This window comes from Caldicellulosiruptor sp. DIB 104C (assembly GCF_028198085.1).
GTDB classification, from domain to species: Bacteria; Bacillota; Thermoanaerobacteria; order Caldicellulosiruptorales; family Caldicellulosiruptoraceae; genus Caldicellulosiruptor; species Caldicellulosiruptor saccharolyticus.
In genome coordinates this window covers 2,280,303-2,335,141 of the sequence record NZ_CP116337.1, presented here as the reverse complement: position 1 = coordinate 2,335,141, position 54,839 = coordinate 2,280,303, and the positions used below count along the sequence as shown (strand labels likewise).

The window sequence follows — 54,839 nt, the reverse complement described above, 5'->3', positions numbered from 1 at the left end:
TCCAGAAGAGAGAAAGATATTTAGTATTGTTCATGAGTATGCTCACATTTTATTTGACAGAAACCAATACAGACAAGTTATTCTACAGTCTACTCGCAGGAATATTTACGAAAAAATTGCTGACAAATTTGCAGGATATTTTTTGATTCCGCGGAAAAGTCTTGCTAAGTATTCTGTCTTACTCAAAAGTCAGTTATCATGGAATGATCTCATATACATCAAAAAAGATTTGCGAGTAAGTTTAAAAGCCCTTTTGCATGTTTTAAACGACTATGAATATATCAGTGATAAAGAATATCAAAAATGGCTGAAATACTTGAACATGAAAGGTTACTCTAAAAAAGAACCTGATCCAATGCCTTACTTCAAAAAAAATACTGCACATGAGAAGATAGTAAGAATGCTTTTTATGAAGGAACAAATAGGAATTAACAAGGTGGCAGAACTTCTTGGGATTAGTGTTGAAGAAGCAAGAGAGAACGCAAAGAAGTGGATGATGGATGAGAGAGAAGATTAAGAAACTCATAGATAAAGTAGCAATACTTGATACAAATGTGATAATAGATTTTCAAAGGCTAAGCTATCTTGAAATTCCTCTTCAGGTTTTTTCAAAAGTCTTTGTCTCCGGTTTCGTTGTATCAAAAGAGCTACCAGCTGAGGTTGTTAAAAAACTCAAGGATTTAGGATATGATATTGCAAATCTTGAAACAGAAGAGGGATATAGTTTTTTTCAGGAGCTAAAAAAGTTCAAAGCTCTTTCAGTTTATGATAGACTTGTAATTTCAATAGCACTCCAAGAAAAAATTATTTGTGTTTCAAATGATAAACCAGTACGAAAAATCTGTAAAAAGTATGGAATAAACTCGACTGGCACGTTGGGCATTTTATGTGCTGCTTTTGAGAAGGGAATAATTAGCAAAAAAGAATTAAAAGAGCTAATAGATGGATATCAAAGCAATAGCGGTGCATATATAAACAAAGACATAATAAATGAAATAATAAGAATATATCACCTATAACGAAATAATCATTCTCAGTACTAAAAATACTTTGACGTATGATAAAAAAAAAATCGAATTAAGTTTGTAAAAAAGAAAATAAAACAATATTTTAAAGTGGAGCTAATTTGCGACCTTATTCACCTGTCACCTGAGATTGTTAAACTTACATACAAACTAAAAGGTGCAGAGAACATTATACTAATCAGTGATTCTATTGCTGCCACAGACCTTTGTGATGGTGAATACAGTTTAGGAAGCCTAAGAGTAAAAGTTGAAAATGGAATTTGTAGATTAACTGATGGCACCATTGCTGGCAGCACATTGACAATTGATAAGGCAATAAAGAACTTGGTAAAAATCGGAATTAAATTAGAAGATGCTCTCATGGCAGCAACTTACAATCCATCAAAACTTTTTTCACTTAAGTGCGGTGCGATAAAAGAAGGATTTTCGGCAGATTTTATATTGATGGATGAGAATTTAAATGTAAAAGAGGTATATGCTAAGGGAGAGCTTGTGTATAAGGCATGATAAATTTCAAAGCAGGCTCTCCCTGAACTGACTTGGTGTAAGTCCGGTATACTTTTTGAAAACTTGAGAAAAATACTTCTCATCAGAAAAGCCAACCATATTTGCAACCTGATATGTCTTTAAATTTTGATTTTTCAAAAGTTCCTGGGCTTTTTGAATTCTGATTTTATGCAAGTAATCAACAAAATTAATTTTCAGTTCTCTTTTAAATAGAATGCTCAAATACGCAGGTGTTACATATACCTCTTTTGCAACACTTTCTAATGTAATGTTCTTGTTATAGTTTTTTTCAATAAAGCTAATAGCTGCTTTAACGATTAGATTTTTATTTTCGATCTGATCAATTTTGTCTACTGCTGCATTTAAAAAACTAAGGAGCGATGCTTTAAGCAGCTCTTTTTTCTCAGTTTTTAAAATGTTTTCAAAAATCTTGCTGCTTACTACATCATTTAAATCAATACATTTTTCATGGCAGATTTTGATGATGCTGCCCAGTAATGCCAAAACAGCCGACTTTATAAACCATTTGTTAAATGTGTTGGTAGAATACAATGAGTTTATAAAACTTTCGACTTTATCTTTAATAACATCTTTCTGGCACAGCAAGAGGCTATTTATTATTGATCTTTCTTCATCGATTGGGTAATAAGTAGTATTTTTGCTGAGGCAAATATCATCATAATGTAAAATATCAATATCATCAGCAAAGAATTTGAGCTCTAAAGCATTTAAAGCTTGGTCATATAAAGAGTTGATTTTTTCAATTTTATCTCCCCATCTGCTAACTCCAAAGTAAAGTTTCACTCCAAGCTTTTCGCTGGCATTTCTTTTGACTTTTGTAAGAATAGTATCTATCGTTTCTCTATCAAATTCAAAGTCTGAGCTAATTAATATAACTATCTCATTTCTACCTCTGAAAACTTCTGCTCTAAAGTCCTCTAATTCTTCCTGAATTAAATTAACACATGCAAGAGTGTACGCTTCTTGTTTTACAAAAGAAGTTGGGTAAGTATCGGATACATTTTCAATATCAAATTTGGCAAGAGCAATACAATATTTTCCAGATGAAAGTTTTATATTGTACCTTTCAAAAAGCTTTTCTATCTCTTCCTTGCTGCGGATGCCAAATATAACCTCATTTAGAATTCTCTCTTTTAAAATTGGCAAAGTTTCATTGTAATATTCTATGAACCTGTTTATCAGAGCCTCTTTTTCCCTTTCTTTTTCGAGGACATTTTTAGCCTTTAGTACTGCCTCTAAAACTTCTTTTGGTTTGCAAGGTTTAAGCAAATAATTTAAACTCCTTAGCTCAAGTGCTTTTTGGGCAAAGTAAAAGTCATCATACCCGCTTAAGATTATACTTTCAAATATATACCCTTCTTTTTTGGCATTTTCAATTACTTGCAGTCCATCTAACTTAGGCATTTTAATGTCTATCAAAACAATGTCAGGGCAAAGCATCCTAATTTTCTCAAGTGCCTCTTCACCGTTTGTTGCACATCCAACAATCTTAATTCCATTGCTTTCCCAATCAACAAGAGTTGAAATACCTTCAATTACCTCTGGCTCATCATCAGCAATAAGTAACTTTGTCATCCATTTCATCTCCTTTTTTACAAAGTATTCCTACAATCAACTTTCTACTGAGATATAATCTATAGGAAGTATCAATTTTACTTCTGTACCTTGTCCCGGCTGGCTTTGTATATTCAATTTGAAGTGTGTTTCATAGTAAAGTTTTAATCTTTCGTTGACATTTTTGATAGCATATCCAAAAGTAGCTTCCTTTCCTGATTCTAAAAGGTCTTTGATTCTATCAAGCTGCGTTTTCGACATTCCAATTCCGTTGTCTTTGATGGTAAAGCATAAGTTTTCACCTTCTTTTTTGCCTGTTATTTGGATAAAAGTTGGGGTTGTTGAATTTTCCATACCATGAACAATTGCATTTTCAACAAAAGGCTGCAAAATCAATTTAGGGATATAATAGTCTAATATTTCAGGCTCAATCTCAATTGAGTACTGAAGTCTATTTTTGTATCTTTTGCTCTGCAAGAAAAGATAATGTTCTATTAATTCTTTTTCACCTTTTACCTGAATGAACTCACTTCCTCTGTTTAAGGTAAGTCTAAAAAGTCTTGAAAGAGAATAAATCATCTCGCTTATTTCACTATCATGAGATTTTTCGGCTTTCCAAAATATAGTATCCAAAGTATTGTAAAGAAAATGAGGATTTATCTGAGCCTCAAGTGCTTTTAGTTCTGCTTCTTTTTTGTGAATTTCCAACTTTAATACCTTGTTTATCAATTCATTTATTTTTTCAACCATATTATTGTATTCAGAAACAACTATTGCAATTTCATCACTTGCATGCGGGTCAATATTTACTTGTTCTCGAAAGTTACCCTGCCGCACTTTTTTCATAGAACTTACAAGTTTCTGGAGGGGAGCTGTGAGCATAGAAGAGAAATACATGGATATTACAAAAGCAAAAATAAGACAGAGTATAAGTACCCTAATATATAAGAGGACAAACGAATTTCTAATAGCATTTATGGCATTTTCTAACGAAACGACGCTCACAAGCCGCCAGTTGGAAGTTGGAATATAACTTGAAGTAATTAAAAGTTTTGACGAATTGGCAGTGATTATTTCATTTTCTCTACTTAGGATGTTTTTATTCAAAAGCTTCTGAGCGAATGTAGCTGTAAACTGTGGTGTTGTGCTCTCAAAGGAGATAATTCTGTTGCTACTGTCAGCTATAAAAAAACATGCTTCTTTTTCCTTTAAATCTTCCATATAGATTTTTTCAATGGTTGGTATGTTTATACATATTATAAGCACTCCTGCAGGCTCGTAGGTATTGAAATCTAAAAGAAGCCTTGCCATGGCAATCTTAGGGTAATTGTTTTTTGCAATTAGGGTAAAAGGTAAGCTATTTAGACTTATCCACATAGGTGCACCTTTGTTTTTTACAACTTGTTTAAAAAAATCTGTAGATTTTAGTTCATAAAAATCAGCAACTCCAGTGCTATTGTCATTTGAAAAATAATATTTATCACCTTGAAAAGAATAAAGCATAATAAAGCTTATATAATCCTTGGAAGCAAGAAGGCCTGCCAGTGGCTCTAAAGAATATTTGGTAAAATCTGGACGTGGGTTTATAAAGTTTTGAATTCTTTGATCTAAGAACAAAAAGGATGAAAGCTCATTTACATCTTTTTGAAGGAAATCAATACTTGCAGCAATTCTTTTTGTATCTCTTAAAAGCAGATTTCCTACCTCTTCTTTAAGCTGGTTTGTTGAAATAGTATATGAGAATAAAGCCAACACCAAGGAGGTTATTACTATTATGCTATAAAAGAGAATGAGTATCTTGTACTTTATACTAAGCCTTAAAAAATAATTTTTGAGTTTTAAGAGCATTTCAGAAAAACACCCTCTTTTTAAATTCGCCTTTATTCTCCAAGTCAAAGTATATTATACAACTTCATATATAAGATTCACAAGATATTCTTTTTTAGAAATGCATCTTGCTATCAATCATCATAATTTTAATAGCAATTAATAACATATATACTTGAAATATCCATAAAAAATACAAACCAAATTTAAAGATTGTCACCTTAAAATTGTGAATGTATGCTGATATAATTTAACCAAGAAAAATTCATTTCCAACATTTAATTTTGGGGCGCCCCAGAGAGGTCTTTAAAAATTAAATAAGAAAAATGCAAAAAGGAGGAAAAGGTGATGTCAAAGAAGACCTTAAAAGTATTTGTTTCGGTTTTACTTATAACAGTAATTATTGTTAGCTTATTTGTAGGTATTCAAGGTACTTTTACAGCTTCTGCATCGACTAAAAAAACAGTAGAAATCAAATTCTTCTCCAACCTACCAGATAGGACGTCTAACCAAGGCAAACTTGAACAGATGCTGATTGACAGTTATATGAAAACAAATCCAAATGTCAAGATAAAGGTTGAAGCGCTTCAGGATGAGCCTTACAAGCAGAAATTCAAAGTTTATGTTGCAACAAATCAGATGCCAGACATCTTCATGGTATGGGGTCAGCCATCATTCTTCTTGCCAGTCATGAAAGCAGGTTATGCAGCAGAGATAAAGCTTGACCAAATAAAAGGTTATGGGTTTAAGACCTCTTCTTTGAAAGATTTCATGTATAATGGAAAGCTTTATGGTCTTCCAAGAAATACAGACTTCATGGTACTTTACTACAACAAGGGCTTGTTCAACAAGTACAAAGTAAAAGTTCCAACAACATTTAGTGAGCTTTTGAATGCAGCAAAAATATTCAGGAAAAATGGCATTGCTCCAATTGCAATAAACGGTAAAGATAAGTGGATACTGGCAATTCTGTATCAGGAGCTTGTTGTGAAAGAAGGCGGAGATCAGAAGCTCATCTATGATGCAATCTCCAAAAAATCAGTTGCTAAGAACCAGATTCTTTTGAAAGCAGCAAGAGATCTTGTAAATCTTGTAAATGTAGGTGGATTCCAAGACGCATTTGTTGCAGCAGACTATGGTGCAGCAAACAATCTGTTTGCTCAGGAAAAAGCAGCAATGTATTATATGGGTTCCTGGGAAGTAGGAATGGCTACAAATTCTAACTTCTCAGAATCATTCAAGAAGAACGTTGATGTGACATACTTCCCAACAATCACAGGTGGCAAGGGTAAAAAGACAGACATTTTAGCATGGCACGGCGGTGGCTATGCAGTTTCTGCGAGCTCAAAGGTTAAGAATGAGGCAATGAAACTTCTTCTTTACATGATGCATCCAACAAGATGGGCAAAGATTGGTTGGCAGCAGGGACTTGTTGTTCCAGGACAAGCATGGGATAAGTTCATGACAGGAAAAGAGACAGTTCTTCAGAAAAAGCTAACACAAATATTTAGCAGTGCAACATCTGTCAGCGGTACAGTATGGCAGGATGCATTTACTCCAAACTTCAAGACAGAGGCAGAAACACTTTGCCAGATGCTTGTTGCAAAATCAATTACACCCGAAAAGTTCTTAGCAAAGATTGAAGAGCTTGCAAAGTTAGAAGTTAAGTAGTTCTAAAAATTAAATCACCTGCTCCCAAGATGTTAAAGAGAATGTCTTGGGAGCAGGAATTTTATTCACAAGAGGTGACAGTATGCACAGAGTTTTGTCAGACAAAAGAACCATTTTGTTGCTGGTTTTGCCGGGACTGTTGATATACACGTTTGCAATCCTGTTTCCAATTATACTCAGTGTATATCTTGGAATGACAGACTGGTCGGGAATTGGTAGGCCAAATTTTATAGGTTTTGAAAACTTTAAAAAAGTAATCTTTACAGACACCACCTTTTGGAAATCTCTCAGAAATGCTATACTTCTTGCTCTGGCATATGTATTTGTTCAACACCCAATAGCTCTTACGTTTGCCATATTAATTGATAAAGTTGGCGGCAGAGCAGAAAAAATTTTCAGAACTATATTCTTTATACCCTGCGTAATACCAATTGTTGTAACATCGCGTATGTGGGTGAGTCTGTACGACCCTCAATATGGGCTTATAAACAAGATACTTGACTTTTTGCGCTTGGGATTTTTGAAACAGCAATGGCTGGGGGATACCAAAACAGCTTTAATATCAGTCATTATAATCTGTATGTGGCAGGGTTTTGGCTGGGCACTTTTGATTTACTACGCAGGCCTAAAGGGTATACCAGAAGAACTTTATGAGGCGGCAAGAATTGATGGTGCAACAGGTGTTAAGCTTTACACAAAGATTACTGTGCCCCTGCTGAAGCCAGTTATCAAGGTTAATTTTACAATAGCTATAATATATGCTTTAAAGCAGATGGAAACAGTTTATCTTACTACAAACGGTGGTCCCGGCGATGCGAGCCAGTTTTTAGCCAACTATCTTTACATTCGTGCATTTAATTCATATCAATATGGTTACGCAAATGCAATTTCAGTGCTATTTGTTATAGCATGTTTGGCTGTCAATATTCTTTTCCAGAAGATATTTAAACCAGAAAATTATGAGTTTTAACAAGACGTGGGAGGTTTTGACGTGGCACGGGAAAGTAGTTTCAACAAAAAAAGCAGGATTGTGCTTATTGTCGTGCTGGGACTATTTTCAATTGGACAGCTGTTTCCACTTGTTTGGCTGGTTGATTTTTCGCTTTGTAAAAGTGGAGATGTATATGGAGCAAATATTCTCAAAATTCCCAACCCGCCACAGTTTATAAATTATTATCTTGCATGGAGAGATGGAAAAATTCCACAATATTTTATCAATAGTATAATTGTAAATGTTGTATCAGTTTTGCTTGTTGTTCTGTTTTCTCTGATGATGGGATATGCATTTGTAAGGATGGAGTGGAAGTGGAGCAATAAAGTTTTAACATATGTTCTGCTGGGGCTCATGATACCAATTCATGCGACGCTTCTGCCCAACTTTGTTATTTTCAGACAACTTAATATGCTGGATTCATATTTTGCACTAATAATTCCATACGTTGCGTTTTCGCTGCCACAGGCAGTGTTCTTGATGACGGGGTTTATAGGAAGTATTCCACGAGCTTTAGAAGAGTCGGCAATCATAGATGGTTGCGGTATATTTAGGATACTGTTTCAGATTATTCTACCACTTTCAAAACCTGCACTGGTCACCGTAACCGTTACCACATTTTTAAATACATGGAACGAATTTATTATGGCGGCAACGTACTTGACATCCGACAAGTTCAGAACCCTACCATTTTCAGTCTACAACTTTGCAGGTCAATATGCATCTAACTATGCAGTCCAGTTTGCTGTAATGACAATAGTAGCTCTTCCATCATTGATTGTGTATATTGCCCTGAACGAACAGGTCACAAAAGGGGTTACCCTGGGTGCTGTGAAGGGGTAAAAATTTGAGCACTTGGGGGCTATTTTTTTTCAACAAAATCGAGACCTTTTCTAAAATTCAGTGTATTTACTCAAAAAAACTCTTGAAGTAGAATGAATATATATTCTAACTCGTTTAATTAGAAATCCAAAGGGAGGCAAATTAAAAATGTTTAAAAAAATTGCATGTTACATAACAGCAAAAGATCAGAGCATTCCAATGCAACAGGTAGAGAACATAAAAGAGTGTGAGAAAATAGAAAAGGAGTCCGTTATAATAACAATTGAGCCATCCACTACATTTCAAGAGGTAATAGGCTTTGGTGGAGCACTCACTGAAGCTGCCGCGGTAAATATAATATCACTTTTGCCACACCAGCAAGAGGAGATTTTAAGAGGGTACTTTGACCCTGAAAAGGGGCTTGGCTACAAACTCTGTAGAATCCACATGAACAGCTGTGATTTTTGTATAAGTACCTACAGCTGTGATGATGTTGAAGGCGATATAGAGCTAAAACACTTTAACATTGAACGAGACAAAAAGATGGTAATTCCTCTTTTAAAAAGGATAAAGGAATATTGTCCAGACCTCAAAATTCTCGTTTCACCATGGAGTCCGCCTGCGTGGATGAAAACAAACGGTGATATGTGCCATGGTGGAAAACTAAAAGATGAGTATAAAAAAACATGGGCAAGGTTTTTCTGTAAGTTTATAAAGGCTTATCAAGAGGAAGGGATTGATATATGGGCAGTGACAGTTCAAAATGAACCAATGGCAACTCAAGTGTGGGAGTCGTGCATATACACAGCTGAAGAGGAAAGAGATTTTGTGAAGGATTACTTAGGACCAACTCTTGAAGAAGAAGGGCTTTCCCATATAAAAATACTTATATGGGACCACAACAAAGACATCATATATGAGAGGGTAAAAACAATTTTGAGTGACAAAGAAGCTGCAAAATTTGTATGGGGAGTTGCATTCCACTGGTATGGAGGAGACCATTTTGACCAGCTCAAAAAAGTAAAAGAAGAGTTTCCTGATGTAAATTTGGTGTTTACCGAAGGTTGTCAGGAAGGTGGAGTAAAGCTTGGTTCTTGGGAGCTTGGAGAAAGGTATGCTCATGAGATAATTGGTGATTTTAACAGCTACACAATTGGATTTATGGATTGGAATATTGTTCTTGACACAGTTGGAGGTCCTAATCATGTTGGAAACTTTTGTGACGCACCGATAATTGTTGATAAAGACCAGAAAAAGATTTATTATCAAAATGCGTATTATTATATAGGGCATTTTTCTAAATTCATAAAACCGGGAGCTAAAGTAGTCAAAAGCAGCTGCAATAGTTCAAGACTTGAGGTTTTGGCAGCAAAGAATGGGGATGATACTTTGGCGGTGGTTGTGTTAAATAAAAACCCAGAGGAAATAGAGTTTAATATGGTCATTGAAGATAAAATATTCTGTGGAAACTCCCCAGCAAGGTCTATATCAACTATTGTTCTGGAAAAATAAATTTAAAGTGGGTGGGTGTTGAAAGCCCACCTTTAATTTTGGGAATCAAAGTATATTTGAGGTAAACTCCATCAAAGTCTTAGCATTCTTCACTGCACAGCCATTAACATCGTTGTTAAAATATACGTAAATCTCATTGCAAACTTTCGCATATTGCATTATTTCGTTTGCTAAGTCTTTTAGCTGCTGATCTGAATAGCTTGAACTGTAAAGACTCTGTGGGCCGTGCATTCTAATGTAACAAAAATCTGCTGTTACAACTTTTGCCTTGGGGTAGCGTGATGAGTCTGCTATTGTCCAAGCTGCATTCAAACTTTTCAAAATCTCATAAACTTCTTCATCGCACCAGCTTTTATGCCTGAATTCCAAAGCAAATCTGTACTTTTCTTTTCCTCTTAAAAAGTTTATTAATTTTTGCAAATTTTCTTCGTCTTTCTTAAAGCTTGGAGGAAATTGTAAAAGGATAGGCCCGAGTTTTTCTTTTAATAAATCTATTCTCTTTTTAAATTTTTCCCATTCTTCTTCTACATCATTGAGTCTTTTTATATGTGTTATAACTCGTGGAGCTTTGACCGAAAATACAAAGCCTTCTGGGGTGGAACTATACCATTTAATTATTGTTTTATCCTGTGGCAGGTGATAAAAAGAAGAATTTATTTCAGAAGTAGCAAAATGCTTTGCATAAAACTCCAGCCTTTTTTCATAAGGCAGAGTGGCGGGATAAAAAATCTCATTCCAATGAGAGTATGACCAACCAGATGTTCCTATGAAAAGTTTTTTATGCATTTGCTATCCCCTCGATATACGTTAATGCAAAAAGATTTTATTTAAATATTTCCTCATAACTATGATATTTATCTTTTACAATAGTTGCAATTATATTTTCTCGAGTAACTTCAATTGGCTTAATATAATAAGCAGGGACCATTTTATAGCCATTATTAAAATAGGTTTTAGTATAAGGTAAAGTACCGTTTTTGACCAGCTGCTCCACAATCTTTACGGTCAAATCAGCAAGCTTTTTGACAGGTTTGTAAACTGTCATGGACTGAAGACCGCTGACTACCCTTTTACAAGCAGGAAGTTCTGCATCCTGCCCAACAACTGGGACTTTACCAGCTAATTTTTTCTCAGCAAGTGCAGAGATAGCCCCCTCGGCAAGAGAATCATTTTCAGCTAAGATAGCATCAATTTTCTTACCAGCCTGAAGAAGCTTTGCAATGTACTCATAGGCGTATTCTTTTTTCCACTTATAGCAGTAATCCTCAAGAAGGATGTGGATTTTCCCTTTTTGGATGTAAGGGTCTAATACCTTTTTATACCCCTGCCGAATCAAAGCAGTGTTGTAGTCCTTAGGATTTCCCAAAATGAATACGTAATTTCCTTGAGGTACCTTTTTTAAAAGATGTTTTGCCATTATTCTACCTACCTCTATGTTGTCAAAGCTCACGTATGCGTCAATATCAGCATTCATAGCAATTCTGTCATAACAAATTACAAGAATGTTTTTTTGTTTTGCAAGCTCTATTGCTCTTTTTGCTCCATCAAAGCTGCTTGGTACAATTATAAGCACATCTATCCCTTTTGCGAGAAGGTATTTTACCTGCTGAAATTGAGTTGAATCATTTTCGTTTGCGTTTGTCCACTCAACTTCAAATCCCTTCTTCTTTGCAGCATCTATTAGATATTTTCTATCAAAAAACCATCTCTCTTCTTTTAGAGTACTCATAGCAAACCCAATTTTGATGGGCGGTCTTTGCTGCTTTTTAGATTTATAAGAATATACATGCCTTGCTAAAACCCAAATAACCCCGATTGATACTACAATCAGTAAAACTATTAATATGACAAAAATCAACCTTTTGTCTCTCGAAAGAATTTTCATTTTTCTTTTGCCTCACTTTTATTTATTTTTGGGAAGATCTCAAAGTTGCAGGAGTTGTGCCTGTGTACTTTTTAAATGCTTTTATAAAATAGTTTGGGTCATCAAATCCTACCTCATATGCTATCTCTTTTATTGGCATATTTGTCTCTTTAAGAAGCTTTTGAGCATGCTCAATTTTTAGCTTTATGAGATATTCTTTAAAGTTTATTCCCATCGACTTTTTAAATATCTTGCTAAAATAATATGGGCTCACATTTAAAAATTTGCTCATCTCCTCTAAGGAGATATTTTTGGTAAAATTCTTATTTATATACTCAACTGCCTGGGAGATTATGCTGTTAGAGCTAAGCGACCTTTTTTGCAAAGAAGTTTCACTTACAATTGCGGCAATGACATCAAGAGATTTTTGGACAATATCTTTTTGTGCATCTTGTGCGGTTATCTCTTTTATAAACCTCTCGACTGCTAACATGAGCTTTGGGTTTTCCTTGATATTGGCCTCAATCAAGAGCTGGATTACAAACAAAATGACTTTGTATTTTGCTTGATTTGAGCCATAAGCCTCAATATATTTTTTAATAAGCTCGGAAATCTGGTCTTGAACCTGAGAAAAACCTGAAGTTTTTAAAAGTACATTCAAGATTTTCTTTTCAAGAAGCTCTAAGTCTAAATAAAGGTCTGTTATCTCATTATCACTTTCGCTGATTAGATTGCTGTAGCTTTCATAAAATGCGTCTTCAAAGTCTTCATATAGGTTGGAAAGACTGCTAATTCCAACTTCTATATCGCTATCTACCTTAGCCTTAGCAATTTTGAGTATTCTGTCTTTTAGAGCATTTTTATAGTCTGGGTCTTCTGAGGTAAAAATGCATAGGAGAGAATTTGCAGATAAAAACGAGATAACGCATCTGTGTGAAAATGCTGATTTTAGTTCGTTTTTTACATCATTCAACAAATCAATACTGTTTATCGCATTCTGTTGGGATATTTTAACAATTGCAACAAATCCACTTTTAAGACTTTGAACATCGAGGATTTGTTCAAGCTGTTTTATACTGAAATCCGAAAAAAGCTTGCCATTGAGCAGCAAAAAAGCAAACCCGTTTTCAATTATGCTTTGCATAGCTTTTATCTTCTTTTTTCTCTCTATCTCTTCTAACTGCTTTGAAAGAATCTTGTCTATTTCATCAAATGCTTTTCTTGTCACATCCACAATATCAGCAATTGAATAAGGTTTTAGAATATAAGAATATGCTCCGAGTTCAACAGATTTTCTTGCATATTCAAATCTGTCATGTGCAGATATTATCACAAAAAGTGGCAAAAATTCTTTTTTTATCTTTCTATATTCCTCCATTACCTCAATGCCACTCATATCAGGCATTTGAATGTCTATAAAGACAAGGTGAAAGCTCTGAAGTATTAGCTTTTGCAAAGCTTCATCTCCACTTGATGCTGTCTCTATCTCAATGTTTGAAAAATTCTTTTGCAATATATATTTGATCGACTCAATTACAATTGCCTCATCATCACATATTAAGATCTTCATCATATCAAAATCATCGCCCTTTCATTTTAATTACTGTTAAGCTATTTTACATAAGGAATGAGAATTGTTACAGTAGTTCCAATATTTAGCTGAGAGTCAATACTTATGGGGTTTTTAATAGCAAAGAAAAATTCAAGCCTTTTTGTGATATTTTCAAGTCCAATTCCTGTCGAGGTCTTAGATACGTAAGACTTTTTGGTAAGCTCTTCTAAAACATATGGTTCAATCCCGCTTCCATTGTCTATTATGTGAATCTTTATATAGCTTTGATTTTCCTTCTTTGCAACAATCTTAATCAAACCTTCACTTTTTTTAGCAAACCCATGGACAATAGAATTTTCGACAATTGGCTGGAATATCATGCTTGGAATCTTTGCACTTTCCACATCTTTTTCAACATCCACTTCTAAGCTTATTTTGTTTCCAAATCTTATATTGTGAATAAAAAGATAGTTTTTTACATTTTCAATCTCATCACCAATTGTCACAAGCTTATTTATATTCTGTACACAATATCTTAGGTAGTTTGAAGTTTTAATTAGCATATCATATGTCTTTTGAGCGTTTTCAAACATGGCAATTTGAGTAATGGTATTTAATGTGTTGAACAAAAAATGAGGGTTTATCTGAGCCTGAAGAGTTTTTAATTCTGCTTCTTGCAGGGCTTGCTGGTATCTTACTGTTTCAATCTCTTTTTGTGCAAGCTCTTTTTCAAGCTCAGCCTTGTCTTCAAGCTTTTTTAGCATATCTTTTATATTTTCAAGCATGTCAGAAAATGAGTTGTTCAAGATTCCAAGCTCATCAGTTGGTTCAACCTTGGGTATGGTAAAGTTTAGCTCACCATTTGCAACCCTGTTTGAGAATTTGGCAAGCCTTGAGATTGGATCTGTCAGCTCTTTTGTGAACACAAGGCTTATAAAGATTGAGGATATAAACCACAAAATTATAACAATATAGTTTGTGTTTGTAATCTTTCTTATAGAGTCTTTTAGGCTATTGTAGTACTCAACACTGTAGTTTATCTTGCTTTGTGTGAGCTTTTGCAAAAAATAATTTGCGTACTCTAAGCTTTCAATAGTATCAGAGAGCTTTTGTGTATAGTCCTTTCCTTGCTTTTTAAAAAGTATTACCATGTCAATGTTGCTACTTATTGTTGTATAGATATTGGCAATACTTCTTTTGAATACAACCTCATCTTCGTTCTGGCATGTTATTTGGTTTAGTTCATGGGCGATTGAGTTTAGACTATCATATACATTTAATATTGAATCTGAATCACCAGAGATTACGTAGGTTTGTATGCTTTTGCTAATTGTATTGAAGTTGGTTGTAATTGTATTTATACTCTCAATGTTATGGTATGTTTTATCAAAGTAGTTATGAAGAAAATTTACGTTCAGCTGAATAAGAAGGTTTATAGCCACTGTTGTGAGGATAAACGTTACAATAAAAAACATTAGCTTTGCTCTATAAGTTTTAAATGGTGAAAAAAGCATAGTTTTACTCACCAGCCTATTTAACTATTATTGAAGTTGGTATAAACTGCTTTTTAAAATGAATCTTTTCGAAATCCTTTATTGTCAAAACAGACCTTATCGCAAGCTCATCATAGTTTGGCATGATAAGGCAATCTATAAGCCCTTCATCTCTGTATCTTAGAAGTCTTGAATCATCGCCTGTGCCAATAAAGAGAAAGCTTGTGTCTTTTGGGTTTTTAACAAGACTGTCTATAAAAGCAAAGGTTTCAAGTTCTTCTGTTGTGTAATAGCAGTTGTATTTGGGGTTTGTTATTATTCTGTGAAGAAGCTTTTCAGATTTTGCATTCCCGTATTCTATCACAAATGAATCTATTGAAAACTGGACTCCATATTGCTTTAGGTAACTTTTTATTCCTTCTGCTTCAAAATTGTCTGCAACTTTCTGGTTTATTGTGTTTGTTATAAGCGCAATTCTTACGTCATAAATTCCCTTTTGTTCAGCAAGCTTTTTTATATTCTGAGCAACAATCTTTCCTTTTTGAAGATAGTCAAATCCAATTGTAATGTCAAAATAATCTTTTAGATTTCTATTTAAAATAGAAATTATTTTTATCCCTTGATTTTGAAGATCATCTATAAGTCTCTTGATTTCAGGTGAGTTAAAAAGATCGCAAATGATTACAAAGTCAAACTTAGAAAAAAGAGCAAGCTTTAGTCCAAACGCTTCCTCAGATTCTGTTGCATAGAAGATGGTCTCTGTTAGCACCTTCTGTGATTGAGCGAATTGGTCAAATTCCTCTAAAAATTCTTTCCAATACATTTCATTTTTAGGCAGTATAACTGCACAACTTGTATAATTATTCTGTGAAAAATTATTTATATTGCTGATTCTCTTAAGAAGCAAAATATCACTTATAGAAAGCCACAACAAAATCAAAGCAAGCGCAGCTGCAGCTGTCAAAAGCAAGTATCTGAATATGGACTTTTTTGCAAAGGTCATTTTTTTACACTCTCCTTTACAAACTATTTTATCATCTATGTTTTAAGAATTAAACAACAATAAATAGTAAAAAATTGAGCACAAAAAATTGCAGTACAGCTTAGAAATTATTTGTACATATGAATAAAAAATGAACAAAAAAGCACAGTGAAATATTATAGATTTTAGTTTAAATTTATTGGTGAAATCAAAATCTCATAATCAAAATTAAATATTATAGGGAGGTTTTGGTAAATGTTTAACAAAAAGAAATTCTGGATAGCTGTAGTATCTTTGGTATTAGCAATTTCTCTTGTTTTAACTGGATGTGGGAAAAAGAGTAGCAGCAGCGGTGAAAGCTCATCTGGTACAACATCAGAAGAGAAAAAGCCCTATATTGGTGTTGCGATCTACAAGTTTGATGACACATTCATGACAGGTGTCAGAAATGCAATAGCAAAAGAGGGACAGGACAAAGCAAAGCTTGACTTTGTTGACAGCCAAAACTCTCAGTCAACTCAAAATGACAAGATTGACCTATTTATTACAAAAAAGGTTGATGCTTTAGCAATCAATCCTGTTGACAGAACAGCAGCAGGTGTTTTAATTGACAAGGCAAAGCAAGCAAATATCCCAGTTGTGTTCTTCAACAGAGAGCCGCTTCCAGAGGATATGAAAAAATGGGACAAAGTATATTACGTAGGTGCAAAGGCAGAACAGTCTGGTACACTTCAGGGTGAGATTATGGCGGAATATTGGAAGTCTCATCCAGAAGCTGACAAAAACCATAATGGCATTATGGAATATGTTATGATTACCGGTGAGCCTGGTCATCAGGATGCAATCTTGAGGACAGAGTATTCAATCAAGGCAGTTGAAGCAGCTGGAATCAAGGTAAAATGCCTCGCTCAAGACACAGCTATGTGGGACAGGGTAAAAGGCCAGGAAAAGATGCAGGCGTTTTTAGCATCATTTGGTGACAAGATTGAAGCAGTCTTCTGCAATAATGACGACATGGCACTTGGTGCAATTGAAGCTCTCAAAGCAGCAGGGTATTTCAAGAATGGAAAGTATATTCCTGTTGTTGGTGTTGACGCAACAACTCCAGGACTTCAGGCACTTAAAGAAGGTACACTCTTGGGTACAGTTTTGAATGACGCAAAGGCGCAAGGCAAAGCTACATTTAACTTGGCATATGTACTTGCAAAAGGTGAAAAACCAACAAAAGAAAATGTTGGGTTTGACATCACAGATGGAAAGTACATCTGGGTACCATATCAGAAGGTTACAAAAGATAACTTAGAAGAGATGAAAAAATACGTAAATGAACAGTAAAGCATAGAAACTAAAGCCGCCACCTTGTCAAAGAGCCTATTTAGAAGATGGCAAGGTGGCGGTAATTTTGAATTGCTTTTTTTGACGGAAAATTGTTTCAAGAGGTGTATTGCTATGGGAAGACCAGAGTATATTTTAGAGATGAATAACATTACAAAGGAATTTCCAGGTGTTAAAGCACTTGACAATGTTACAGTAAAGATAAAAAAAGGGACTGTTCATGCGCTTTTGGGCGAAAATGGTGCGGGGAAGTCCACATTGATGAAGTGCCTATTTGGAATTTACAAGCCTGACAGTGGTGAGATCATATTAGATGGTCAGCATGTTCACATTCAAAGTCCGATTGACGCTATAAAGCTTGGGATTTCAATGATCCACCAAGAACTTCAGCCAGTTCCTCAGCGAAATGTGATGGAGAACATCTGGCTTGGCAGATTTCCTCACATAAATGCGGGGCCTTTTAGGTTTGTTGACCACAAGAAGATGTACGAAGACACAAAAGCACTTTTGCAAAGACTTGAGATAGATGTTGACCCAAAGGCAATTGTGGGCCAGCTTTCTGTTTCTAAAATTCAGCTTATTGAGATTGCAAAGGCTGTATCTTACAACTCAAAAGTTATTGTCATGGATGAGCCAACATCTTCCTTGACAGAAAACGAGGTTGAGCATCTTTTTAGGATAATAAAAGACCTAAAATCAAAAGGTGTTTCAATCATATATATCTCTCACAAGCTTGAAGAGATATTTGAGATAGCAGATGAAGTGACAATCATGCGAGATGGTAAAGTGGTTGGTTCGTGGAATATATCAGAGCTCACACCTGATATGATGATTGCAAACATGGTTGGACGCCAGATGTCAGACAGGTTCCCACAAAAGACAAACAAGCCCTCAGAGGTTATTTTGAGGGTTGAAAATTTGACATCTGTTCATCCTAAATCATTTAAGAATGTTTCATTTGAACTGAGAAAAGGCGAAATTTTAGGGATTGGCGGACTTGTTGGGTCTCAGAGAACAGAGCTGATTGAAGCTATATTTGGGCTAAGAAGCATTAAAGAAGGGAAGATATACATAAAAGGAAAGGAAGTTGTTATAAAAAGCCCACAGGATGCAATCAAAAACAAGATTGCACTTTTAACAGAAGATAGAAAGCTCACAGGAATTGTTCCAGAACTTAACATCTTAGAAAATACAACATTGGCAAGTCTCAGGAAATATCTAAATGGTTTTAGACTTTTGAATGACAAGAGAAGAGTGATGGACACCGAAAACTTTATTAAGGTTTTGAAAATAAAAACACCTTCATATAAAACACAGATAAAGAATCTCTCTGGTGGAAACCAACAAAAAGTATTAATTGCACGCTGGCTTTTGACAGAACCAGAAATTCTTCTTTTAGATGAGCCAACAAGGGGAATTGACGTTGGTGCAAAGTATGAAATTTACAATCTCATAAATCAACTTGCAACAGAAGGAAAAAGCATTATCATGATTTCTTCTGAGATGCCAGAACTTTTAGGAATGTCTGACAGAATCCTTGTCATGTGTGAAGGTAGAGTTTCTGGTATCTTGGAGCGAAAAGATGCAACAGAAGAAGAAATCATGCGACTTGCAACAAGATTCTCAGCTTAAATTATTTTTGAGGAGGTCAACTTCAAAATGACATCGGCAAAGAGAATAAGACAAATAGTATCACAAAATGCAATCTACTTTATTCTACTTGCCCTCATAATTGTGATTGCCTTTATAAGCCCTGACTTTTTATCTTGGAGATGTTTTAGAGACATATTGCTTCAGTCATCAACAAGAGCAATAATTGCACTTGGTATGAGCTTAGTATTAATCACTGGCGGGGTTGATTTGTCAGCAGGAAGAGCCGTTGGTTTAGCTGCTGTTGTGTCTGCGTCAATGCTTCAAACTGCTGACTATGCAAGAAGGTTCTTTCCCGACCTTCCACAGCTACCACTGATAGTTCCTATACTAATTGCAATTGTAATTACTTTATTGTTTGGGCTTTTAAATGGTATAGTAATTTCGCGTTTGAGCTTACCACCGTTTATTGCGACTTTGGGTTCAATGGTAATCATCTATGGCGCAAACTCACTGTATTTTAACCTTCCGCCAAACAACTCACAGCCAATCGGTGGTTTAAGGTCTGACTTTACAAACTTAGGTACAGGTTATATTGGAATTTCAGGTGAGTATTCAATACCATATATTTTGATAATAGCTTTGGTTGTTGCAATAGTTGTATGGGTGATACTTAACAAGACAAGCATAGGAAAGAGTATCTATGCAGTCGGTGGTAATGTCAATGCTGCAAGGGTTTCTGGTATAAATGTTGCAAAGGTATTGATATTTGTCTATGCATTTGCAGGACTTTTATATGGCTTAGCAGGTGTTTTAGAGGCTGCAAGAACTGGCGGTGCAACAAACAACTATGGTAACATGTACGAGCTTGACGCTATTGCAGCCTGCGTTGTTGGTGGCGTTTCAACAACAGGTGGAATTGGAACAGTGCCTGGTGTTTTAGCAGGTGTTTTGATATTTGGTGTTATAAACTATGGTCTTACATTTATTGGTGTTGATCCTTACTGGCAGCTGATTATAAAAGGTCTTATAATAGTTGTTGCAGTTGCACTTGATATAAGAAAGTATTTAGCAAAGAGATAAAAATGTAAAAAAGAAAAATGGGCTTGTGCTTTTAGGCTTTAGCACAGGCCCATTTTGTTTATTTTCAGCTTCTAAACAGCACCTTTTCATTCTCAAACATCTTTGAAGCAAATATAATAGAGGCAACAAGATATACAGTTGAAGAAACTATGAATAATAACAAGTGCTGAATATTTATGATTCCATATATTAGCTCTTTAAATATTGCAAGTGAATTGATAAGCGGTATGATAAAGTAAGAACCTACCAAGTCATTTGGTGTTTTATACATTGTGAAGTAAGCGAGGATTAGCACCAAAAAGGTAATAGGTGTAAGATAAGTTTGAGCCTCTTTGAACGACCTTGCATATGAGGCAATGGCAACTTCAACTGCACTGAAAATTATAGCTGTCAACACCACAACAATAAACATTACAAAGTAAATAGATGCAGGAAGGGCAAGGGCTGCTATATCTCCCAATTCTTTTGTTGCATTTTCTCCAAAGGCCAACGGCAAAAACCAAAATGTAAGTCCAAGCCCTATTAGTGAGGTAACTCCGCTTATTATTGCCATGATTGAAACTGATATGTATTTGCCTGTTACAAGTGAGATGCGTGATGCAGCAGTTGTTAAAAGTGGCTCAAGAGTTCCCCTTTCCTTTTCACCAGCTGTTATGTCAATAGCAACATTAATGCCACCAAGTGAGGTATTGAGCACTACAAACATAGGGACAAGTATTGCCAGCAAAAACAACGCCATTTTGCGGGGTGGTGCAACGTTTTCTTTTGTAATGACAATAGGCTCAATAATTTCAGGGTTGATATTTTTGGACAAAAGCCTCTGTTTTGTTATGTTTTTTGCGTAGTCAGTTATGATTTCGCTCAATATTAAACCAACATTTGATGATTTTGAATCAGACCCATCAACTAAAATCTTTATATTAACCTGCTTTTCTTTTGAAAGATGGTCAGAAAAATTTTGTGGAATTTCAATCACTGCCTTAATTTTTCCATCTTGCAAATCCTTCTTTGGATTTGAAGATTGAACAATGTCAAACTGAGAGTTTTTGATTAAGTCAACAAGTTGTTTTGCATATTGCTCACCCATGATACAAATCTTTGTTTTTTCAGGTTTAACCTCATATGCAGACTTAGTTGCATAGATTATCACAAGAAGCATAAGGGGTGTTGTAAGTATGGGCAGGATGAAGTTCATAAAAAGAGCGCGTCTGTCTCTAAAAGCATCCTTTAATTCTTTTTTAAATACAATCCACACATGCTTCATATTTATTCTCATCTGTTATCACCTACCAATCTAATAAATACATCTTCAAAGCTTGCTCCAGAAAATCTTTGCTTTATCTCATCAATTGTGCCAATTGCAACAAGCTTTCCTTTGTGTATTATTGCAACCCTGTCACAAAGCTTTTCGACCTCACTCATTGTGTGGCTTGAAAAGATGATAGTCCTTCCTTCTTGTTTGCAAAGCCTGATAAAGTCATGCACCTCTTTTGCGCTTGTGACGTCCAAAGAGTTTGTTGGCTCATCAAAAAGCATTACATCAGGGTCATGGATGATAGAACGCACAAAACACACCTTCTGTTTCATACCTTTTGAGAATTTACCAGCAGGCTTGTCGATAAACTCTTGCATCTGAAACCTTTCTACAAGCTCATCAATCCGCTTTTTAATTTCATCTTTTTTCATGTCGTGCAAAGTAGCAAAGTATTCGATGTTCTCTCTTGCAGTGAGCCTGCTATATAGCCCACTTTCACTCCCAAAGAGAATTCCTATCTTGCGCCTTACCTTTTCAGGCTCTTTTGTGATGTCAAGTCCGTCAATTATAGCAGTGCCATGTGTGGGTTTTATCATTGTTGCAAGCATCCTTAAAGTTGTTGTCTTTCCAGCTCCGTTTTCACCAAGGAGCCCAAAGATTTCGCCCTTGTTGATGGTAAAAGATAGCCTGTCAACCGCCCTGACTTTTCCAAAGTCTTTGGTAAGTTCAATGAGTTGAATCATACACAAAGTAGCCTCCTTTTTACATATTTTTGATAGGCACTATTTATAATTGTTAAAGCACCTATTTTTGTATATCACCCCTCCTGTCTGTAGAATGAAGCAAAAACAGCGATGTATGAACTGATGAGCAAAATTATCGAAATCAGCAAATATGTTAGTGACCAGAGACTATTTTTGTACAGATTCACAATAGATGCTATTAAATTGTCGTTTGATGCTGTTGCAGTTTCTGCTAAAGCTAATACTATTATAAGAATAATCAAGAGAAAGAAAGGTAACAGTCCATACAACAATTCAGATAATGATTTTAACATTTTGTTTTTAACAAAATGCGGAAAAGAATAAAGTAATAAAAACAATGAAATAGATAACAAGTTAGTGGCAAGTGGTGAAACGAAAAACAAAAATATATTAAGTTCGACCCTATTTGGTTTGCTAAAAATTGCAAACAAACTTGAGATAAAAAAGGCAGAGCAGTATAAGAATGAAAAAATAATATCATTGGTAAATATCCAAAAAGCAATTGTTTTTCTTTTTACAGGCAACAAAAAGTAAAATTTTAAAACAGAATCCAATATATAATTAGATTTTACAGGACTCTTATCAAAAAATAAAGCTATTTTAGAAACTACAAAAACTTGCGGAATAAGAAGAGAGAATGCAATTACAAATGCAGAATATGCATTTCTATCAAAATTATTGCTATTATCATTTAACAGAAAGAAATTTAAACAAAACCAGAGGACTGTAAAAAATCCGATAATTAAAAGATGCATTTTAATCTCACTTGGATGAGGCATAAATTTATGCATTTATTTCACCTCACGTTATACATAACTTTTCCGCTGTAAATTTATAAAAAGCAGTTTAGATTTCTCGCCTGTAAATTGCAGCTTTGTTTACAATGAATGAAATTAAAAACAGTATTATTGATACAAATAAGACTATTAAAGCACTTTTATGGTTTGTATATAAATTTGTAATAAATTTTTCCTCTCTTTTATGAATTTCTGAAAGACGAAGACCAAACCAGAAAGGTATGTAAGCAGCTAATATTATTATAAAGTTTACAATAGTGTTATAAATTGTTTGGAAATTTGAATTTTTAATAAAGTAGAGCAGTGAATATAGGATAGTACAGATAGAATACCATACAAGTACAATAGAGAAAATCCAGAAGAAAGATAAAATGAAAATGTATGAGTGGGTTAAATTAAACACTTTTAAGATTAACATTCCGATGTTAAGAAAGAGAATATATATCAAGATTAGAATAACATCTGAAATAAGCTCCAAAGCAACAATCTTATTTCTTTTAATAGGCAGTAAAAAGAGCAGAGAAGCATAAGATATACTGCCATACATTTCACGGAGTTTTGTATTTTGAGCAAAAAAACTTGATTTTATTGTAAGCAGCATTACTAAAATGAACATGCTATAAATAGTTGCAAAAAATATAAAAGTATCAATTTTACCTGTTTTATTAATAAGCAGGGCAATAAACAAAAGAAGAATAAGAAAAACAACACATGGAATAATCTTATTCTTTTTGAATAATTTAAAGTAAACAAGCATTTTTAACCTCGCTCCTTTAGGATTTATTTTAAAAATCACTGTTTGAAAGAATTCTGTATGAAATAATAAATGAAATAACCATCAATACAGCAATATATGCAAGCGAAACAGCTGTCAGTATGCATATTGATTCAAAAATTTTAATTTTATGATACAGAATTTGCAAAGGTTCAGAAAAAATAAAAGGTACTCCGAAGTAAAAACAAAACAGAAGAAATATTGTATACAAGTTTTTTTGAGCTGATTTTCTAAATGCAATAAAAACAGGCTGAAGAACTGTTATCATAACAAATTCCGTAAATATATATGACAAAAGTTTGCTGTTAAACTCATGTATAAGGTAAGAAGAATCAATATTAACTATAAATAAATATCCAATCAGACTAATAAATTGAAATATTAGCAACAAAAATCCGTCTTTTAAAAATCGACTAATTATAATTTGCCATTTTTTAATAGGCAAGAGCAAACTCAAAGTTTCATACGAAAAACTATTTGACGTAAAAGGGTTATTTAACATGGTAAATGTAAGAAAAATAGCTACAAAAAAGTAAGATAAATATTCTTCCCAGAATATAGTAGCAGATGCTGGTGGATTTAATAGGCTACCAACTATCCAAAGAATAATAATGTATAGAAAGAAATACAAAACTGATGTATATATACTTTTCCTATAGAACTTCCAATACTTCATCCTTTTCATCCCTTCTCACAAGCATTACATAGAACTTTTCAATTGATGGTTTTTCAACAACAAAGCCTGGCTCAATAAACTTTTCAATCTCTTTCTTTTTGCAAAGAGCTTCAAACAAAAATGAACCTTTTTTACAAGATAAAACTATACTTTGTGGGATTTTGTTACTCTCTGAAGCAGGTCCTTTTACTATACAATAATCCTCTTCAATGCTTTCACGCGATGAAGAAAAGATGATTTTACCATTATCTATGATTGTCACAAAGTCTGCAACATTCTCAATATCAGAGACTATGTGAGTTGAGTAAAATACAGCTTTTTCTTCAGACTGAACAAAACTCTGCAGAATCTCAACAAACTGATTCCTTGCAACAGGGTCAAGCCCAGATGTTGGTTCATCTAAAATCAAAAAGTCAGGTCTTATAGCTAAAGCTAGAGCAATAGACAGTTTCATCACAGTTCCTTTTGAGAGGTGAATTATTTTTTTGTTCTGGTCAATTTCAAAAAGGTCACAGAGCTTGTTGTAAAGCCTATCATCCCAGTTTTTGTAAAATGACTTCATTATCTCTTTTACATCTTTCGGTTTTAACTGACCCGGCAAAATTGGAGTTTCTAATACAACTCCAAGCCTTTGTTTTATCTCAATTTCATCACAATTAAAAGGCTTTTCGAATATGAAAACCTCTCCACTTTCCTTTTTTGCAAGGTCAAGTATACACTTTATCAAAGTGGTTTTTCCAGCGCCGTTTTTTCCCAAAAGCCCCATGATATAGCCACTTTCTAAAGTAAGCTCTGAAATTTCAAGCCTAAAGTTTTTGTAGGATTTTGTAAGGTTTTTTACTTTCAAGGCAATCATCTTTGACCTTCCTCTCCTTTATACAATCTTTCAATTGTTTCTAAAAGCTTTTTTAAGTTAACTCCGAGTATTTTTGCCTTCTTGACAATATGTTTTAAATCATTTTCAATTTCTTGAAGGCCCAAAGTAGAAATCTTTTCTCTATCAATCCCAGCAACAAACGTTCCTCTTGCCGGCACTGTGACAATAAACCCTTCTTTTTCAAGCTCTTCATATGCTCTTTTTGTGGTGATAACACTTACATTCAGCTCTTTTGCCAAAACCCTGATTGATGGAAGACCATCTCCTGCCTTAAGACTTCCTTCTATTATCTGCTTCTTTATTTGATTTTTGATTTGTTCATATATGGGCTGGTTTGACATTTGCGAAATCACAAGCTTTAGCACATTTTTCTTTCCCCTTTTGCATACTGTATATATACAGTATATACAGTTTTAATTGGTTTGTCAATATTATTTCAAGTCGTTGTTGGGCTTTTCCCATTCGCACACCGCTTAATGAACGATAAATTCATTCATTTAAATTTTAATTTCATGGGTTACGATAAACTTAGAGCGATTAATATAGAAGGTATTTTGTATGATACATGCAACGTCAAAGATTATTGGAAGAGGGCAAGTAGAATTGCCCGCTGAGATAAGGAAAATTATTGGTGGGGAGAAGATAGGAGACAGTGTACTTTTCACTGTTCTAGACAACGGCAAAGTTGTAATTGAAGTGATAAAAAAACGAAAACTATCAGAGCTTGGAGGTTCTCTAAAATCATCAATCGCATTTATAGATTTGGACCATGAAACTAATGCAACAAAAGAAATCTGGGTAAGAAAGAGAGCAAGGGAGACACAACATGATGGAAAAAGTATGATTCGATGCGAATGTAATTTTTGAGATATGTATTGCATGACCACGAGGAGTTTTTTCAAAAAGCTCAGAAGATTATACTTAAAGCCGAACAGGGAAAGTTAAAACTGTTTGTTGCAGCAATTACAATTACAGAGGTTGTATGATATTCTGAGTGCCTGTATATGTTCTGATGGCATTGAAGCGGAAGAAGCGGATATTGTTCTTTTTGCGATCAAAAGTTACAAAGAGAGCAACGTTGATTTCATTGCTGCATATCTTTTTCATCACATAGCAAAATCAGGAAACAATAGAATATTTACTTTTGATAAAAAGCATTTTCAAAGCTTAATGTAGAAATTTTGAATACAGATTAGAGTTGTTATATGTGTCCTATAAAAATACAAAAAGAAATTAGCCCCAAGACAGTATTGCACACAAGGGAGTAAATTGCCGGTGGTTTTTTTATTATATTTGTTCAACAAATTTTAGCTTATTTTATACAAAATATGTATTGATTTCGCTAAAGTAACCTGATATATTTTAAAATAAATACGAAAACGATTACTAATAAAAAGAAGGGCTGGGATGAAATATGAAGTATACAATCAAAGACATAGCAAAACTAACAGGCTATTCTGTTGCAACAATTTCAAGAGCACTAAGTGGAAAGGAAGGTGTGAGTCAGGAAAAAAGGGAAGAGATATTAAAACTGGTAGACAGCTTAGGATATACTCCGAACCAGACAGCAAGGAAATTGAGAAGTAAGCAGACAAAAAATATCTTGGTTATGATACCTGATATAGAGAACTACTTTTTCAATAAGCTAATAAAAGGGATTGAAGTCGAGGCAAGAGAAAATGGTTATAATATAATTCTTGGCAATTTTTCAGATTCCCAAAAAATAGAAGAAGAGTATTATAAAATGATGAAGGGTCAAATAGCAGATGGGATACTTCTTACAGGAAGCCTCAGCGAACCACAGAGAATTGTTGAACTATCAAAGCAGTTTAAAATGGTAGTCATTTCTGATTATTTTTCAGATGAACTTGTGACAGTGTGCATTGACAACTTCAAAGCAGCTTATGATGCGACTATGTTTTTATACAAGCATTCCTGTAATGAACGAAAATGAGTGAAAATGAAGAGAAATGAGATTTGAAGAGATAAGGTACCTCCTGGTAAAATACAGAATGTAAGTTGTACAACTTACGACAAAACACAACAAAGGAGGTATCCTCTTTGAAGTATACACAAAATGAAAAGATATTACAAGTAACAGAGAGAACTTTAGTTGTAGGAGTAGACATAGCAAAGGAAAGGCATGTAGGCAGAGCATTTGATTTTAGAGGAGTGGAGCTTGGCAAGAGAATAGAGTTTGAGAATAGGAAAGAAGGTATGGAGAAATTTTTGGATTGGGCAAATAAGATAATGAAAGCAAATGGCAAAGACAACATGATAGTAGGGATAGAGCCTACAGGGCATTACTGGCTGTGCTTTGAGCAGTATCTGAGAGAGAATGGCATAAAAGTGGTTTTAGTGAATCCTTTTCACGTGAAGAGGAGCAAGGAGCTTGATGATAGTACGCAAACTAAGAGCGATATAAAGGATCCGAAGACGATAGCGATAAGCTTGTGAAGGATGGAAGATATACAGAGCCAAATATACCCGAGGGTATATATGCTGAGATGAGAGTAGCGATGAACATATATGAAAGGCTTCAAAAACAGCTGAACGTTTTAAAAAATCAAATAATCAACTGGCTCGATATGTATTTTCCAGAATTTTTAGAAGTATTTTCTGATTGGGAAGGCAAGACGGCAATAGAAACATTAAAGGAGGTGCCATTGCCTTGTGATGTAGTGGAAAATGAAGTGGAAGGGATTATAGGGTACTGGCGTGACAAATTAGATAGGCGAGCGATTAGTCGCAGGAGGGCGATGGATTTAGTAGAGACTGCCAAAAGGAGTATAGGTAAAAAAGAAGGGAGAAAGCTGGCAAGACAAGAGATAAAATATTTGCTGAGTCAATATGAGCTTTTAAAGAAGCAGATAGAAGAGATAGAAGCCGAGATGGCAGAGCTTTTGAGAGAGGTGCCGAATGGAGAGGAACTGCTTAAAATAAAAGGTGTTGGTGTAAAAACGGCAGTTGGCTTTATTTCTGAGGTTGGAGATATAAAGAGGTATGAGGATGCGAGACAGATACAGAAATTGGCGGGACTCAATATAGTTGAGAATAGTTCTGGCAAGTACAAGGGTCAGACGTGTATAAGTAAAAAGAGGGCGAGGGAGGCTCAGAAGTAGCTTGTTCAAGGCCATGATTACAATAGTAGCAAAGAATGAAGAATTTAAGCAGCTGCACAGGTATTACACCACGCGAGAGAACAATCCCTTGAAGAAGAAGCAATCATTAATAGCACTGTGTTGTAAATTGATAAGGGTATTTTATGCGATTTTGAAAAAAGGCGTAAAGTATGATGGGAACAAGATGTTGAGCGATATAAAGAGAGAGGCTTTAGCAAGGACAGCGTGAAGTGAAGTGAGAAAAATTGCTTGAACATTCTTAATTTAAAGCAGGAGAAATAGTTTGAGTGATTCACATCTTGAGGGGGTAAAGAAATTCTTAGCTTTGCGAGGAGATTAAGTCATGTCGAGTAGCAAAGTGCCCCTTTTAATAATAGTTCACATCTTAGAAAATGTATTGATGGTTAAGAAATGAAGGAGAAAGGATTAAATGATTTTTTATAGAAAGTAGATTGAAAAATGTGAGCGGGTGGTCAGAGTACATCCTCCATACGGGCGAAGACCCTGCATACGAGCATAACTGACGTCCACGCCATGGTAGATGGGACGAGGGAATTGAGGGCAAGTGAGAAAAGACCCTGAGAGACATGAGAGGGTAAACACCATGGTTGTTGTGGATAGATACCCGCCGTAATATGGTAGAGCAACAAGATAAATACAATAGAGAGGCTGAGTCTAAGCTGGGTATGGTAGAATAAAGCAATAATAACAATATCAAGAACAAAATTATTTGTTTCGATAGCGAATTTTAAAGAAATCGCGAGATATTTTGAGAAAATCAAAGGTATATTGAGAGAGTGTGGATATAGAAAAATAGCTAAAATTACTGGCAAGATTGGAGCACTTCTTTCGCAAGATAGACTCAAAGGCTATAAAATGGCGCTTGAAAATCTTGGACTTGGAGCCAACGAGAAATATATAAAATATGGTGATTATAAATATGAAAGTGGATATAAGCTTGCAAAAGAACTGTTGACTATGCCAGAGCCCCCAGATGCCATTTTCTGTTCGAATGATGAGATGGCAATTGGAGCGTGTGATGCGGCAAAAGAACTTGGGATTTCAATTCCAGATGAACTTGGGATTATGGGGTTTGATGATATAGAACTTGCTTCAATGGTTACACCTAAAATTACCACAGTCCATCAACCACGTTATGAAATGGGGAAGCTTGCTGCAAGGCTTTTGATAGATATTTTGAAAGGAGGAGTTGTTAGCAAAGGTAAATATATCTTGGATACTTCAATCATTCCGAGAGAGTCTACAAAGAATACAAACTTCACAAATTGATAAAGTTTTTTTTAAAAACATATTGACAAGTTAAACAAAACGTAGTATATTTTATTTAGCGTAAACGATTACTAAGATTTCATGGAAAAACAACTAAAAATTAAAAATATTACATAAATTACCAACACAAAGTGTAAAGTGTTTGAATCTCCCACCCGACAAAACAAAATGCTCGGCTCTTTTTCCACTTCAAAAAGAGCCGAGCCATAAAAATGGTATTGTCCCACACTGTTGTGTGTGGGATGATATAAAACCCCTATTTAAAATTATATCACAAAAACTTACAAAAAGGAGGTTGTATTTTTATGAAAAGGCTTATTGCGGTAATTACTTTAATTGCTCTGAGTGTAAGCTTGTTTTTAGCTTTTGGCCCTGCTGATACTAATGCCGCTTCTAAAAAGCAAGTCACAATCACCTATGTACGTGGCAAGGACGAAACTCACGCAACAGAAAAGATTATCAAAGAGTTTATGAAGAAAAACCCAGACATCAAGGTAATCTACAAAGAAAACCCATCTGACACAGGCCAAAACCATGACCAGCTTGTGACAGTAATGAGTGCCGGTGGTTCTGACATTGATGTATTTGACATGGATGTTATCTGGCCAGCTGAGTTTGCTCAAGCAGGTTACACACTTCCACTTGACAGGTTTATAAAGCGCGACAAGATTAATCTTAATGACTACATCAAAGGGACAATTGATGCTGCAAGATTCAAAGGTCAGATGTGGGCATTTCCAAGATTTATTGATGCAGGACTTCTTTATTACAGAAAAGACATTGTTCCTCAAAATGAACTTCCAAAGACATGGGATGATTTGATTAAAGTTGCTAAAAAGTACAAGGGTAAAAAGGGTACAAAATATGGATTTTTGATGCAAGCAAAACAATATGAGGGTCTTGTTTGTGATAGCGATAGAGTATATTGCTTCATATGGCGGCAGAGTTGTTGATGAGAGTGGAAATATTGTAGTTAATAACAAAGGAACAATTGATGGACTTAACATGATGAGAAAGGTTATAACATCTGGTATTGTTCCACCAAACATCAACACATTTACAGAGATTGAGACACATACAGCTTTCATAAACGGTCTTGCAGTTTTTGCAAGAAACTGGCCATACATGTGGGCTATGGTAAATAGTCCACAATCAAAAGTAAAAGGCAAAGTTGGCATTCTGCCACTTCCAAAAGGTTCAAAAGGTTCAGCTGCAGCGCTTGGTGGCTGGATGGTTGGTATTAACAAATACACAAAGAATCCTGAAGCTTCATGGAGACTTTTGAAGTTCCTTGTGCAAAGAGAAGGACAAAAACTTATGGCCATTTACAACGGAAATGTTCCCGTTTACAAGCCACTTTTTAACGACAAAGATGTTATAAAAGCAAATCCACTTATTGGCGACAAGAAGTTCATAGAAGCTATTTTAGCTGCTGTTCCAAGACCTGTTTCACCAATTTATCCAAAGCTTTCAGATGCAATGCAGATTGAGTTTTCCAACATTGTAAATGGCAAGAAGGATGTAAAAACAGCTGTCCTTGATTTGGACAAGAAATTAAAAGAGCTTGTAAAGACTCAAAAGTAAAAGACAATCTCAATAGAGAAGTTGGCAGGCTTAAATTCTTTTTAAGCCTGCCAATAAAGTTTAAAGGGGAGGGAAAAGATGGACAGAAAGGAAAAACTATTTGGGTATTTATTTTTGCTTCCTGCAGTTTTGATATTCATCTTTGTTGCAGTAATTCCTCTTGTGCAGGTTTTTGTCTTCAGCTTATTTGACATTCAGCTCAACAATCCAACAAAAAGCGAGGTTTCTCTTTCGTATAAGATAGATGTTGAGAACTATGCAAATACAGTCTTTACAGCATCATCAATACTTGACAGTGTAAGCAGCCAAAGTTTGGATAGCAAACAGAAAAAGATAGTAGATAGAATAAAATCTTTACTGCCTGAGCTGGAAAAGAGCATATTCAATACCAATGAAAAGATGTCGCAGCTTAACAAAGTAAATGACCTTTTGAACAACTTTCAGCCAGTTGATATAAAGCTCAAATATTTATCTGTTTCGAGAAAAGAGATAAATCAATACAATGAGTATGTGAAAAAACTCATATCACTTGCAAATTCATTGCCGAACACGCAAGAAACCAATGATTTAAAACAGGCACTTTTGGCGCTTGACCAGGTTATTGTAAAACCAAACTTTGTTGGTCTTCAGAACTATAGCTACTATCTAAAGGATTCAAGGCTTTTGTCAGCCATAAAAAATACACTTTTGTTTACAGTTGTAACAGTATTTTTTGAACTTGTATTTGGTCTTATGCTTGCTGTTGTTATGCACAAAGTAACAAGCCTGAAAAATGTTTTCAAAAGCATTGTTCTTATGCCCTGGGCAATTCCTACTGTTATATCGGCTTTGATGTGGAAGTTTATGTATGATGGTCAGGTTGGTATTATGTCAAAGTTTTTTGCAGACATTGGACTTATCAAAAGCCCGGCAGACCTTTTATCAAGTACTACAAACGCAATGATAGCTGCAATGACAGCCGACATCTGGAAAACAACACCCTATATTGCAATTTTGCTTGTTGCAGGACTTCAGACAATTCCGGAGTCGCTGTATGAAGCCGCAAAAGTGGATGGTGCAAATGCAGTTTACCAGTTTTTCAGGATTACTTTGCCAATGTTAAAACCAACCATACTTGTTGCTCTGCTTTTTAGAACCCTGGATGCATTTAGAGTATTTGACCTCATATATGTTTTGACAGGCGGCGGTCCTGCAAACTCAACAGAGACAGTTTCTATCTACACTTACAAAACACTATTCAACCAGCTTGACTTTGGAAGAGGTTCGACTTTGGCAGTTTTGATTTTTATAATGGTGACAATCATAAGCTTTATCTATATAAAAATCCTTGGCGCTGAAGTATTCTCACATCAAAAGAGGTGATGGGATAAAATGAAAAACAAGAAGAAATTAACAGGCGAAAAGATAGCAAAGATTGTTATGAACATAATAATTGTGCTGGCACTGATTGTAATTTTGTTTCCTTTTTACTGGCTACTTCTTACATCAATAAGACCAAAAAGTGAAATATTTAATATTTCATCACTGATAACATTAAAACCTCATATTGGCAACTACAAGATGGTATTTACCGAAAGACCATTTGCAAGGTATATTTTAAACAGCTTTGTAATCGGCCTTGAGACAACAATTATATCAATTGTGATTGCCAGCTTTGCAGCATATGCAATTGCAAAAACAAATATCTCACCTAAGATAAAAAACCTTGTTTTGAGTCTTTCACTGGCTGTTTCAATGTTTCCACAAATTACAATTGTATCTCCTATTTACGTTATGGTAAAAAACTTAGGGCTTAGAAACAGCTTTTTTGGGCTTTTGATTCCGTATACCACGTTTTCACTGCCACTTGCTATTTGGTATCTGACAACATTTTACCAAGGTGTCTCTCATGAAATTGACGAAGCAGCAAAAATTGATGGATGCAATACATTTCAGATTTTCTATAAAATAATTACGCCTCTTATAGCACCTGGCATTTTTACAGCAGCTATACTTATATTTATTTCTGTATGGAATGAATTTTTATTTGCTTTGGTCATAAACACTGATGACGTTTGGAGAACAGTCTCAGTAGGAATTGTCATGTTCCAGGGAAGGTTCACAATTCCTTGGGATGAGATTTCGGCTGCTGCAATTGTAGTTATGATTCCTCTTGTACTAATGGTATTTGTATTCCAGCAAAGAATTGTATCTGGTCTTACAGCAGGGGCTGTAAAAGAGTGATTTTTATGGCTATCTAAAAGGAGTTTAGAATATAAATAAACTTGCCTATTTTCCTTTTAGATAGCCTAATTTTTAACAATAGGAGGTGTGGCATGAAGGCGATTGTGAAAAAAGCAAAAAGTTTAGCGTCAACTTTGCCAGGGAAGATAGCTATTCTTCTGTTTTTAGTTGTTTTAATTTTGGTTTTGTTAATAGACATATTTACAGTTACTTTTTCTACATCTATGTTAAGGCAAAACATAGAAGACAGTATTTCAACTTCAACATTCCAATCGGGCAAATATTTTGACCAAATATTAGAACGTGCAAAAGACTTGTCATTTCAGCTTGCTACAAATGAAACTTTAAAAAAATACATAAACGTTCAAAAAACAAGTAATGATGACTATGAAAAACTTGAGTGGAAAAAAGAAGCCCAAAAAGCGCTGTTGAGTATTGTTTCATCAAATAAATTCATTTCAAGTGTTTATATTCTCATAAATAAAGAATCTTCTTTGGGCTATCCTACTATCAGCTTTGATAACATTGATTTTAATAATTTGTTTAAAAGCAACTGGGTTAAGATGGCTTTTGAAAGTGACCAGGGTTTTATATGGTGCGCTGATCATAATCAGTATTTTAATGATGTTCTTAAAGAAGTTGGTTCAGATGTAAGAGATTATTCAATATCCGTAGTGAGGGTATTATATGATCCTTCAACTGGAAATAAAATAGGATTGATTGTAATAGACATCGGTAAAGATGTATTTGACGAAATGCTCTCAAATATCAAAATAACTAAAAATGGCATATCTTTTGTTATTACACCAGACAGTAAAATAATTACTTCAAAAAATTTATCTACTGCAATAAAATCCAAAATAAATGTTATTAAAACTACAATTTCAGAAAAGGCAGATAAAAAGGATGCAGATATTTTTGAAACAAATTTATCTGATGTATGGATAGTAAGTTATTCGAAAAGCTCAGATAGTGGATTTATATATGCTTCATTAATACCTAAAAATGACATAACATCTAAGATATTTAAGCTGCAACTGGTTATCATTTTGATTAGTTTGATATTTGGTGTATTTGTTATTGGAGGAAGCTTTTTTGGCACATTGAAAATTACAAAAAGTGTGAAAGTTGTATTAGAACAAATGAATAAGGCATCAGGAGGGAATTTGACAGCATTCTCTCATGTATCATTAAATGACGAAATTGGTATTCTATCAGATGGCTTTAACAAAATGGTAAGCCAGCTTAGAGAATTAGTCGGTAAGGTTAAGCAGCTTTCTGAACAGGTAAATAAGACCATCTCTACTATAGCAACTATTGCCTCAGAAACAACTGCTGCTTCGAATGAAGTGGCAAAAGCAATTTCAGAAATTGCTGAAGGTGCTTCTTCACAGGCTAACGAAGCTACATTGATTTCACAAGCTATGAGTGGATTTACAAAAGACGTGATTAATATGGTTGAAGATTTTAATAGAATGAACAAGGTTTCAGAAGAAGTTTTGGTTAAAACTGATAGAGGTTATTCTGCAATAGAAGTATTGAGACAGGTTGCAGGTAACTCACAGAAGACCACAAAAGATATGATTTTGCGTGTAAGAGAGCTAATTGGATGGGTAGAGAAGATAAACAAAGTTATGAATCTGCTTTCGAGTATATCTGAACAAACAAGACTTTTAGCGTTAAATGCTACACTTGAAGCTGCTAAAGCAGGCGAAAGTGGAAAAGGTTTTGCTGTTGTTGCAAGTGAAATAAGAAAACTTGCTCAACAGTCTAAAGACGCGACAAAAGATGTTGAAGAGATTGTCAAAAATATTTTATCAAAAGCAAAATTTTCTGAAAAAGTTGTGGACGACGCTGAAAATATAATAAAACTACAGGAAGATTCGATAAGAAGTGTTGAGATTTCTTTTACAGAAATGAAAAATGCTATTTCTGACTTGCTTGAGGGTCTGCAAAGGGCAATTGAGACTTTAAGAGTTATAGATTCAAAAAAGGATAAAATTTTCAATAGTGTTGAAAACATTTCTGCTGTTTCAGAAGAAACTGCGGCTTTATCAGAGGAAGTTTCTGCTGCAACTGAACAACAACTTGCTTCTGTAGAGGAGTTACAGAATATGATATATTCTCTTAGAAATTTGTCTGAAGAGCTGAATAAGGCAGTATCAGTATTTAAAGTAGAATAAACCTTTTAACATTTTTTGGAATATATATTTAAATACTAAAAACTGCAATCTAATCCAAAGACGCTTTGGTGTAGCAGTTACACAAAGCGCCTTTAGTTTTTGTTTTTGTATGTAAACATAAGTACATAGTTTTATGATAGGTGCAGATATAAAGCTGTAGATAGTAAGATGTTTACAAACAGGTTTGTGAGGTTAAGTAATAATAGTGAGATGTAGCTTGTATGCTCTTTTTCATTATGGTATAATTTTAGACAGAAGAAAAAGCTATAGCTGGGGAAAAATTAATTATAAGGATGAAGTAGATGCAGCAGAAAGTACCGCATAACCAGTATGATTTAACATTCAAGAGATTATTTCAATTCAAGGAAGTATTTTTAAACTTTTTAAGGAGCAATATAAATAGAGAATGGGTAAACAGGATAGATGCTGAGAGTTTAGAGTTTGTTGACAGGAGTTTTATCAAGGACGAGTTTGTGGAAAAAGAAGCAGATGTGATATATAGAGCGAGATTAGAAGATACGGACATATACTTTTATGTGTTAATAGAACCGCAATCTACTGCGGACAGGAATATGCCAAGAAGGTTATTTGAGTATATGACTCTTATATGGAAAAGGCACATGGAAGAGAAAGGAGACGAGTTATTACCGCCGATTGTTCCGATAGTGCTGTACAATGGTAGAAGCGGGTGGAATATACCGACCCAGATATTTAAAGGTTTTGATATATTCAAGGATGATATGTTTAACTATATTTTGGTTGATGTAAACGGGCTTGATGATGAAAAGCTAAGAAGCAGGTTAGACCTTTTAAGTATTATTTTGTATTTAGAAAAGTCAAGAAGGAATGCAGAGGAGTTTGTAGAGAAGCTCAGTGAAGTGTCAGAATATGTTTGTAAGTTACCACAGGTGCAGGTAAAAGTGTTTTGTTCATGGCTTTTGAGGATAGTAAAACCGCAGGTGAGAGAGGAGATTGAAAGCAAGATAGATGAACTGCTAAAGAAGATAGAAGCTGAGGGGGTGGAAGATGTGGGAGAGTTTATATTCAATGTTCAGCAGCTGATACAGGAGTATTACAGAGAAGCAGAGGAAAAAGGCAAAGAAAAGGGCTATGAGGAAGGTATACAGGAAGGTATAAAGGAAGGTATAAAGGAAGGTATACAACGGAAAGAAGAGGAAATTGTGAGAAGGCTTATACAAAAAGGGTTTGATGATAATTTTATAGCTGAAGCAACTGGAGTTGAGATTGAGAGGATAAAAAAGATTAGAGAAGAATATATAAAATATTCTTAAATTTTCCTTTGCTATTTGTAAATATCTGTGTTATAATAAAAGCAACAAATTCAAACATTCTCCAAAACAAAGGCGTTTTGGGGTGGTAGCCTCAAAGCGCTTTTATTTTTTGTAGATTTCCATGCATATATATAACAATCTTGCCAGGTTTTCAAAAGTAGTAGGCACAGATATAAAGCAATCAATGTGAAATGTTCACAAACAGGTTTGTATGGTTTAATGTAGAAAAATTTAAGTAAAGATGATACAATAAATACCGTGCGCTTATTGTTAAAAAATTGACCAAAATAAAATTGGCAGCAAAATTCAAAGCAGGTGGTAGAAGGGGTTGAAAAAAATGAAGAGAATTTTCATTACAGAAACCGTTTTAAGGGATGCCCAGCAATCACTAATTGCAACAAGGATGCCTTTGGAAGATTTTGAAGGTATTTTAGACAGAATAGACTCTGCAGGGTATTATTCAATTGAGTGCTGGGGCGGTGCAACATTTGACTCATGTCTTAGGTACTTAAATGAAGACCCTTGGGAACGCTTGCGAAAAATAAGATCAAAAGTGAAAAACACAAAGCTTCAGATGCTTTTACGTGGTCAAAACCTTTTGGGCTACAAGCATTACCCAGACGATGTTGTGAGGATGTTTGTTCGAAAATCTATTGAAAATGGCATGGATATAATAAGGATATTTGATGCTTTAAATGATCTGCGAAACATTGAAGTTGCTGTTGATGAGACAATCAAAGCAGGTGGTCATGCACAGGGCACAATTGTGTATACTATAAGCCCAATCCACAATCTTGAGATGTACGTAAAGATTGGCAAAGACCTTGAAAGCATGGGTGTTCATTCAATCTGTATAAAAGACATGGCAGGTATCATGAGTCCAAAAGAAGCTTATGATCTTGTGAAAGCACTAAAGGAAAACGTAAAGGTACCAGTTTTCCTTCACACACACTCCACAACAGGACTTGGAATTCTCACATACCTAAAGGCAGTTGAAGCTGGAGTTGATGGTATTGACACAGCAATCTCAAGCTTTTCAGGAGGCACATCACAGCCACCAACAGAGACTTTGGACTATGCACTCAAGCAAATGGGTTTTGAAACAGGGCTAAATAACAAAATTCTAAAAGAAATAAACGACTTTTTCAAGCCTGTAAAAGACAAGTTTATACAAAATGGTATTCTTAATCCTTTTGTTTTGTCAACAGACACAGATGCGCTCATCTACCAGATTCCAGGTGGGATGCTTTCAAACCTTATTGCGCAGCTAAAGCAGCAAAACGCTTTGGATAAGCTTGATGAAGTTTTGATGGAGGTGCCAAGAGTGAGAGAGGATTTAGGCTACCCACCACTTGTCACACCAATGAGCCAGATGGTTGGAACACAGGCTGCTGCAAATGTCCTCGCTGGCGAGAGGTACAAGGTGATTTTGAAAGAGGTAAAGGCATATATAAAAGGAGAGTATGGAAAACCGCCTGGGGAGATAAATCCTGAGCTTGTAAAAAAGGTGCTTGGCAGCGAAAAGCCGATTGAAGGAAGGTTTGCAGACACATTAGAGTCCATTTTCGAAAAGACAAAACAGCAGATAAAAGACTTTGCAAAGACTGATGAGGATGTTTTATCTTACATTCTCTTCCCGCAGGTTGCTGAAGAGTTTTTGAAAAATAGAAGTAAACCGAAGACCGCCCAGATGCGAAAGATTGTGTATACAATTGAAGGTTTGAAATCATAAGTTTTAAGAAGGTGAGAAAAGATGCACTACAACTACAGTACACTGGGTGAGAGGCTCATCTTAGGGTTTGAAGTCACCATTATTGGAATGCTCATTGTCTTTGCTGTTTTGGCGCTTTTGAGCTTAATTATAAGCCTTCTTTCAAAAGTTTTACAAAGGATTGCAAAAGCGCCACAAAAAGAAAGTGGTATTGATGAAGGTTTAAATCTCACCATAGATGAGACGAAGGAGTACAAACCTGTCGACAAAACAGGTTTTGTCTCAGGTGAAGCTTTGGTAATTGACGCTGATGATGAAGAGGTTGCGGCAATTTTGGCAGCAGTTTCATTTGACACCAGTATTCCACTTTCTGAGCTAAAAATAAAATCAATAAAACCTGTTAACAGGTAAAAAATGTTTTGAAATAAAACTTATTTTTGCGGAGGGTGATTTTTGAGATGAAATATATTGTAACAGTTAATGGTAAGAAGTTTGAGGTTGAAGTTGAAAGAGTAGAAAACGGCAATGGTTCAAAACAGGCTAATGAAACTTCAAAAAAAGTATCAGCAGAGGAGATTGGCAAAGCAGTAGCCGGAGGAATAAAGATTTCTGCGCCAATGCCAGGAAAAATCTTGGCTGTGAATGTCCAAGAGGGGCAAAAGGTCAAAAAAGGTGATGTTCTTTTTATCTTAGAGGCGATGAAGATGGAAAATGAGATTATGGCACCGGAAGATGGCACTGTTGAAAAGGTAGTTGTATCAAAAGGAGCTCAGGTTGCAAGTGGTGATATTTTAGCAATCTTAAAGTAACTACCAAAGAAGGGGAGAAGCAGAGATGGAATTTTTCAATATGATAACAAAAGCAATCACTGATATACTCATAACATCAGGTTTTGCAAAGATAACCTTAGGTCAGGCTATTATGCTTGGGATTTCATGCGTCTTGATGTACCTTGCAATTGGCAAAAAGTTTGAACCGCTTTTGCTTTTGCCTATTGCATTTGGTATGATGCTTGCAAACTTGCCACTTTCTTTCTTGTCAAGCCAAGACAAGGGCGGGCTTGTTTATTATCTTTATCAAGGAGTAAAGCTTGGGATTTATCCACCACTGATTTTTCTTGGTGTTGGGGCGATGACAGACTTTGGACCACTAATTGCAATGCCAAGCAGTCTTTTTCTTGGCGCTGCTGCTCAGTTTGGAATTTATTTTGCTTTTATGGTAGCGCTTCTTATCGGGTTTACACCGCAAGAAGCAGCATCTATTGGCATAATTGGTGGTGCTGATGGTCCAACTGCAATTTTCCTCACCACCAAGCTTGCGCCACACCTTCTTGGAGCTATTGCAATTGCTGCATATTCTTACATGGCGCTAATTCCGCTTATCCAGCCACCAATCATGAAGCTTTTGACAACAAAGGAAGAGCGCATGGTCAAGATGGATCAGCTTCGAGAGGTTTCAAAACTTGAAAAGATAGTTTTCCCTATTGCTGTGACAATAATTGTATCTCTACTTTTGCCATCTGTTGCACCACTGATTGGTATGCTCATGCTTGGCAATCTTTTCAGGGAATGTGGAGTTGTTGAAAGACTTTCAGAAACTGCTCAGAATGCACTTATTAACATCATCACAATCTTTTTAGGACTTTCTGTTGGTGCAACGGCAAGTGCAGACAGGTTTTTAAATCCAAAGACACTTGCGATAATCTTCTTGGGACTTTTGGCATTCATATTTGCAACAGTTGGCGGTGTTGTGTTTGGCAAGATAATGTACAAACTCTCTGGCGGGAAAATCAATCCTCTAATTGGATCTGCAGGTGTTTCAGCTGTTCCTATGGCAGCACGTGTTTCTCAAGTTGTTGGGCAAAAGGAGAACCCGTCAAACTTTTTACTCATGCACGCAATGGGTCCAAACGTTGCAGGGGTTATAGGCTCTGCAGTTGCAGCAGGTGTGCTCTTGACCTTGTTTAAATAATCAAAAAGAGTTTTATACTATTAAAAAGTTTTCATTAAAAAGAAAATCTGATAATATATTTAATAGTAGCTAAAAAAACACTATAGAATAACAAAGCCCACGAAGGGAAGAAGCATCTCGAATTTTCCTTTTGTGGGCTTTTGCTTTTTGTCTCATGCAAATTTTTTCAAAAATCTTATTAAGAAAGAGGTGAAAAACAAACATGGATGTACAGAGATATTTTGACATGCTTGCAGAAAAGTGGGATGAAATTGCATGGCATGACCCTCAAAAGGTAAATGAAATAATAGAAAAAATCCAGCTCAAAAAGGGTGATAATGTTTTAGATGTTGGATGTGGCACAGGAGTTTTGATAGAATATATTTTAAAATTTGTCGGGCAGCAAGGAAGCTATCTCGGGGTGGACATTTCAAAGAAGATGATTGAAAGAGCAGAAGAAAAGTACAAAGAAATAGAAAATGTAGATTTTGTTTGCAGTGATGTAATGGAGCTTCCTTTCAAAGAGTACTTTGATGCTATCATATGCTACTCAGTTTTTCCGCATATAGAAGACAAAGAAATGGCAGTGAAAAAGTTTTCTCAGATGCTAAAAGAAGGTGGCAAGCTTGCAATTGCTCATTCACAGTCAAGAGATAGAATAAATAGCCTTCATAAAGACCTTCCTGAACCAGTAAAGAATCATTTTCTGCCGCCGATGAATGAAATCATCGTCTTGTGCCAAAAAGCAAAGCTAAATAGCATTTGCAATATTGATAGCAGTGAGATGTTCCTGCTAATTGCTCAAAAAGAACATATCAATAATATTTAGATCTATCTACCCAGTTATTTATCAGATCAAGCAAGAAGACTCCATCTTCTATAAGATGGAGATAAATTGCCAAAGATATGATACAATATTCTTAAGGTGATGCAAAATGTACAAAACCCAGAAAAATCACATAAGATGTGATAAACAAACATACATGTTGTTGCAAATACTGTGCCATTTTTCAAAGAATCTATACAATTATGCTTTGTATCACATAAGGCAACACTATTTCAAAACCCGGCAATATCTGCGATATGAAAGTGTATATCATCTTGTAAAGGAAAATGAAAACTACAGACTGCTTCCATCGCAGGTTGCCCAGCAAACGCTTATTTCTGTAGATGAGGGTTTTAAATCCTTTTTAGGTCTTTTGAAAGCTAAAAAAGAAGAGAAAACAGATAAAAAAGTTTCAATACCAAAATACCTACCAAAGGATGGGATGTACCAGATTGTTTTCCCTAAGGACCAGTTCAAGGTAGAAGGGGATAAACTAAGACTCAGTCTTGGTAGAAATTTTTACAGGGAATTTGGGATAAGGTACTTGTATTTTGAGTTGCCGCAAAACATTACAGGCAAAAAGCTCAAGGAAGTCAGGATAATACCAAAGTTTCATGGCAGATGGTTTGAGATTGAGTATGTGTATGAGGAAGAAGAACAGTCTTATAATCTTGACAAAAGCAAGTACTTATCGATAGACTTAGGGCTTGACAATTTTGCAGCGGTGGCTGATACCATCGGGACTGCCTTTTTGATAGAAGGCAGGTATATAAAATCAGTCAACCGATGGTACAACAAGGAAAGAGCAAGACTTCAGTCAATTTACAGCAAGCAAGCGATAAAATCTGGTAGAAGACTTGCTCAGATTTCTCTTAGAAGGCAGCATATAATTGACAACTTTTTGAATCAAGCAGTCAACTTAATAGTTAAGCATTGTTTAAGTAATCAAATAGGCTGGGTAGTAGTAGGGAAAATGAAGGAGATAAAACAAGAGATAAATCTTGGTAAAGTAAACAATCAAAATTTTGTGGGGATACCGTTTGAGAAGTTCAAGAGGAAGTTAGAATCAAAGTGCAAGTATTATGGTATAGGGTATGTGGAAGTGGATGAAAGCTATACATCACAGACATGCAGTAGATGTGAAATAATAAAGAAAAGTAACAGGAAACACAGGGGATTGTACGTATGTAAAGATTGCGGGTATGTTGTTAATGCAGATATAAACGGTGCGATAAATATTTTAAGAAAAGTAGCTGGTGAATCTGCTATAAGGCAGATAACCAGTAGTGGGTGTGTGAACCACCCTGTGAGAATAAGGGTAGTATAACACTACCAAACTTCTTGCGAAGCCTCCACCTCTTCAGGTGGATGGTAGTTCACTATTAATTCTTTGTGTTTCTCTGTATCTAACATTTCAAAGTTGTAATTTTTGAATAAGATTTTAAAATCCTCTGGAAGTTTCACAGAAGCATACCTCTCTGTTACAGCTGGTTCCTTTTTTTTCTTTCTGTTAATCATTATAATATAACCATAAAAATTTGCCTTGTAAATTTGTTATCATGCAATAATCATCTAATTAGGTACTATAGAATTAGATTAACAAAAAGCAAAGCATACAAATACATCCTACTTTTTATATACAATATCTAAAACAATTATAAATTACCTTAAAAACTTTATATAAAATAAAATGCAATTTTGGTATTGACAAATTGCAAAATGAAGAATATAATGAGAATAAACAAAGAGAATAAAAAAAGAAAGGCAAAGGCGCCTTTCAAAAGGTTGCCTTTGCCTTTTTTATTTAACACCGCAATTTACTCAATACTTCTTTTACCTCACATGGGATAATACTCCACACACAACCCCATTTGCAATGTTTTTTCTTTTACTTTTTTCTTTAAAATAGCTTTTTTATTATACCACATAAATTTATTTCTGAAAAGAGGGGCGCAGGGAGGTGTTAAAAAGTGCTTTTCAAATTCAAATCAACTTTCAATTAAATGAGGAGGGTTAAAAATGTATAGAAGTTTTAAAATCCTGCTTGGTATTGTACTTTTAATCCTTGCTTTGATATTAGGATTTAGCACAGCAAAAGCTGACCAGATTACACCTGAAAAGGTCGCAACAGCAATTGACAATGTGTGGGTGCTTATTACAGCGTTTTTGGTCTTCTTCATGCAAGCAGGGTTTGCAATGGTTGAAGCAGGTTTTACAAGAGCAAAGAACGCAAGCAACATTGTTATGAAAAACCTAATGGACTTTGCAATCGGTTCTGTAATTTTCTGGTTGTTCGGGTTTGCATTCATGTTTGGCAAAGACGCTGGTGGTTTTATAGGAACGTCAGGATTTTTCCTAAGCGACTCATTCAAACATTTAGGGCTTTCAATTCCGCTTACATCATTCTTGATGTTCCAGACAGTATTTGCAGCAACAGCCGCAACGATTGTCTCTGGTGCTATGGCTGAGCGAACAAAGTTCATTGCTTACTGTATCTACAGCGCAGTTATTTCATTCATAATATATCCTGTTGTTGGTCACTGGGCATGGGGCGGCGGCTGGCTTAGCAAACTTGGATTTATCGACTTTGCAGGTTCAACTGTTGTACATTCTGTTGGTGGCTGGAGTGCACTGATAGGTGCCGCAATGCTTGGACCGAGAATAGGAAAATACACAAAAGATGGCAAGGTCAATGCTATCCCTGGCCATAGCATCACCTTAGCAGCACTTGGCACATTTATCTTGTGGTTTGGCTGGTTTGGATTCAACCCAGGTTCTACTCTTTCAGGTATGAACGACAAAATTGGCGATATTGCAGTCAATACAAACTTGGCAGCTGCAATGGGTGCGGACTTGGCGATGATATATACATGGCTAAAGTACAAAAAACCGGACGTTAGTATGACACTAAATGGTGCTTTGGCTGGTCTTGTTGCAATCACAGCAGGATGTGCATCAGTTAACGCTTGGGGTGCAGCAATTATTGGTGGTCTTGCAGGAATACTTGTAGTTGTCGCTGTTGAGTTCATTGACAAAAAGCTCAAAATTGATGACCCAGTCGGTGCAATCTCAGTGCATGGCGTATGTGGTGCGTTTGGTACACTGATGGTTGGTCTTTTTGCAACAGATGGAGGTCTTTTCTATGGCGGTGGAATAAAACAATTTTTAGTGCAGCTTGCCGGAGTTGTTTCAACGTTTATATGGACTACAATAACAGCCTTTATCCTCTTTGCAATTATCAAGCTCACAGTTGGTTTGAGAGTCTCTGAAGAGGAAGAGATAGAAGGTCTGGATGTTACAGAACATGGCACAGCAGCGTATGGCGACTTTGTAATAAAGTCTCAAACAGTTAAGTAAAAATATGTAGATAAGCTAAATCTTAATTGAAAAGGGTGAAGATTATGAAAAAGATTGAGTGTATAATCAGGCCTGAGAAGCTTGAAGAGGTAAAAGATGCTTTAAACCAGCTTGGCATCAAAGGTATGACGGTGTCACAGGTTATGGGCTGTGGTCTTCAAAAGGGAAAGACTGAGTATTACAGAGGTGTTGAGATTAACATAAACCTCTTACCAAAAATAAAGATTGAGCTTATTGTAAAAGACTCAGAGGTTGATAGAATTGTAGACACAATCATAAAAGTTGCACGCTCTGGCAGGATAGGCGATGGAAAGATATTCATCTACAATGTCGAAGATGCAGTGAGAATCAGAACCGGCGAAAAGGGAGAAAGTGCGATATGAAATTTGGGGGGCTTGCCTTTATCTTCGGTCAATAGTTTTCCGCTTACAATTTGGCAACAGCAGGCATCCAAAACACCCCCAAATTGAGAGGATAGATCAGCCTTGCCTCTTGCGCCCCTCTAAAATGATATTAATGCTGAATTACAAAAAGATATTAAATTATTGGGAGGAGGAATTAGACTTATGAGAAAATCAAATGAAATGTTGGTAAAAATGTTGTCTTTGTTATTAGTAATTGTAATGGTTGTGGCTGTCTTATACGGGTGCAAAAAGTCTTCATCTTCTTCTGAAAGTGAAAAAGAGAAAAGTGAAGAAACAATAAAAGTTGGCATTTTACATTCATTAAGTGGGACAATGTCAATAAGTGAGGTTTCTCTGAGGGACGCAGAGTTAATGGCCATAGAAGAAATTAATAATAATGGTGGAGTACTTGGTAAAAAATTGGAGCCTATAGTAGAGGACGGAGCATCGGATTGGCCAACATTTGCTGAAAAAGCTAAGAAACTTTTGCAAAAAGACAAGGTAGCAGTTATTTTTGGTTGTTGGACGTCTGCGAGTAGAAAGGCTGTTTTACCAGTTGTAGAAGAAAATAATGGTTTACTGTTTTACCCGGTTCAATATGAAGGTTTAGAATCATCACCCAATATTTTCTATATGGGAGCTGCACCTAACCAACAGATAGTTCCAGCTGTGAAATGGTTATTTGACAATGGCAAAAAAAGATTTTATTTGTTGGGTTCAGATTATGTTTTTCCACGTACAGCAAATAAGATTATTAAGGCTTATCTAAAGTATTTGGGCGGTGTTGTGGTTGGAGAAGAATACACGCCATTGGGTCATACAGATTATAGTTCTGTGATAAATAAAATCAAAGCTGCAAAGCCAGATGTAGTGTTTAATACGCTAAATGGTGATAGTAATGTGGCATTTTTCAAGCAGTTAAAAGATGCGGGAATTGATGCCAAAACTCTACCAGTTATGTCAGTAAGCATTGCAGAAGAAGAAATCAAAGGAATTGGTCCAGAATATTTAAAAGGCCATCTTGTAGCATGGAACTATTTCCAAAGCGTAGATACTCCTGAAAATAAAGAGTTTGTAGAGAAATATAAGAAGAAATATGGAGAAGACAGGGTAACCGATGATCCTATTGAAGCAGCATATATAGGAGTGTATTTATGGGCTAAAGCTGTTGAAAAAGCAGGGTCAACAGATGTAGATAAAGTAAGAGAAGCTGCGAAAGGAATTGAGTTTAATGCTCCGGAAGGCCCTGTTAAGATCGACGGAGATAATCAACATTTATATAAGACAGTTAGAATAGGCGAAATACTAGAAAATGGACAAATAAGAGAACTGTGGAAAACAAATAAACCGGTAAAACCAGATCCGTACCTAAAAGGTTATGAATGGGCCCAAGGATTAAGTGAGCAATAAATCTATAATAAAGGCAAGAGGAGGGGGTGAAGAACATTAGTTACTGGTTTAGTAATATATTCAATGCTCTTAGTGTTGGTAGCATTTACATCTTAATTGCTATGGGTCTTGTCATAACATTTGGTTTAATGAAAATTATAAATATGGCTCATGGAGAGTTTATAATGCTTGGTGCGTACACTACTTATGTAATTCAGAATGTTTTTGAAAAGTATTGGAAGTCGTTCTTTGACTATTACATTTTAATTGCAATACCTGTGGCTTTCATAGTAGGGTTTTTAATAGGTGTTTTTATTGAAAAGACTATTGTGAAAAGGCTATACGAGCGCACGTTAGATAGTTTGCTTTTGACTTGGGGCATAAGTCTAATTCTTCAACAGTTAGTTCGAAATATATTTGGAGCTCCTAACGTTGAAGTAAAGACACCACAATGGATGTCAAAGCAAATTAATTTTGCTTCTCATTTGTTTATACCATCAAGACGACTTTTTATCCTTGTGGTAGCAATTAGTCTTTTGATACTAATGTTTATCTTGCTGAACAAAACTGTAATAGGGTTAAGGATTAAAGCAGTTCTTCAGAATCGAGAGATTGCTTCAGCATTAGGAATAAATTCTGAAGAAATTGATTCCTTGTCATTTGGTATAGGCACAGGACTTGCAGGTGTAGCTGGATGTTGTTTGACCATACTTGGGCCTATAGGTCCAAGCATGGGCACAAATTATATCATAGATGCTTTTATGATTGTTATTTTAGGTGGAATGGGGTATTTACCAGGGGTTATCATTAGTTCTTTAATTATTGGATTTTTAAAAACCTTCTTTGAATTAAATATGAGTACTACCATGGCTAAAGTTTTGATTTTCATAATCATAATTTTAATACTTCAATTTAAACCTCATGGCTTGTATTACAGACCCGAAAGGAGCGCAGTATGAAAAGTAGGGGTGCTAAAAATGAGTAGAAATTGTAACAACTTAATGTCCAGAGTTTTCGAATTAATTTTGTTTGGAAGTTTGATGTTACTTCCTTTTGTTACCTCATCATTCAGAGTTGCTTTGTTTGGCAAGTATCTTTCTTATAGTATAGCAGCTGTAGGGATTGTGTTATTATGGGGTTATACAGGAATTCTAAGTTTAGGGCAAGCAGTCTTCTTTGGATTAGGGGCTTATGCATTAGGAATGTACTTGAAATTAGAGGCTTCAAATTTTGGATTAACCGATTTTATGCAATGGTGTGGGTTAGAAAAATTACCACTTTTGTGGGTGCCATTTAAAAACGTGTTTATTGCTATTTTATTAGGAATTCTTATTCCGGCACTATTAGCAGGTGCATTAGGTTATTTCACTTTTAAGAGGAGTATTAAAGATGTGTATTTTACTTTAATTACTCAAGCACTGGCTGTAATTTTTGTGACGCTTTTTATAGGTCAGCAACCTCTAACAGGTGGAACAAATGGATTAACCAATTTTAAGACCTTTTTAGGGATTAGCCTAAAAGATGAAAAGATAAAAATGTGGATATATTATCTAACACTTGCTGTTGTTATAGTGTTGTATGTTGTGGGTAAAGTGATTGTAAAGAAATATGGGAATATATTAATTGCAATAAGAGACAATGAAGAGAGATTAAAATATTTAGGAATAAATCCATTAGGATACAAAATAACTATATATATATTTTCAGCTGTTTTGGCAGCAATTGGTGGAATGTTATTTGTATTGAATGTTGGAATGATTTCGCCGAGCGAAATGGGTATTATTCCATCAATAGAATTAGTTTTAGGAGTTGCAATTGGTGGAAAAGTAAATCTTCTTGGTGGTATTGTGGGAACTGTAGTGGCATATTTCTTAAAGAGTATTATAAGTGAGAATTATCCAGATATTTGGTTATATCTACTGGGAGTTGTGTTTATTATGATTTCGTTAATTGAGTATACAAATATAAAACTGATTAAAAATATAAGATTCTCAAAATTTAAAAAAACACATAACATTTTGAAAATAAATGAGAAACTGAGGTGAGAAATATGCCTCATCACTTGTTAAAAGTTGAAAATCTCTCGTTTGCAGTAAATGGATTAACCATACTTAACAATATTAATCTTTTTCTAAATGCTAATGAAATAAGGTTTTTAATAGGGCCCAATGGAGCAGGCAAAACAACATTAATGGATATTATTTGTGGAAAAATTTCTCCTTCTAAAGGCAGAATTGTTTTTAATGAAAAAGATATTACCTATCATCCTAATTATATACGTGCAAAAGTAGGGATTGTTAGAAAATTTCAGACACCAAGTGTTTTTAATACGTTAACAGTGCGCGATAATCTTATTTTGAGTTTTATAAGTGAAGTTGGCTTAAAAACAGTCGAAAAAAATATAAAAGAAATAAACGAAAGAATTGAAGAAATAAGTAGAATTTTCAATTTAGAAAAAAAACTTTCAGAAAAAGCACAAAACCTATCTCATGGTGAACGTCAAATGTTGGAATTATGTATGATTATGGTAAAAAAACCTTCATTAGTTTTGTTAGATGAACCAGGTGCGGGATTAAGTAAAACTGAAAAGAAAAATCTATCTAAAATTATTGAGCAAATTAGACAAAATACAACAGTGTTGATTGTAGAACACGATATGGACTTTGTGAGAATGTTTGAAACTGCAAGAGTGACTGTACTACATGAGGGGCAAATCATAGCAGAAGGGAAAATGGATGAAATTCAAAATAACAAGCAAGTGATTGAAGTTTACTTAGGGAAAGGGAGGAGTAGAGATTATGTTGTTAATCAATAATGTTTATTCAGGATATGCTGACAGTATTGTTCTTCATGGAATTTCTTTACGAGTAGATAAAAACTCTATAGTAGGTATAATTGGAAGAAATGGTGTTGGGAAAACCACACTCTTAAAAACAATTTTGGGTATAGTAAAAATAAAAAAGGGAGAAATATGGTTTGAAGAGAAGCTCATTAATTCATTAAAACCTTATGAAAGAGCAGAATTGGGAATTGGTTATGTCCCCCAAGGAAGAGGAATTTTCCCTCAATTAACTGTTGCAGAAAATTTGCTCATTATGAATAAAAATGTTCAAAGCAGAATAGAGGAAGTATTCACTTTATTCCCAAAGCTTAAAGTGTTAATAAATAGAAAAGGAGGGAGCTTAAGTGGTGGAGAGCAACAACAGCTTGCCATAGCAAGAGCATTGATTAAAAGTCCAAAGTTATTAATTCTTGATGAGCCAACAGAAGGAATACAGCCTTCAGTAGTGGAAACTATAGTATGTGCATTATACGAAATTAAAAAAAGAGGAATCTCGGTTTTAGTAGTCGAACAAAATTTAGATTTGTTGTTAGAGATAGGTGATTATTATTACTTTCTTGATAGTGGGCATGTAGTTGACGAAGGGGTAATAAATGAAGAAAGTTATCCTACTATGTGTAGACTTTTAATGGTTTAAATTAAATAACTAAAAGAGTTATACAGCATGAGAGGGGAGATGGTAAATTATGTATCTGACAAATGAAGAAAAGGAAAAATTATTGTTGTGGTTAGCAGGTAAAATGGCGAAAGAGAGAAAGGAGAAAGGGTTAAAATTGAATTATCCCGAAGCAGTAGCTTATATATGCTATGAAGTGATGGAAGCAGTTCGCGCGGGATGTTCTTATGAAGAAGCAATCAAAACTGTTGAAACTGCATTAAGAAAAGAGGATGTGATAGAAGGAGTAGAAGATATGATTGAGGATATTCAAATTGAGTTGACATTTGAAGATGGTACAAAATTGATTTCAGTTCAAAGACCAATTAAATGATTAAATTAAATAGTGGGGGGGAATAAGCAAAATGAGACCAGGGGAAATAATAGTTAAAAAAGGAGAAGATATTGTTTTAAACGCAAGTAAAGAGATTACTCGGATAAAAGTGAAAAATGTAAGCGAGAAAAATATCCAAGTTGGGTCACATTATCACTTCTTTGAGGTTAATGAAGCATTGGTATTTGACAGAAAAAAAGCAATTGGTAAAAGGCTTAATATACCAGCAGGGACGACTGTACTTTTTAAAGCACAAAGTGAAATAGAGGTCGAATTAGTAGATTATGGCGGGTTAAAAAGAATAGATGGCTTTAGAAGAAAAAACTTTATTGAAGCTCAGTAGGAGGTGGACAAAGCAATGACATATCGTATCAAAAGAGAAGATTATGTCAAGGTATATGGACCTACAGTTGGTGATAAAATACGACTTGCAGATACTGATTTAATAATTGAAATTGAAAAAGATTATACAGTCTATGGAGAAGAATGTAAATTTGGTGCTGGAAAAAATATTAGAGATGGAATGGGCCAAAATCAGTTTGCTTGCAATAATAGTGCTCTAGATCTTGTAATAACAAATGTTGTGATAATAGACTGGTGGGGAATTGTAAAAGGAGATATAGGAATTAAAGATGGGAAGATAGTTGGAATTGGAAAAGCGGGGAATCCAAATGTTATGGATGGAGTTACTCCTAATATGGTGATAGGTCCTTCAACTGATGTTATTTCGGGTGAAGGCTTGATTGCTACAGCAGGTGCAATTGATACTCATGTTCATTTCATTTGCCCTCAACAAATAGAGACGGCTCTTTATAAAGGTATAACGACATTAATAGGTGGTGGAATAGGTCCTACAGAAGGAACTAAAGCTACAACATGTACTCCAGGAGTTTGGAATATATTCAAAATGTTAAAAGCAATAGATAACTTTCCTGTGAATATTGGGCTGACAGGGAAGGGGAATTCCTCATATGAAAAGCCGTTAATTGAACAAGTGAAAGCAGGGGTAGTAGGTTTTAAAATACATGAAGACTGGGGTGCAACACCAACAGTTATAGATACATGTTTGAAAGTAGCTGATGAGTTTGACGTCCAAGTAGCTTTGCACACTGATAGTATGAATGAAGCGGGATTTGTTGAGGATACAATAAAAGCTATTGGCAATAGAGTTTTACATGCATATCATGTTGAAGGTGCAGGTGGTGGCCATGCACCAGACGTTCTGAAAGTTGTACAGTATAAAAATATAATACCTTCATCTACCACTCCTACAATGCCGCATACAATAAATACTTTTTCAGAACATCTTGATATGCTGATATTCTGTCATCATCTTGATAAGAATTTAGAAGAAGATGTTGAATTTGCAAAAGCAAGAATAAGAGAAACAACCATGGCAGCAGAGGACTACTTACATGATATAGGAGCAATAAGCATTATAAATTCTGATTCACAAGCTATGGGAAGAATAGGAGAGGTAATTACTCGAACATGGCAAACAGCTGACAAAATGAAAAAGATATATGGACGTCTACCAGAAGATACCCAAAATGATAATTATCGTGTAAAAAGATATATAAGTAAGTATACGATTAATCCAGCAATTGCTCATGGTATTTCACAATATATTGGTTCTCTTGAACCAGGAAAAATTGCAGATATAGTTTTGTGGAAACCTGCATTCTTCGGAGTAAAGCCAGAGATGATAATAAAAGGAGGATTTATTATAGCATCAAAAATGGGTGATGCTAATGCTTCAATACCAACCCCTCAACCTGTTATTATGAAAAAAATGTTTGGAGCATTTGGAAAAGCTGTTTATGATACTGCTGTTACATTTGTTTCTGGTTATTTCTATGAAAATGAGATAAATAAGAAAATAGGAATAAACAAAAAAGTCTTGCCAGTGAAAAATTGTAGAAATATATCAAAGGAAAATATGATATATAATAACCAACTGCCGAAGATAGAAATTGATTATAAGACATTTGAAGTATTTGTCAATGGCAACAAGATTAATGTTCCTCCTGCAGTTTCCTTAAACATGACACGAAGATATAACCTATTTTAAAAAAATAAACTCGCAGTTTAACTTAATATATTTTGCTTACAATTTGGCAACAGCAGGCATCCAAAACACCCCCAAATTGAGAGGATAGATCAGCCTTGCCTCTTGCGCCCCTCTCTTTTGAAAAGTGAATAATGTGTTTTGTGCCTGCCATTGCCACGTGTTATCAAAAACTTGGAAAAGCCTAAAATGTTTGGTTGTCTGCTGTTGCCCTTTTTATAGATTTTATCCTTATTTCAAATAAAGATAAAATTCAGGGGGAGAGCAAAAAAGTACTTCCTTCACCCTCCACACAAGCTGGTGAATTTGTACAAATAATCTCCCCCTGGCACGCAAAATTATATCCTCTTTGTACCCTCAAATTAAAGTTTACCATAACAAAATTGACAATTCAATAAAAAACTATCTTGGTGAAAGGGAGGTCAAAAAAAGAATGAGACAGATTGCAATCTATGGAAAAGGCGGTATTGGAAAGTCTACAACAACTCAAAACACAGTTGCAGCTCTGGCAACTCTTGGCAAAAAGGTAATGATTGTCGGATGTGACCCGAAAGCTGACTCAACGCGCCTAATTTTGGGAGTCAAATCACAGGTAACAGTAATGGACACTGTCAGAGAGGTTGGTGAGAGCAATGTCAAGCTTGACAAGGTAATGTTCACAGGCTTTGGCGGAGTTAGGTGTGTTGAGTCTGGTGGGCCAGAGCCTGGTGTTGGGTGTGCCGGGCGTGGTGTTATAACAGCAATCAACCTTTTAGAAGAGCTTGGAGCTTTTACTGACGACCTTGACTTTGTGTTCTATGATGTTCTGGGTGACGTTGTTTGTGGTGGTTTTGCAATGCCAATCAGAGAAGGAAAGGCAAACGAGATTTACATTGTAGCCTCTGGTGAGATGATGGCACTTTATGCTGCAAACAACATCTGCCGAGGAATCCTCAAGTTTGCGGAGACAAGTGGCGTTCGACTTGGCGGAATTATCTGCAACTCAAGGAGGGTAGAAAACGAAAAGGAGCTTTTAGAAGCGTTTTGCAAGAGGCTTGGCACACAGCTTATAAAGTTCATACCCCGCGACAACATTGTCCAAAAAGCAGAGATTAACAGAAAAACTGTGATTGAATACGACCCTGAGAGCAATCAGGCAAAAGAGTACTTAGACCTTGCAAAGAGAATAATAGAAAACGATATGTTTGTAATTCCAAAACCAATGCCAATGGATGAGCTTGAAAAGCTAATAGAAGAGTATGGACTGGCAGACTAACTAACACCAAGAAAGTAGAAAAATTCAGGGAGGTATTTTGAGTTATGAAGATGATAAGGGCAATAATAAGGCCGGAGATGCAAGAAAAAGTTGTTCGTGCACTTGACTCAAATGGTTTTGTTTCTATGACAAAGATTGATGTGTTTGGCCGAGGCAAACAAAAGGGAATCAGAACAGGAAGTATCCTCTATGACGAGCTTCCAAAGACAATGCTGATGATGGTTGTTGAAGATGAGGATTGCCAAAAAGTTGTAGATATCATCCTACAAAATGCATACACAGGAAACTTTGGAGATGGCAAAATTTTTATAAGCCCTGTTGAAGAGGCGTATACAATCAGAACAGGTGAGAAGAAGCTTTAAATTTATTTACAAAAACGTAAGGTGGTGAAGTTTCCAAAATGAAAGAGATAATAGCAATTATCAGAATGAACAAGGTTGGCGTGACAAAAGATGTACTGGTGGCAGCAGGGTATCCTGCTGCCACATTCCAAAAAGTATTGGGGCGCGGCAGGCAGCGTGGACTTGTTGGTGAGGTAAAAGCTATTGAGGTTGACAAGGCAACCGAGATGGTGCTTTCATCATCTGCTATGGAGTTTGTTCCAAAACGCATGATTACAATCATTGTTGATGACAAGGATGTAGAAAGAGTTGTCAACATCATCATGGCAGTAAACCGCAAGGTCAGGTGGGCGATGGGAAGATATTTGTCCTTCCTGTTGAAGATAGCATAAGAATCAGGACAAGGGAAAAAGGCTTCGAGGCCTTGGTATAAAAAATTGTTAAAAAAGGGGGCTGAATGAAAATGCCGTTTGTAACTCTTGATTGTGATAAGTACATTGAAGAAAGAGGAAGGCACACATATATCACTGATAAGAAAAATCCTGTTATACCTGTTTGTAACGTTAGAACAGTGCCCGGCGACATGACAGAGCGCGGGTGTGCATTTGCAGGAGCAAGAGGTGTTGTTGGAGGGCCTGTTAAAGATGTAATTCAGATAGTCCATGGGCCAATTGGTTGTGCTTACTATACATGGTCGTCTCGAAGACATCTTTCAGACAGTGAGTTTCACAGAAAATACTGCTTTTCAACAGATATGCAGGAAAAGGATATAGTCTTTGGAGGGGAAAAGAAGCTTTACAACGCCATCATCGAAGCAAACCAGGAATTTCCTGAAGCGAAAGCAGTGTTCATCTATGCAACATGTCCTACTGCCCTGATTGGCGATGACTTAGAAGCAGTTGCTAAAAAAGCTTCAAAAGCAATTGGAAAACCAGTAGTTGCCTTCAACTCACCAGGATTTTGTGGTGTTAGCCAATCCAAAGGACATCATATAGCAAACCACACAATCTTTGAAAAGATTGTTGGGACAAAAGAACTTG

51 protein-coding genes and 3 pseudogenes are annotated in these 54,839 nt (G+C 35.3%); 41 read left to right on the top strand and 13 right to left on the bottom strand.

Translation table 11 applies throughout. The annotated features are described in order from the left end of the window. The 3 genes from PGC14_RS11465 to PGC14_RS11455 form a co-directional block, all read left to right on the top strand. Positions 1-517: ImmA/IrrE family metallo-endopeptidase (locus PGC14_RS11465; RefSeq protein ID WP_271629002.1), on the top strand; the 517-nt coding region annotated here is incomplete at its 5' end. After that, a complete protein-coding gene (locus PGC14_RS11460; RefSeq protein ID WP_011918025.1) occupies positions 501-1,019 on the top strand; it encodes a DUF3368 domain-containing protein in 519 nt (172 codons plus the stop codon). The genes PGC14_RS11465 and PGC14_RS11460, both read left to right, overlap by 17 nt. A gap of 96 nt (positions 1,020-1,115) precedes the next feature. Next, complete coding sequence (locus PGC14_RS11455) at positions 1,116-1,532, top strand: amidohydrolase family protein (RefSeq protein ID WP_271629001.1); 417 nt, start codon at positions 1,116-1,118, stop codon at positions 1,530-1,532. Between the two features lie 6 nt (positions 1,533-1,538). Here PGC14_RS11455 and PGC14_RS11450 read toward each other — a convergent pair whose 3' ends face one another. Continuing rightward, positions 1,539-3,128: a response regulator gene (locus tag PGC14_RS11450; protein ID WP_271629000.1), complete on the bottom strand. Its 1,590-nt coding sequence runs from the start codon at positions 3,126-3,128 to the stop codon at positions 1,539-1,541. A 36-nt stretch (positions 3,129-3,164) separates the two neighbouring features. Further along, positions 3,165-4,955 (bottom strand): sensor histidine kinase, encoded by a 1,791-nt coding sequence (locus PGC14_RS11445; RefSeq protein WP_271628999.1) that lies wholly within the window; start codon positions 4,953-4,955, stop codon positions 3,165-3,167. 327 nt (positions 4,956-5,282) lie between these two features. On the opposite strand from PGC14_RS11445, the gene PGC14_RS11440 reads away from it, so the two are divergent. The 4 genes from PGC14_RS11440 to PGC14_RS11425 all read left to right on the top strand — a co-directional run bounded on the left by PGC14_RS11440 (position 5,283) and on the right by PGC14_RS11425 (position 9,930). After that, positions 5,283-6,605, top strand: a complete 1,323-nt coding sequence (locus PGC14_RS11440; RefSeq protein WP_271628998.1) for an ABC transporter substrate-binding protein — start codon at positions 5,283-5,285, stop codon at positions 6,603-6,605. 82 nt (positions 6,606-6,687) lie between these two features. Then, the gene (locus tag PGC14_RS11435) at positions 6,688-7,575 is read left to right on the top strand and encodes a carbohydrate ABC transporter permease (protein ID WP_271628997.1); all 888 of its coding nucleotides are present in this window, start codon (positions 6,688-6,690) and stop codon (positions 7,573-7,575) included. 21 nt (positions 7,576-7,596) lie between these two features. Further along, positions 7,597-8,439: a carbohydrate ABC transporter permease gene (locus PGC14_RS11430; protein ID WP_271628996.1), complete on the top strand. Its 843-nt coding sequence runs from the start codon at positions 7,597-7,599 to the stop codon at positions 8,437-8,439. Between the two features lie 147 nt (positions 8,440-8,586). Then, positions 8,587-9,930, top strand: a complete 1,344-nt coding sequence (locus PGC14_RS11425; protein ID WP_271628995.1) for a glycoside hydrolase family 30 protein — start codon at positions 8,587-8,589, stop codon at positions 9,928-9,930. Between the two features lie 45 nt (positions 9,931-9,975). Here the strand turns inward: PGC14_RS11425 and PGC14_RS11420 are convergent, their stop codons facing one another. From PGC14_RS11420 to PGC14_RS11400, 5 genes are read right to left on the bottom strand one after another with little or no spacing between them, the layout of a single operon-like run. Beyond that, positions 9,976-10,716, bottom strand: coding sequence for a DUF72 domain-containing protein (locus tag PGC14_RS11420; RefSeq protein ID WP_271628994.1), 741 nt, complete (start codon positions 10,714-10,716; stop codon positions 9,976-9,978). A gap of 37 nt (positions 10,717-10,753) precedes the next feature. Continuing rightward, positions 10,754-11,815 (bottom strand): sugar ABC transporter substrate-binding protein, encoded by a 1,062-nt coding sequence (locus PGC14_RS11415; protein WP_271628993.1) that lies wholly within the window; start codon positions 11,813-11,815, stop codon positions 10,754-10,756. A 22-nt stretch (positions 11,816-11,837) separates the two neighbouring features. Then, entirely contained in the window at positions 11,838-13,364 is a 1,527-nt protein-coding gene (locus PGC14_RS11410) for a response regulator transcription factor (protein WP_271628992.1), read from the bottom strand. A gap of 41 nt (positions 13,365-13,405) precedes the next feature. Further along, on the bottom strand, positions 13,406-14,860 hold the full coding sequence (locus PGC14_RS11405; protein WP_271628991.1) for a sensor histidine kinase: 1,455 nt from the start codon (positions 14,858-14,860) through the stop codon (positions 13,406-13,408). Positions 14,861-14,876: 16 nt separating this feature from the next. Then, complete coding sequence (locus PGC14_RS11400) at positions 14,877-15,842, bottom strand: substrate-binding domain-containing protein (protein WP_127352803.1); 966 nt, start codon at positions 15,840-15,842, stop codon at positions 14,877-14,879. A 234-nt stretch (positions 15,843-16,076) separates the two neighbouring features. Here PGC14_RS11400 and PGC14_RS11395 point away from each other — a divergent pair, with 234 nt between their 5' ends. The 3 genes from PGC14_RS11395 (at position 16,077) to mglC (ending at position 19,829) form a co-directional block, all read left to right on the top strand. Next, positions 16,077-17,156: a galactose ABC transporter substrate-binding protein gene (locus PGC14_RS11395; protein WP_271628990.1), complete on the top strand. Its 1,080-nt coding sequence runs from the start codon at positions 16,077-16,079 to the stop codon at positions 17,154-17,156. A 114-nt stretch (positions 17,157-17,270) separates the two neighbouring features. Continuing rightward, the gene (locus PGC14_RS11390; protein WP_271628989.1) at positions 17,271-18,788 is read left to right on the top strand and encodes a sugar ABC transporter ATP-binding protein; all 1,518 of its coding nucleotides are present in this window, start codon (positions 17,271-17,273) and stop codon (positions 18,786-18,788) included. A gap of 27 nt (positions 18,789-18,815) precedes the next feature. Further along, positions 18,816-19,829 (top strand): galactose/methyl galactoside ABC transporter permease MglC, encoded by a 1,014-nt coding sequence (mglC, locus tag PGC14_RS11385; RefSeq protein ID WP_127352801.1) that lies wholly within the window; start codon positions 18,816-18,818, stop codon positions 19,827-19,829. Between the two features lie 64 nt (positions 19,830-19,893). On the opposite strand, the gene PGC14_RS11380 is transcribed toward mglC, so the two are convergent. Continuing rightward, positions 19,894-21,105, bottom strand: coding sequence for an ABC transporter permease (locus PGC14_RS11380; RefSeq protein WP_271628988.1), 1,212 nt, complete (start codon positions 21,103-21,105; stop codon positions 19,894-19,896). Next, complete coding sequence (locus PGC14_RS11375; RefSeq protein WP_011917999.1) at positions 21,102-21,827, bottom strand: ATP-binding cassette domain-containing protein; 726 nt, start codon at positions 21,825-21,827, stop codon at positions 21,102-21,104. The genes PGC14_RS11380 and PGC14_RS11375 overlap by 4 nt, the downstream gene beginning before the upstream one ends. 123 nt (positions 21,828-21,950) lie before the next feature. Between PGC14_RS11375 and PGC14_RS11370 the strand changes: the two genes are divergently transcribed. Continuing rightward, a complete protein-coding gene (locus PGC14_RS11370; protein ID WP_187147304.1) occupies positions 21,951-22,172 on the top strand; it encodes a hypothetical protein in 222 nt (73 codons plus the stop codon). A 522-nt stretch (positions 22,173-22,694) separates the two neighbouring features. Here PGC14_RS11370 and PGC14_RS11365 read toward each other — a convergent pair. The 3 genes from PGC14_RS11365 to PGC14_RS11355 form a co-directional block, all read right to left on the bottom strand. Continuing rightward, positions 22,695-23,402, bottom strand: coding sequence for a hypothetical protein (locus tag PGC14_RS11365; protein WP_271628987.1), 708 nt, complete (start codon positions 23,400-23,402; stop codon positions 22,695-22,697). Positions 23,403-24,073: 671 nt separating this feature from the next. Then, positions 24,074-24,952, bottom strand: a complete 879-nt coding sequence (locus PGC14_RS11360) for an ABC transporter ATP-binding protein (RefSeq protein WP_271628986.1) — start codon at positions 24,950-24,952, stop codon at positions 24,074-24,076. After that, a complete protein-coding gene (locus PGC14_RS11355; RefSeq protein WP_271628985.1) occupies positions 24,949-25,338 on the bottom strand; it encodes a GntR family transcriptional regulator in 390 nt (129 codons plus the stop codon). The genes PGC14_RS11360 and PGC14_RS11355 overlap by 4 nt, the downstream gene beginning before the upstream one ends. A 193-nt stretch (positions 25,339-25,531) precedes the next feature. Between PGC14_RS11355 and PGC14_RS11350 the strand changes: the two genes are divergently transcribed. From PGC14_RS11350 to PGC14_RS11270, 16 genes and pseudogenes are all read left to right on the top strand, one after another. Then, on the top strand, positions 25,532-25,840 hold the full coding sequence (locus PGC14_RS11350; RefSeq protein ID WP_011917993.1) for an AbrB family transcriptional regulator: 309 nt from the start codon (positions 25,532-25,534) through the stop codon (positions 25,838-25,840). Then, positions 25,837-25,959: a hypothetical protein gene (locus tag PGC14_RS11345; protein ID WP_266166052.1), complete on the top strand. Its 123-nt coding sequence runs from the start codon at positions 25,837-25,839 to the stop codon at positions 25,957-25,959. Before PGC14_RS11350 ends, PGC14_RS11345 begins: the two co-directional genes overlap by 4 nt. 428 nt (positions 25,960-26,387) lie before the next feature. Further along, on the top strand, positions 26,388-26,927 hold the full coding sequence (locus tag PGC14_RS11340) for a LacI family DNA-binding transcriptional regulator (RefSeq protein ID WP_271628984.1): 540 nt from the start codon (positions 26,388-26,390) through the stop codon (positions 26,925-26,927). Between the two features lie 107 nt (positions 26,928-27,034). Next, positions 27,035-28,324 (top strand): annotated as a pseudogene (locus PGC14_RS11335) (IS110 family transposase). A 560-nt stretch (positions 28,325-28,884) separates the two neighbouring features. Next, positions 28,885-29,385: a substrate-binding domain-containing protein gene (locus PGC14_RS11330; RefSeq protein ID WP_271628983.1), complete on the top strand. Its 501-nt coding sequence runs from the start codon at positions 28,885-28,887 to the stop codon at positions 29,383-29,385. A 305-nt stretch (positions 29,386-29,690) separates the two neighbouring features. After that, positions 29,691-30,969 (top strand): annotated as a pseudogene (locus tag PGC14_RS13275) (ABC transporter substrate-binding protein). A 78-nt stretch (positions 30,970-31,047) separates the two neighbouring features. Beyond that, positions 31,048-32,331, top strand: coding sequence for a carbohydrate ABC transporter permease (locus tag PGC14_RS11315; RefSeq protein WP_271628980.1), 1,284 nt, complete (start codon positions 31,048-31,050; stop codon positions 32,329-32,331). A gap of 9 nt (positions 32,332-32,340) precedes the next feature. Beyond that, the gene (locus PGC14_RS11310) at positions 32,341-33,192 is read left to right on the top strand and encodes a carbohydrate ABC transporter permease (protein ID WP_271628979.1); all 852 of its coding nucleotides are present in this window, start codon (positions 32,341-32,343) and stop codon (positions 33,190-33,192) included. Positions 33,193-33,284: 92 nt separating this feature from the next. After that, positions 33,285-35,375, top strand: coding sequence for a methyl-accepting chemotaxis protein (locus tag PGC14_RS11305; protein ID WP_271628978.1), 2,091 nt, complete (start codon positions 33,285-33,287; stop codon positions 35,373-35,375). Positions 35,376-35,677: 302 nt separating this feature from the next. Next, entirely contained in the window at positions 35,678-36,667 is a 990-nt protein-coding gene (locus PGC14_RS11300) for an Rpn family recombination-promoting nuclease/putative transposase (protein ID WP_271628977.1), read from the top strand. 337 nt (positions 36,668-37,004) lie between these two features. Beyond that, complete coding sequence (locus tag PGC14_RS11295) at positions 37,005-38,399, top strand: oxaloacetate decarboxylase subunit alpha (RefSeq protein ID WP_271628976.1); 1,395 nt, start codon at positions 37,005-37,007, stop codon at positions 38,397-38,399. A 21-nt stretch (positions 38,400-38,420) separates the two neighbouring features. Then, positions 38,421-38,789, top strand: coding sequence for an OadG family transporter subunit (locus PGC14_RS11290; RefSeq protein WP_271628975.1), 369 nt, complete (start codon positions 38,421-38,423; stop codon positions 38,787-38,789). A gap of 47 nt (positions 38,790-38,836) precedes the next feature. Further along, positions 38,837-39,187, top strand: a complete 351-nt coding sequence (locus PGC14_RS11285; protein WP_271628974.1) for a biotin/lipoyl-containing protein — start codon at positions 38,837-38,839, stop codon at positions 39,185-39,187. A gap of 25 nt (positions 39,188-39,212) precedes the next feature. Then, positions 39,213-40,349, top strand: a complete 1,137-nt coding sequence (locus PGC14_RS11280) for a sodium ion-translocating decarboxylase subunit beta (RefSeq protein ID WP_271628973.1) — start codon at positions 39,213-39,215, stop codon at positions 40,347-40,349. Between the two features lie 202 nt (positions 40,350-40,551). Next, positions 40,552-41,157: a class I SAM-dependent methyltransferase gene (locus PGC14_RS11275; protein ID WP_271628972.1), complete on the top strand. Its 606-nt coding sequence runs from the start codon at positions 40,552-40,554 to the stop codon at positions 41,155-41,157. Between the two features lie 106 nt (positions 41,158-41,263). Next, positions 41,264-42,481 (top strand): RNA-guided endonuclease InsQ/TnpB family protein, encoded by a 1,218-nt coding sequence (locus PGC14_RS11270; RefSeq protein ID WP_271628971.1) that lies wholly within the window; start codon positions 41,264-41,266, stop codon positions 42,479-42,481. 2 nt (positions 42,482-42,483) lie between these two features. On the opposite strand, the gene PGC14_RS11265 is transcribed toward PGC14_RS11270, so the two are convergent. Next, complete coding sequence (locus PGC14_RS11265; RefSeq protein ID WP_039767368.1) at positions 42,484-42,672, bottom strand: hypothetical protein; 189 nt, start codon at positions 42,670-42,672, stop codon at positions 42,484-42,486. 501 nt (positions 42,673-43,173) lie between these two features. Here PGC14_RS11265 and PGC14_RS11260 point away from each other — a divergent pair. The 14 genes and pseudogenes from PGC14_RS11260 to PGC14_RS11190 all read left to right on the top strand — a co-directional run. Continuing rightward, positions 43,174-44,511, top strand: a complete 1,338-nt coding sequence (locus PGC14_RS11260; protein WP_271628970.1) for an ammonium transporter — start codon at positions 43,174-43,176, stop codon at positions 44,509-44,511. Positions 44,512-44,555: 44 nt separating this feature from the next. Beyond that, complete coding sequence (locus PGC14_RS11255; RefSeq protein ID WP_045173932.1) at positions 44,556-44,894, top strand: P-II family nitrogen regulator; 339 nt, start codon at positions 44,556-44,558, stop codon at positions 44,892-44,894. A 201-nt stretch (positions 44,895-45,095) separates the two neighbouring features. Beyond that, positions 45,096-46,325: an urea ABC transporter substrate-binding protein gene (gene urtA / locus PGC14_RS11250; protein ID WP_422653046.1), complete on the top strand. Its 1,230-nt coding sequence runs from the start codon at positions 45,096-45,098 to the stop codon at positions 46,323-46,325. A 35-nt stretch (positions 46,326-46,360) separates the two neighbouring features. Beyond that, entirely contained in the window at positions 46,361-47,263 is a 903-nt protein-coding gene (gene urtB, locus PGC14_RS11245) for an urea ABC transporter permease subunit UrtB (RefSeq protein ID WP_307742517.1), read from the top strand. Between the two features lie 18 nt (positions 47,264-47,281). Further along, the gene (gene urtC, locus PGC14_RS11240; RefSeq protein WP_271628967.1) at positions 47,282-48,349 is read left to right on the top strand and encodes an urea ABC transporter permease subunit UrtC; all 1,068 of its coding nucleotides are present in this window, start codon (positions 47,282-47,284) and stop codon (positions 48,347-48,349) included. Between the two features lie 5 nt (positions 48,350-48,354). Next, a complete protein-coding gene (locus PGC14_RS11235) occupies positions 48,355-49,119 on the top strand; it encodes an ABC transporter ATP-binding protein (RefSeq protein WP_011917969.1) in 765 nt (254 codons plus the stop codon). Then, on the top strand, positions 49,103-49,783 hold the full coding sequence (locus PGC14_RS11230; RefSeq protein ID WP_271628966.1) for an ABC transporter ATP-binding protein: 681 nt from the start codon (positions 49,103-49,105) through the stop codon (positions 49,781-49,783). The genes PGC14_RS11235 and PGC14_RS11230 overlap by 17 nt, the downstream gene beginning before the upstream one ends. A 49-nt stretch (positions 49,784-49,832) precedes the next feature. After that, positions 49,833-50,135 (top strand): urease subunit gamma, encoded by a 303-nt coding sequence (gene ureA / locus PGC14_RS11225; RefSeq protein WP_045166130.1) that lies wholly within the window; start codon positions 49,833-49,835, stop codon positions 50,133-50,135. A 31-nt stretch (positions 50,136-50,166) separates the two neighbouring features. Further along, positions 50,167-50,478 (top strand): urease subunit beta, encoded by a 312-nt coding sequence (gene ureB / locus PGC14_RS11220; protein WP_045166131.1) that lies wholly within the window; start codon positions 50,167-50,169, stop codon positions 50,476-50,478. A gap of 15 nt (positions 50,479-50,493) precedes the next feature. Next, on the top strand, positions 50,494-52,206 hold the full coding sequence (ureC, locus tag PGC14_RS11215) for an urease subunit alpha (protein WP_271628965.1): 1,713 nt from the start codon (positions 50,494-50,496) through the stop codon (positions 52,204-52,206). 430 nt (positions 52,207-52,636) lie between these two features. After that, entirely contained in the window at positions 52,637-53,458 is an 822-nt protein-coding gene (nifH, locus tag PGC14_RS11210; RefSeq protein ID WP_013433018.1) for a nitrogenase iron protein, read from the top strand. Between the two features lie 44 nt (positions 53,459-53,502). Beyond that, positions 53,503-53,820 carry a P-II family nitrogen regulator gene (locus PGC14_RS11205; RefSeq protein WP_011917963.1) on the top strand — a complete coding sequence of 106 codons (318 nt, stop codon included), beginning with the start codon at positions 53,503-53,505 and terminating at the stop codon, positions 53,818-53,820. Between the two features lie 38 nt (positions 53,821-53,858). Further along, positions 53,859-54,232: pseudogene (locus PGC14_RS11200) on the top strand (P-II family nitrogen regulator). 30 nt (positions 54,233-54,262) lie between these two features. Next, the coding region (locus tag PGC14_RS11190; RefSeq protein ID WP_271628963.1) for a nitrogenase component 1 at positions 54,263-54,839 on the top strand (577 nt) is incomplete at its 3' end.

Excerpts from the sequence above, each read along its gene's own strand:
- PGC14_RS11460 (WP_011918025.1), top strand. The coding sequence starts at position 501 with ATGAGAGAGAAGATTAAGAAACTCATAGATAAAGTAGCAATACTTGAT.
- PGC14_RS11450 (WP_271629000.1), bottom strand. The coding sequence starts at position 3,128 with ATGACAAAGTTACTTATTGCTGATGATGAGCCAGAGGTAATTGAAGGT.
- PGC14_RS11445 (WP_271628999.1), bottom strand. The coding sequence starts at position 4,955 with ATGCTCTTAAAACTCAAAAATTATTTTTTAAGGCTTAGTATAAAGTAC.
- PGC14_RS11440 (WP_271628998.1), top strand. The coding sequence starts at position 5,283 with ATGTCAAAGAAGACCTTAAAAGTATTTGTTTCGGTTTTACTTATAACA.
- PGC14_RS11435 (WP_271628997.1), top strand. The coding sequence starts at position 6,688 with ATGCACAGAGTTTTGTCAGACAAAAGAACCATTTTGTTGCTGGTTTTG.
- PGC14_RS11425 (WP_271628995.1), top strand. The coding sequence starts at position 8,587 with ATGTTTAAAAAAATTGCATGTTACATAACAGCAAAAGATCAGAGCATT.
- PGC14_RS11420 (WP_271628994.1), bottom strand. The coding sequence starts at position 10,716 with ATGCATAAAAAACTTTTCATAGGAACATCTGGTTGGTCATACTCTCAT.
- PGC14_RS11415 (WP_271628993.1), bottom strand. The coding sequence starts at position 11,815 with ATGAAAATTCTTTCGAGAGACAAAAGGTTGATTTTTGTCATATTAATA.
- PGC14_RS11410 (WP_271628992.1), bottom strand. The coding sequence starts at position 13,364 with ATGAAGATCTTAATATGTGATGATGAGGCAATTGTAATTGAGTCGATC.
- PGC14_RS11405 (WP_271628991.1), bottom strand. The coding sequence starts at position 14,860 with ATGCTTTTTTCACCATTTAAAACTTATAGAGCAAAGCTAATGTTTTTT.
- PGC14_RS11400 (WP_127352803.1), bottom strand. The coding sequence starts at position 15,842 with ATGACCTTTGCAAAAAAGTCCATATTCAGATACTTGCTTTTGACAGCT.
- PGC14_RS11395 (WP_271628990.1), top strand. The coding sequence starts at position 16,077 with ATGTTTAACAAAAAGAAATTCTGGATAGCTGTAGTATCTTTGGTATTA.
- PGC14_RS11390 (WP_271628989.1), top strand. The coding sequence starts at position 17,271 with ATGGGAAGACCAGAGTATATTTTAGAGATGAATAACATTACAAAGGAA.
- mglC (WP_127352801.1), top strand. The coding sequence starts at position 18,816 with ATGACATCGGCAAAGAGAATAAGACAAATAGTATCACAAAATGCAATC.
- PGC14_RS11380 (WP_271628988.1), bottom strand. The coding sequence starts at position 21,105 with ATGAGAATAAATATGAAGCATGTGTGGATTGTATTTAAAAAAGAATTA.
- PGC14_RS11375 (WP_011917999.1), bottom strand. The coding sequence starts at position 21,827 with ATGATTCAACTCATTGAACTTACCAAAGACTTTGGAAAAGTCAGGGCG.
- PGC14_RS11370 (WP_187147304.1), top strand. The coding sequence starts at position 21,951 with ATGAGCAAAATTATCGAAATCAGCAAATATGTTAGTGACCAGAGACTA.
- PGC14_RS11365 (WP_271628987.1), bottom strand. The coding sequence starts at position 23,402 with ATGCTTGTTTACTTTAAATTATTCAAAAAGAATAAGATTATTCCATGT.
- PGC14_RS11360 (WP_271628986.1), bottom strand. The coding sequence starts at position 24,952 with ATGATTGCCTTGAAAGTAAAAAACCTTACAAAATCCTACAAAAACTTT.
- PGC14_RS11350 (WP_011917993.1), top strand. The coding sequence starts at position 25,532 with ATGATACATGCAACGTCAAAGATTATTGGAAGAGGGCAAGTAGAATTG.
- PGC14_RS11340 (WP_271628984.1), top strand. The coding sequence starts at position 26,388 with ATGAAGTATACAATCAAAGACATAGCAAAACTAACAGGCTATTCTGTT.
- PGC14_RS11315 (WP_271628980.1), top strand. The coding sequence starts at position 31,048 with ATGGACAGAAAGGAAAAACTATTTGGGTATTTATTTTTGCTTCCTGCA.
- PGC14_RS11310 (WP_271628979.1), top strand. The coding sequence starts at position 32,341 with ATGAAAAACAAGAAGAAATTAACAGGCGAAAAGATAGCAAAGATTGTT.
- PGC14_RS11305 (WP_271628978.1), top strand. The coding sequence starts at position 33,285 with ATGAAGGCGATTGTGAAAAAAGCAAAAAGTTTAGCGTCAACTTTGCCA.
- PGC14_RS11300 (WP_271628977.1), top strand. The coding sequence starts at position 35,678 with ATGCAGCAGAAAGTACCGCATAACCAGTATGATTTAACATTCAAGAGA.
- PGC14_RS11295 (WP_271628976.1), top strand. The coding sequence starts at position 37,005 with ATGAAGAGAATTTTCATTACAGAAACCGTTTTAAGGGATGCCCAGCAA.
- PGC14_RS11290 (WP_271628975.1), top strand. The coding sequence starts at position 38,421 with ATGCACTACAACTACAGTACACTGGGTGAGAGGCTCATCTTAGGGTTT.
- PGC14_RS11285 (WP_271628974.1), top strand. The coding sequence starts at position 38,837 with ATGAAATATATTGTAACAGTTAATGGTAAGAAGTTTGAGGTTGAAGTT.
- PGC14_RS11280 (WP_271628973.1), top strand. The coding sequence starts at position 39,213 with ATGGAATTTTTCAATATGATAACAAAAGCAATCACTGATATACTCATA.
- PGC14_RS11275 (WP_271628972.1), top strand. The coding sequence starts at position 40,552 with ATGGATGTACAGAGATATTTTGACATGCTTGCAGAAAAGTGGGATGAA.
- PGC14_RS11270 (WP_271628971.1), top strand. The coding sequence starts at position 41,264 with ATGTACAAAACCCAGAAAAATCACATAAGATGTGATAAACAAACATAC.
- PGC14_RS11265 (WP_039767368.1), bottom strand. The coding sequence starts at position 42,672 with ATGATTAACAGAAAGAAAAAAAAGGAACCAGCTGTAACAGAGAGGTAT.
- PGC14_RS11260 (WP_271628970.1), top strand. The coding sequence starts at position 43,174 with ATGTATAGAAGTTTTAAAATCCTGCTTGGTATTGTACTTTTAATCCTT.
- PGC14_RS11255 (WP_045173932.1), top strand. The coding sequence starts at position 44,556 with ATGAAAAAGATTGAGTGTATAATCAGGCCTGAGAAGCTTGAAGAGGTA.
- urtA (WP_422653046.1), top strand. The coding sequence starts at position 45,096 with ATGTTGGTAAAAATGTTGTCTTTGTTATTAGTAATTGTAATGGTTGTG.
- urtC (WP_271628967.1), top strand. The coding sequence starts at position 47,282 with ATGAGTAGAAATTGTAACAACTTAATGTCCAGAGTTTTCGAATTAATT.
- PGC14_RS11235 (WP_011917969.1), top strand. The coding sequence starts at position 48,355 with ATGCCTCATCACTTGTTAAAAGTTGAAAATCTCTCGTTTGCAGTAAAT.
- PGC14_RS11230 (WP_271628966.1), top strand. The coding sequence starts at position 49,103 with ATGTTGTTAATCAATAATGTTTATTCAGGATATGCTGACAGTATTGTT.
- ureA (WP_045166130.1), top strand. The coding sequence starts at position 49,833 with ATGTATCTGACAAATGAAGAAAAGGAAAAATTATTGTTGTGGTTAGCA.
- ureB (WP_045166131.1), top strand. The coding sequence starts at position 50,167 with ATGAGACCAGGGGAAATAATAGTTAAAAAAGGAGAAGATATTGTTTTA.
- ureC (WP_271628965.1), top strand. The coding sequence starts at position 50,494 with ATGACATATCGTATCAAAAGAGAAGATTATGTCAAGGTATATGGACCT.
- nifH (WP_013433018.1), top strand. The coding sequence starts at position 52,637 with ATGAGACAGATTGCAATCTATGGAAAAGGCGGTATTGGAAAGTCTACA.
- PGC14_RS11205 (WP_011917963.1), top strand. The coding sequence starts at position 53,503 with ATGAAGATGATAAGGGCAATAATAAGGCCGGAGATGCAAGAAAAAGTT.